The sequence below is a fragment of the Bacillus thermozeamaize genome, assembly GCA_002159075.1.
GTDB lineage: Bacteria > Bacillota > Bacilli > ZCTH02-B2 > ZCTH02-B2 > Bacillus_BB > Bacillus_BB thermozeamaize.
Map to the genome: position 1 here is coordinate 1 of LZRT01000094.1, position 57671 is coordinate 57671.

Genomic DNA, 57671 nt, shown 5'->3' on the forward strand with positions numbered 1-57671 from the left:
TTGTGTTATCATGGGAGTGAGCCATCGGTAATTCCTCCTGTTATGAAGGTTTTCGTCGACTTAATCATAACGGAATTACCATGGCTTTTGTTTATTTCTTTTGTTGCATTTGATTTTACAATGAACCGGGAAAATTAAATGAGCGAATGGCTGATTTTTGAGTTGACAAATACAGGAGTTTGTAGCCTACCTATGAGGGATTGAAACTTGCAGGTGTACGGCCTGTAGACATTTGAGAAGTAGGTGTTTGTAGCCTACCTATGAGGGATTGAAACCGGGTCAGGGTTGATGCGAAAATGCAGCACCTCATCGGTTTGTAGCCTACCTATGAGGGATTGAAACCAGGTGTGGAGGCTGTCTATTCGGGGAAGGTCATTCCGGTTTGTAGCCTACCTATGAGGGATTGAAACATTTAGAACAACATGAGGCGGATCTTTCGTCGCGTATTGTTTGTAGCCTACCTATGAGGGATTGAAACTTACTTCCACAGCATCAATTGCGGCCTGCATCGCTTCCGTTTGTAGCCTACCTATGAGGGATTGAAACCCTTTTCCTCGGCAATCTTTTCAAACCGCTCTTTCAGTTTGTAGCCTACCTATGAGGGATTGAAACATGCACGAAAAGGTAAACATGGGGACGCGGGCGTTCAGTTTGTAGCCTACCTATGAGGGATTGAAACGTTGAGGGTATTAAGAAGTGGAATAGAACTGAGATAGTTTGTAGCCTACCTATGAGGGATTGAAACACCATCCAGGCCGATTATCTACAGGTCTAGCCACTCTAGGTTTGTAGCCTACCTATGAGGGATTGAAACGATGATGATATCGGGAAAAACTTGACAGCGAAATTTGGTTTGTAGCCTACCTATGAGGGATTGAAACGTGAGGTAGTCACACTGTCCGGATTGGATGATGTGAGTTTGTAGCCTACCTATGAGGGATTGAAACCTCTGCCTGGTATACCTCCACTTTCACCAGGCAGGGCGTTTGTAGCCTACCTATGAGGGATTGAAACAACGCATCCCCAACAATAGCCGCCGACTTGCCGCCACCGTTTGTAGCCTACCTATGAGGGATTGAAACAACGTGTGCCAACAAAAGAATTCTTCGCACGGTATGGAGTTTGTAGCCTACCTATGAGGGATTGAAACGTGATGGTTTACCGTTAATAAATAGCTGATCCGTGGTTCGTTTGTAGCCTACCTATGAGGGATTGAAACATCCCAAACTGTTCGCCTGGAAAGACGGCAGAGAAGGTTTGTAGCCTACCTATGAGGGGATTGAAACATGCAGCGATCAACGATGGGCTCAGATACTATTACAACGTTTGTAGCCTACCTATGAGGGATTGAAACAAGATTATATGAACACGTTCCCCGGCGTTCGTGAAGTTTGTAGCCTACCTATGAGGGATTGAAACATTTCTTTCATAGCCTGCTGTATACGGCGGATGACTGCGTTTGTAGCCTACCTATGAGGGATTGAAACTTGGTGTATTCCACCATTAGGCCCTCTTGAGCGATAAGTTTGTAGCCTACCTATGAGGGATTGAAACCTTCCGCCGTGCCGGAACGCAAACAAGAACTGTTCACCGTTTGTAGCCTGCCTATGAGGGGTTGAAAAATGCAGGATTTTCCATATTTTTGACGAATAACTAAAGAAAAGTCGTAATCTACTTATTAGGATTGAATCAATGCTAGCTTCAATTCATTCAGGTTAATTTTGCCGTGCAGGTTAGTAGCCATTTTATTAATTTGCGATTGTTTTCCGTACGTTGCCTGTGCTACTTGCGATTTTCTGCTGAGACTTTTCTTCCCGATGTACATATTGTGAATGTTTTACTTCTGGTTTAATTAGATCATCTTTCCCTGCCCCCATATCACTTGTATTCCTGAATAGAGTGGTACAAATGTTAAAAAGATTGATCTAGAACGTAAGTTCCTGACAACACGTTGTCACAATCATGTGTTAAATTAAAACTGCATCAGTTGTTCATGGATGAGAGGATTACGAAAGGGAGGTGAACGAATGAATCTGCCCCAGATTACGGCGCAGATCGGAGCGCGGGAAAGGCAGACGAAAAGTCAATTAAGCTCACTTGTGAAGCCGCTCAAGGCCAAAAAAGACAAAAAAAATTGGTTTGTTGTTTTTATGACGTTTGAAATGTCTCAGGGAGAAATCGTCTTTGATAGTCCCTTACCTTACAGTGAAGAAATGCTCGAAACGTATCATTACTTTGGAAACAACAGTGCAGCATCGATGCAAACGTATTTGGTGCGGGAAACAGATTCGCTTTTCTATCTTTTGACGACGGTTTGGAACGATCTTTATCTTGCGTTGCAGAAATACGGAATGGAAACAAGTGAACTGGCCGAATGGCTCAGAAAGCTGCAGGGAACAGGATTGATTCATTTGGGGGAGAAAATGAAGGAAGGTTCCGTTTCGTTGGAACGCATCCGCTTACCCTCTGATTGGAAGATGGCCCGATGTGAAGTCAAAAAAGAAGGGGTCGTCATCGATGGGGATCAGTATAAGTTTGAAGATTTCATCCGTCGCTTGTTGCATGACGATGTGAAAAACAATCGTTATGTTCTGGTGGTTCCAAGGATTCGTGACGGAGAAAAAATATGGGTTCTTTCACAGCATCCGGACTATATGAAATTGGTGATGCGCATTAACAATATGCATGAACAGGAAGACAACGGCGTTTCCGACTCTGGCAGTCGACGTGTTTGTTATCTCTGTCACGAAAAAAAAGAGGACGTATCCAGCAGCTATACCACGAAATTCAACCGGTCGGGTATCAATAAGATTTTTACGACGACAACGATCAACGCGGCCCGGTTCCATGCAGGTGGACACGAATATGATGATGCTTATTCTATCTGCCGGGACTGCTATCAAAACTTGTTCTCCGGTGAAAGTGTGATTGTTCGCCGTTTCCGGGGAACGATCGCGAGGGAGTCTGCTTTTATTTTGCCGGAAGCCATGATAGGCTCTTTTGAATACGAATATATTGCCAAAATCAAAGAACACGTTGACTTTGCGTTTCAAAGTGAAGATGCGGCAGAATGGCTGCAAAGCGTGGAAGCGGAAGCGAATTTTCTGGAAGGTCCGTATGCCGTAAATACACTTGTTTACCGAACGGACGGCAACTCGGTAAGCGTTTTGGATGCGATTGAAGATGTGCCGGTGTTGCGATTTCGCCGGGTCATGGAAATTTTGTCCAAACGGGCAGCGGAACTTCATCCCCATATAAAGGGTTTTTCGCTCGGAAGCATTTATCGGATCATCCCGGTACGGGAAACGGAAAAAGGCCAGGTGGATATCCATCGTGTGCTTTCCTTATATAAAGTGATTTTGTCCGGCCATTTACTCGAACGGGAAACAATTTTTCAGTATGCCTGTGACGCTTTTGACAAAGGAATGCGCCAGCTGGCGAAAAAAGTGATCACCAATTACCGTAATCTGGCACTTCTTTCTTTTATCAACAAAGAAGATTTTTATTTGAAGAAAATCGCGATGAGCTATTTGGCGCTGATGCATGCGTTGGAAGATCTGGATTTGTTGGACAAGCCATTTTTCCGGAGTCCATCCGAGGAGGCGAAGGAGATGGAACATACAGGGACCGGCAAAGATATTGGGCAAATTGTACAAGAAATGGAACATTTTCTGGACCGTCAAGGATTTGTTCCAGAAGCGAAAGCGTTGTTTTACCTAGGAGTATTGGTTCATCGGGTGGCCGTCGCGCAGTATTTGAAAGAACATAAAACGAAACCGATCCTGAAGAAAATCCAGTTTCAAGGGATGAACACAAAAGAAATCTTGCGCCTGTATGAAGAAGTGGTGGAAAAATTGCGGCAGTACAATAAGCTCACCTTGTTTGCCGAACGGCTGATGGAACGTTTCCACCATTATTACGGGCCGCTGAGGGAAAAATGGCCGCTCAGTGATAACGCCAATGTGTTTTACGTGATGGCAGGATATGCTTATCTGGTCGGTACGAAGGCGCCCGACCTTTCGCCGGCGGAGGCCGAAGAACTGGAAAACATGGACGAACAGGTCGAATGAAGCACGCATAAATTTTCACAAGGAAAGGAGAAGGGACCATGGTATTGCAACAAAACAGTGATTTTCTGTTCTTATTTGAAGCGGCGATGACCAATCCGAATGGCGATCCGGATCAAGAAAACAAACCCCGGATGGATTATGAAACGAATACGGCGCTGGTGAGTGATGCCCGCCGCAAGCGGGATATCCGCGATTTCTTAAAAAGAAAAGGGTTCCCCATTTTTGTCGATACGTTAAACGATAAAAAAGTTCCGATGGACAAAATGTTTGAACATATCCGGGATCAATGGCTGGAGGATGACGAGCGCTTTGCCGGTTTGTTGCAGGAAAATCCGGAATTGGAAAAGCGATGGACCGATCTGGTCGGCAAGGAGAAGGGCAACTTTAAGGAACAATACCTGAATACTGCTGAAAAAATTAGAAAAAAGAAAGGTGACAACAAAAAGAAAAGTGAATGGACCGATTTTAACAATGCGTTCATTACGTTGCTGATCCAAAAAACATTGATCGACATCCGCTTGTTCGGCAGCGCCATGGCCGTGGAAGGAGTAACGCGCACGTTTACCGGCCCTGTGCAAATGACGTGGGGCTATTCCCTCCATCCCGTGGAATTGGTGAAATCCAATACCATCACCTCGATTATGAACGATGATGCGTCGACCTTTGGCAAAAAACACAAACTTTATTACGGATTGTTCGCCCATTACGGCACCATCAACAAGTTCAGTGCCAAACTGACCGGAATGACGGAAGAAGATCGCGAGTTGTTCCGCAAATCGCTGGTGCAGGGGATGATGAGCAACCAGACCGACAGCAAACAGGGTCAAACACCGTTGTTTTATCTGGAAATCGTTTATAAGGAAGATTTTGACGGTTACTTGGGCGATTTGCGCCGTTTTCTCAACGTTTCCTATAAAGACGGACAACCGATCCGCAGTTTCAAGGATGTAACCGTCGATTTTACCGATTTGTCCAAGGCAATTCAGGAGATGAAACAATGCGGATATGTGGAGCAAGTGGCAGGCTGGATCCATCCCTTTGCACAGTCCGAAGGGTTGCAACATTTGCCGGAATTTGCCGCCGTGGATCTTTGGGCGCCTTTGACATGAGGTGGGAAGATGCGGATTTTTGCATTTCGGCTCTTGGGGAAAATGGCACATTTTCGCCGTTATTATTCCAATTCGACCGCCCTGACGTATTCCGTGCCGCCACGGACGACCGTCGCCGGCATTTTGGCGGGGTTGTTGGGAATGGAACGGGATACGTATTACGATTTTTTTTCCTTGGAACAGTGCAAGATCGCCGTGGGCAATCGGGCGGCCATCAAAAAACAAGTCCAGAAACTCAATTTGCTCATGATTAAATCGCCCAACGACTTTAACGGTTCACAGGAACATCACAGCCAAACCCCGACGGAACTGGTGTTGCCGCACAATATTCGCTCCGGATGGCTGGACTATCCGGTATGGGTTTGGCACCGGGATGAACAGATATGCAATCGGTTGCTTCAACTATTTCAACGGACCGATGTGGGCTTTGCCAGCTTAGGCATCTCCTTGGCCTTAGGTTCGGCGCAACATTTGGGCTGGCTTCAGTTTGAGGGGATTGTGCAAGGGGAAGTTGTGAGGGAAGAAAAGACGGTGACCCTTTCTTCCGTTGTTCCTGTCCGACATTTGAAACGGTTGGCGTTTGAGGAAGGTGGCGAGGATTGGACCGTGCGGCTAGTGAAAGAAGATTTGCCGTTTGAGTTTGATGAGCAACGGCGGTTGACGGAGAGGGGCAAAGGACAAGTGATCATCAATTTGCTTCCCCATCCCATCCGGGCCAGTGTCTCGGAATTTGTGCGTTTGGATGACGGAAACGCCATTGCTTGGATGGAATGACGCAATCTTGCTTCAGGCACCGGAATGGACAATCTGGCCCGGTGCCGCTTTTTATTGTCAAGACATTTTTGAATAACCGTTTTGCGAGATCTATAGAGCGTAATTTAGGGAGTGGGTGAAACCATGTTTTATGCGCGGTATGAACGGGAACAGGGGCTTAAGCAACGGTTGCAGGAGCATTTGCAAGCCGTGTCGGAAATGATGGCAAACGCCGTTTCACCGGCCGTCCGCTTTCGTCCCTTCAAGCACAATGACATGGTGGAGATGGTTCGATGGATCGGTTTTTTGCATGATCTCGGAAAGTATACGCCGTTTTTCCAGGATTATTTGTTGAATGGCAAGGAATCTCGTCTAAAAAACCACGCTCACATATCCGCCTGTTTTCTCTATGCTTTGCTCCTGAAGACGTTGGATGGAAAAATGACCCAACTAGAGAAGCAAGTGTGGGCGTTTCTCGGGTATTTGGTTGTCCGCCACCATCACGGCTCATTGACATTGAAACGGTTGTTTTCATCCGAGGACATGTGGGACGTGCTTCAGCAGCAAGCCAAGGCCCTTCTTCAACAAAAAGACGCGACGTTGCAAGACATGGCTTTGGGGGAACGGTTGGATTCGAAGATGTACGGTCATTGTTTGCGCATTGAGGATTTGAAAAATGACCGGGGATTCTTTTACTATATGCCCCAATATTTGGCTAACCGATTGAAAGACGAGCAGTGGTATTTTGCCCTGATCTACCTGTTTTCCTTATTGATTGATGCGGACAAACTGGATTCGGCCGGAATCCAGCCGTCGGCGGTCTATGGCACGCCCCCGGAGCGGGTTGAACATTATTTGTCGGTCAAGCACGGGGAAAGAAAATCCGGTTCTTATCAAGATCGACGGAATGAGGTGCGACAGACTGTTTTGAATGTCATGGATGGCTTATCGGATGAAGCGATCCGGTCTCAGCGGATTTTTACGTTCACGGCTCCGACGGGGATTGGGAAGACGTTGTCGGCTTTGCAATGTGCGTTGCGCTTGCAAGAACGGATTCGGCAGACGGAAGGGTATACGCCGCGGATCATCACCGCCATTCCTTTTATCAACATTATTGAACAGACAAAAAAAGACTATGAAGGCGTGTTTGGAGCAGAACGGGTACTTGCACACCATCGACTCAATGATTACACCGCAGGGAAAAAAGCCGAGGGAAAGGAGGAGGATGAAAACGTTCCGGTCGATCGCGTCATGACAGAGGTGGAGTCGTGGGAGTCTGACGTGATCGTGACGACATTTGTTCAGTTTTTCCATTCTATCGTGACGGGGGAGAATCGTCCTCTCAAAAAGGTGAACAAACTGGCGGGCAGTATCGTGATTTTGGATGAAGTCCAGTCGCTTCCCGACGTTTATATGCCACTGGTGGGCGCATTGCTTCGCAAGTTGGCGGAATTTTATGGGACGCGGTTTATTTTGATGACGGCAACCCAGCCGAAACTGCTGGAATTGGGGGATCGTTTGCTGGGCGGAAAAAGCCTGCCGCCTGTAGAGCTTTTACCGGGGAACGAAAGCTATTTTCGTGAATTAAAGAGAACCAAATTGATCCCTCTTTTGGCGGAGAAGCATACGAGCGAGACCCTGGCAGACGCGATTCTGGAAAAATATCAACCGCAGCGTTCCGTGCTCGTGGTGGTAAATACGATTCGCCGGAGCATCGAGCTTTATAAACAATTTCGGGAAAAGCAACGTGCCGGGATCATCGGACCAGAAACGGCCATCCACTATTTGTCCACCAACATCATCCCCAAGCACAGAAGGGAAGTGGTGGAAACGGTGAAAGAAATGTTAAGGAAAGGGAACCCGGTAATCCTTGTTTCCACACAAACCATTGAAGCAGGGGTGGACCTGGACTTCGACATGGGATTTCGTGATTTGGCACCGATGGAATCATTGATTCAGACAGCCGGACGAATTAACCGCGAAGGGCATAAGGAGGATTTTTCGCCCCTTTATATTGTTCGATTGGAGAAGGATAGCCAGTATGTCTACGGAAAACACCACTTGGACCGTACCGAAAAATTGCTGCAAAACCGGAAAGAGATTTTGGAACCGGAATACCGAAATCTGGTTGAGGCCTACTACCGGGAATTGCTGGAGGCAGGCGTTTCCGATGAATCGCGGCAATTGTGGGAGCAAGGCATCGTCGGCCTCGATTTTGAGAAGTTAAAGGAGTTTCAGTTGATTGAGCGGATGGGAGAAGTCGTCGACGTGTTCGTGGAACTGGACGATACCGCGTCCCTGTTGGCCGATGCTTACGAAGAATTGGCACAAGACTCATGGGAACCGCAGGCGTTGTGGGAGGTATTTCCTGGATGGAAAAAGGATGCCAAGCCAACGGTGTACGAGCGGCGCAATTTGCGGCGGCTGCTGTTGGCGAAGATGAGTGAGTATATGGTACAAATTCGTCTCAAACGAGCCATTGCCAACCTCCCTTTGGATTTCGCCTCCCGAAATGGGGTGAAAGCTTCCTTCTTATGGATACCGCCCAGTGAGGTGCAACGGTATTATGACCCGGTGACCGGATTTCGGGACGAAACGGGCGAGGCGTTTATTGTGTGAGGAAATGATTGGTACAGCTATATTATTGAGCCATATCAAAATCCCTTATTTACGCAAGTAGAGTACATGCTGGTATAGGATTTTGAATATGGCTCATTGCACGAATAGAAGGGATTAACGTTTGTTGCTGGTCAGACGACGCAACCAATAAAGAAAGAGCAATGTTTCATCGATGTTTAAATGTTTGACTTGTGCGTCTTGTTCCAAATGGCGCAACAGGTGTTCCAAGTCGGCTCTTGCTTGTTTGTTCAGTGCCGGATACAAAAAGGACTTGAACTCTCTTTGCAGTAGTTTTTGAGCTTTGGCTTTTTGTTGTTGTGGATGCGGTTCGATCTTTTTTGCTGCTTCAAAAATTTGAATGACGTAGTCGATGACAGTTTTACTGATGGTTGTATGTTTTTGCAGAGGTGACCGGAGTTTTCCAGATTGGGCCCACTGTTCGGCCAACGCCAGCACCTTATTTCGTTGTGCCGTATTTAGGGACAGTTGTTGCATCATTATTTAGTACCCCTTTTGCCCTTGATGGTTCGTTTGCCATGTTCGGTGACGGTGTTTGTCGTAATCCATGATGTCCAACAGTTGATTCACTTGCATACGCATCTTTTGTTGAAAGGGACGACTATATTCTAAAATCGTTTCGCGGTTAATGGGTTGCGAATGAAATCCAAGCCGTTGGTAGGGAAGTACGTCTACCAGTTCAAATTGGATGCTTCCGAGGTAGGCCGGCTTGGCGTATCCTACTTTCAATGCGAAGGCCGGATCGCCAAATCCAAATGAAAAGGCCAGGCGCCCCAGTTCTTCATCAGTCATCTGTTGGTAATGAATTTCCCCTTCCACGACAGCTCCGGGTTTAAGAACAAGTGTTGGACTTCCTTGTCCGGTTTCCGGTGTACCATGATAGTAAAATTTGCGTTGGAGAACGTCTTCGTCATCCAGGTAAAGACGTATGGCCTCTTCCAGACGTGGTTGGTACAATTGCGGGATGAGTTCGGTGTTTAACCAATCCTTCGCTTGTCCCTGCAACAAAAAGTCGGTGAAACTGACGAGACTTTTTGCCACGTTTTCCTTTCCTCTGCCGACAAAACCGAACACTTGGCAGGCCGGACATATTCTGTCTTGTGTCATGCACGGGGATTGCTTTTCCGGTGGCAGATACCGCGTCAAATCTTTTTTCTTTCCTTGCGGTTGTTGGATACAGGAATGGCTTATGGCTTCGTAAATGCTCCGGACCACCCCTTTCAGGCTGGAACCGGGGATGACGGGATGGCCGTTTTGTAAGATTGGTCCGTAGACCAGCCGGTTTTCATGTAACAAGATTTTTCCGGAGCGTACGATGAGCGGCGTCAAGGTGCAGCCACGGATGAGCCATTTGCCGTGATGCAATTTCGGGTCCAGCACATTTCGTGGCCGTAAGGGGGCATATTCGACTTTCCGGGAAAGTTGGACAAATGCGTACGGTTTCATAAGGCACCACATCTCCTTGTTTTGCCGTCAATGCATTGGCACATCCAACCAGGGGGCCGTTTTCAAATCGTTAAGGATGCCGTTTTCGCCGATCCAAAAATCGAAACCTTCCTGACTGAACGTATGGCCAAACAGGTCTTTTTTCCATGTGACTGTCTGTTGCGTGGTGTCATCGGAATGGATGGCACCACAAATGGGTGCGGGGTTGCCGGGCAGGGCGCCATACTGGCGGATCGTGACTTGATGCAACTTCACGTTAACTTTGCCCAGTCCGCGTGTCGTGGAAGCTCCCAGACGAAGGTAGCCTTCGTGGAGATCCATCAGAAGGTGAAAGATCAGGGACAACTGCCACAGTTCAAAGTTGTGCAATGTAATCACAGTGCTGAAACTCCCGGACTCAACCACTTCCCGATCAAACAGTGTTTTGTTTTTCGACCCTCCGGAAATGCGGTCGATGCCCACGTTTTGGCGCGTGCCAAGGACAATTTTATCCGGGTCTACCGGGTATGCGTCACGGAAAGTGACCCGTCCTTTCATGGACAGGCTTCCAAAGAGCTGGGAAACAGGGCAGTTTTTAAAGTAAACGTGGTTTTTATCGATCCAAGCATGTTCCAGACTGCGGTGAATGTGCGTTTTTGATTGTTGGGTTTTGTCCGGTTTGGAAATTGGGTCATCCACTTCCACACCCAGCCCTCTCAGCAATTGTTCGGCGCGGGATCGGAATACACCTTTCAGAGATGAACCGGGAATGTAAGGCGTCATGCGCCCGTTGACCCATTGCGTGACCACTTGGTTGTCGGGACGGGAAGGATCCAAAATATTGGACTCTCCAGCCATGATGGCCAACGGGGTGACTACGTCTAGTTCGATGTCCAGACGTGCTTCATTCCTTAATGTGCCAAACATCGTTCACACTCCTTGTGGGTTCAGCTCATTGAGAAAATGTTCAAACGGTTGGGCAGGGACTTCTTGCCCTAACAGATGGGAGAGCAGGTTATCTTCACGGATGATTTGCACGGTCCAATCTTCGCCATGGACGTGTCCCAAACCGCGGGCGACTTTTCCGCCTATCGTCAAATGGCCTTGACGCAAAGCTTCCAGTGCTGTCGCCAGCCAAAGCTGTTCCGTTTCCGCCAAGTTGTCGGCGACCAACTGAAACTGAAAGGTGGTACCGGTTGGGACCACTTCAAAGTCATATAAAAATCGACCGGATACTTTCCCGGTGTCGCGGTCTATGGCGTTTCCTTGCCGGGTTGCATATTGTTCCGCCCAAGGGTGGCAGACGATGGCATCGCGTATTTTTACTTTGGCGGCCCGCATTTGATTTCCGAACAAATGGCAAATGGGGCAAGATTCCCGGGCAAGGGTTTGTTGGAACCGTTCCTCATCTCCCCCTAACCGCCTGAGCAAATCTTGACGGGCATTTTTGTTCTGGTAGCGGTAGAGACAGATTTGACCGGTTTGACTGACGGATTGGCATGGTTTGGAATAGTAATTTTCATCATAATCGAGGGTATGGGCGATTCGCTCCAAAAACGAACGCAAAACACCTTTTAATGATGAACCAGGGATATAGGGTTGATTGTCATGGGTTTTGACCACACCGTTGTCCGGGCCAAACACTTGTTTCTTTCCCTCGCCGATATGCATCGGGCTGTCCAATACCAACCGTCCTCGGATAATGAACTGATTGACAAAACGGTCAAAATAGGCGGTGGATGCAGTCATCGACCCGTCCTCCCTCTTTGTTCCAGGGCTTGGGATTGCAAAAATCGGTACTGCCAGGACCAATAATGAAAGAAGCGTTCAGCCATCCGCAAAAAGAGTTGTCGTTGAAAAGCGGGCGGATCATCGGCGGAGACCAAAGATTTGGCTTTTGCCTCGATCTGGTTCAGCTGTTCAATGACCGCTTCACCCAATGTTTTGTTACGAACCGCTTTGTTCCAATTTTTTCGTTGATCGTCACGGCCCATTTGGTAGCGGATGAAAAGACAAAGTTCTTTTAATCCAGATGCCTGGGCAGTTGCTCGCATGAGATGTTTAATTTGTGAATGACCAAACCCTTCTTTTTCTAGTTGATTGTCAATTTGATTTCGTTTGTTTCCTTGATTACGATGATTGTCTTGTTTATTTCGTTTCTGATTTTGCTCTTGAATATTAATAAAAATATCTATGAGCCAGGGATCCAGTTCTTTTACACAATCAATCAAAAAATCGGCTTCTTGTTTGAGCAACGATTGAATTTTAAACTCTTCCTGATTCAACGGTGTTTCCTCCTTTTTGGGATGGTTCGGCCTCACCGCTGAGGATGTCCAGCGACAAACGGCGTTGAATGTCATCCGCCTGCCATGGCATGCCGCATTGAATGGCTTCATCAAGCCACGGCTCCAACGCTGCTTTTGGCCCGTTCAAAATGAAGACGCTGCCTTGCTGCAGAAGGGTGGTCAGCTTGTCGGCACGGCGGAATTGCGGGCCGTTGTGAACATAACGGCGCTGGAACGAGTTCAAGTAAGCGGCTTCCACCGTGACGTTTTCCGGCAAGCCGCTGCACTGCCGAAGCAGTTGTGTGTAAAATGCCAGCCATTGTTCCCGTGTTTGGTATTTGTTATCCACGGCACATACCAATGGCAGTTCGACATCCGACAAGAGCTGGATGGCGACGCTGCTGTTGCCTGCTTGTTCCTGCCATTGCCGCCATCGTTCAAAAGCGGCTTGACGTCGGTTGGTTGTATCGGCAGGGGTGACGCGGATGCGCATTCTGCCGAATCCGCTGGTAAGGTACGCTCCCACATGAATGATCGCTTCGTCCAGTGACAAATCCGCTTCTTGGGGTGCGTAAACCGTACCGTAAAAGTACAACGGTTCGGCTTGACCGTTTTCAGGATCGATCAGGCGATACGGTTCCAACACCGAGAGGGTGTACAAATGTTCATCGCGGCTGACGAGCCGTCTCTCATCCAGTCCGACGCGGGTGATTTTGCGGTAATACAGTTTTTCATCGCTTGGCATTCGCCAGCCGTTTTTTCGTTCAAGCCGGCCTTGGCATACCGGGCATTTGAATTGCGCCAGCTGACTGCGCTGGTTCCTGGACAAGTAACGTTCCAGCAATGTTTCGCGCAAAGGATGGCTGGACGAATGTTTGCAGGCGAAAGTGGTCGGTGTGTACAACGTCCGGCCCATGGGCCGGGCGTCATTGAAACACAATTGTGGAAATACACGAAACCATGGCTGCCACTGGGGATGACACCCGTCGTCGGTGATTTCCTGGTGGTTTGGGTCAATATAATACAGCTTGTCGTTGGTGTGCTTGTCCAACGAATAATGTTCATGGGTTTCAAGGATTGCCCGGGCAAAGGCGGCTTGCAGGACGTGATGCGGGATATAGTCAAGGCTTGCGTACCGGTTGTTGTCCAAGCGGTGGCCGCCGATCATCAGGGGTGATTCGGCTTTCAACTGGATGGTCCACGCTCGATAATGCAATCCCAACCTGGATCCTCCTCGTATCAAGGGTTTTGAAGTTCCGCGGTCGAACGGACCGCTTTCAGAAAACGGTCATACGTCCATGGGCAGTTGTCGATGACCACTTGCACCGTGCTGTCATCAGGAGAGGGATTGGCCTGGTCATCGTGATACCGGAAGCGGAGATGGCCGTACCCGATGCTCTTGCTGCTGCCGATCGACCGAATGTTCAGGATGCAAAGGGTTAGTATTGCGGCGGCTGATGCAGTTTGGTCCGGAGGGACATAACACATCAGTTCGCTGCCGAGCTCAATGCCAGGGATAATGACTTCTTCCGTCAAAAGAGCTTGGTCACTGACGACTTTCCGTTTCCGGTCGATGGCAATTCTCGAACGGTATTGCCGCAGTTGTTCGGGATGCAACGGATGTGTCAACGTCGCGTCGGTGATGTACAAGTGGCCGTGGCGGATGCCGCTTTCGCCGAAAAAGAACGTTTCCCAATTTTTCAATTGCGGATGGATGCTGGACAGGAGTCGGTGCTGGTGGCGCAGCTGTCCCTTGATGGTGGAGGCTGGAATGTACGGATAACCCAAGAGGTCGGTCAGAGCACTGGCATTGGCGGTAGCCCGGTCACTTCCACCTTTGATCAACCACGGGCTGGGCATGCGCAGCTTTAAGTGCCATTGGACGGTAGACTTTCCTGCCACAGTTCTTCCTCCTCCATGTCCCACAGTTCCATTACATCGTGCCAAGGTGTGTATAAGTGTTCTTGGTTTTCGTCTTGAATGATGATGTAGGGAAAGTATTTTTCTTTGATGTTTTTTTCTTTTGTCCACGGTGCGTCGAGAAAGGCTCTGTAGCATTCATGAACACAGTGACGGTCTTCATCTTGCTTATCATCGAAACGGGCTGTGCAAAAATGAACCAAATAATACAAATTGGCTTCTTTGGTACTCATCTGGATGACGCTGTCCCGCAACCGGAAGGCCAATTGCCGAGCAGTGTCTATGTTTTTCAACTTCCTGATGAATGTTTGCATGGCGTCGGTTTCGTCCCACGAATAAGGACGGAACAAATGGTGTAAGGTGAACTGTTTGCCGGTACTTGTACGAACGGTCCGCACATGATTGAGTTGGCGGTATGTTTGAACGTTTTGTGAAAATGGCGAATTGGACTCCAGTTTCATAAAATCCAGCGTTCCGCCACGGACGCGGCTTTGTTTTTTGTGCTGTTTGGCGGATTTCAACAGTTCTTCCGCTGTCGAGAACAAGACTGTTAAAGGGATTTTGTAAGGAGCAAAACAGATTCCCACCGACAACGTGAGCTTTTCTTCATCGTCCCCCGATGCGGGATATTTCCGGAAACCGGCGTCAAATTTTCGTCCCAGTCGTTTGGCCGTTTCCAGTCCATAAAGGCCGGGGACGATGAAAAACAGATCGTCGCCCCCCACTGCGATAATTTCAAATGGTGCTTTGTCGTGTTGGTGATTTTCCAGGATCAGTTCTTGCAACGTGGTGTAAAGGGCGTATTTGGTGATGGAAGCCGTCAAATGGGAAAAGTAGCGGTAAACTTGAAACGATCGAATTTGCTCCACAACGGCTCCCATGTTGTTGCCGTCGCCGTAAATGACGGCAAGTTCGTCTTTTCCGTAGCGCTCGCGCTGGCTTTTTATGATATCCTCCAATGTTTCGGCCAATGCCATGTCTGCGAAAGGTTTGCCCAGTCGTTGAAAAAGGTCTTTCATTTCTTCGACAAACACGGAGCGGTTTTTGCCGGCGATGATTTTGTGCAGACAAGTGTTACAGCACAATCGTGGTTCATCTTGGTACGGATCAATTTGCACGTCAGCAATCCGTTGCCGGCATTGTTGGCACAACGGCTTGTCCGAGGTGCGCAAAAACGAATCAGCATGTGCCGCAAGCCGATGCCTATCTGCATCGTTCAAATGATCGATCTTAAAAGAAATATCCATTTGTTTGGAACGATAGGCGTTGATGTCTGGCGAAATGTCGTCCGTTGGCGGCAACTTCAACATTTGTAATTCGTGTTTCCTCATTTCCAGCCAGCTCAGGTTGTCCTGAAACCGATCCATGGCCAGATCGCGGATCGAGAATGTTTCGGTGTGGGCGACGCATTTGGCATGGATGGTCACGGTCTTGAACAGTTCTTCTATCTTGCCTGCGCAAAGCGGTCCTTCGGCTTCCGGACACAGGATTAAAAAGTTGCCACCGCCGCTGTATACAAGAATTTCCGGCGTCCAGTATTCGGCCAACAGCCGGAGGATTCGTTTGCGGTTTAGTTCATCCAGAAGCAGACTGGCGCCGCGGACTTCTTGCAAATGGCTGGTTTCCATGAAATATTGCTTGATTTTTACCGCCCCCGCTTTGACTATCGACAGTTGCTGCGGCTCACCGATCCATTGGCCAGTCGACAAAAACTGGTCAATGGGTTGGGCGATGGGTGAATGAATCTGTAACAACTGTTTCCGAAGAGCAGGCCAATTTTCCTTGTTCGGGTGGTAAAGCGCGTAATACAATCCCGTGCGAATCAGGACGTGATCAGACAGTCTCGTCCGCATGCGTTCAGACTTGGTGGCGTTATGCCAATGACGAGCGTACAAAGGTTTGGGATAAGGCATATGGGGCGCGAGCTGAAGTGGTTCCCGCGTCCCAAATGGTATTGTGTCTTGATGCCATACATGCCAAAACCGTTCTTCGGCCGACATGGTGGCCAACTTTTCTTCCAATTGTCGGAGCAAACCGTCGTATTCTTCTTCAGGCATGAAGAAAATCGTTTCCGTGACCGGATCTTGCCATACCAGATCGTTTGGATCCGGGGCATATGATTCGGGTTGTTCCGAGACTGGATGAAACATCCAGTCAGTCCATCGTATTGCTTTCATCAGGAATTGCCTCCGCAGTGATTTGTGTTTATTAGATTGATTTCGACAAATGTTATTATTTTCCTGCCACGTGTTGTCAAGATTCAACAAAATGTCGCATTTGCACAGGTTATCGAAAATTATATTGAAGAAAAAGAGACAGATCCTTCCATTTCATTATGATTCGGATTATAATCGGAATAAGGTGAAAGTGCTTGTTTTACTAATGTTTTGGCAAAACGGTCTGCGCAGGGTGAATGCGATGTATCATGCCATCGTCATGACATCGGGCGTTTCGTTGTTTGGGGAAACCAATTATTTTGGCAAGTGGACACGGCAAGGGGATTTTTTTCAATTCGACGGCCCTAATCTTAGCCTAAAGCAAGGGGTGGAAGAAGAAAAAGCGCTCCAAACATGGTTGGATCACGCCCAACCGTTGCTTCCAAAACGTGAATGGCAACCGGAGAAAGTGAGTGCCGAATATTCCATGTTACATGCGTTGAAACGGATGGGTAAATTGTCCGGTTCACCCAGTGTGACGTTATTTTACACCGAAACGTTGGACGGAAAAGCTGCGGCCCGATTATTGAAGCGCGTGATTGAACAGGATTTTTCAGCAGACGTCGACCTGCGTCCGGTACAGATGGATATCACCGATCGCGCCAAATTAAACCGACTGCTGGGCGACTACATGTTTGATTTAAGTCGTGTGTTGCGGGCCGGGGATCCTTCTTTTACGTGTTTTGCGCCTATTGGTGGGTATAAAGTGATGTCTTGGTTTGGTTATCTGGTCGGTTCATTTTACGGTTATCCGACCGCCTACTTGCACGAAGGTTCGCAGCAGATGCTTCATATCATTCCGCCGGTGCCCATTGACATTGACCCCGAATTTTTCCGTAAACATTCTTCTTTTATTCGTCGTCTGATGAACGAGGGGTTTCTTGACATGGAAATGCTGACATGGGAAGAAAGGTTGCTGGTGGAATCGCACGCTTCTCTCTTTACCACGGAAGATGGTGTGGTTTATCTGAATCCCTTTGGCACGTTCCTGTTTTCCCGGGATCAATATGTGTCGGAGCTGCGGACGAAGGTGTTCGTTTCCGAGGCGGTTCAACGGATCATGGAAGCATATCCGTCTCAGCAGCGTTTTATCTTCCAGCAAATCCGCGTTTTGCTGGAGTATGTGAAAGGCAGCCAGGTGCAAAAACGGGGTGAACTGTTTCACGAGAGAGATTTCGAGGCATTCAAAGGAAAGACGTTTCCTTACCACCTATACAAAGGAGCCAGCAATGGTGGTTTGTTTCGCGCCACATGGCGTTACGACGATAAGGAAGACAGGTTGTATATCAATTATCTGTGGTTGGCCAAACCATATGAGCAGGAGGTTCTACGGGGGAAAGGCCTGATCCAGGATGAAGGTGCATTTGCTGATGTGACGAAGCAGTTTTATGAGCAACTGTAACGAAAAAAGTGGAAGATATTATCGTGGAGTGATCAGTCTTGAAAAAACTGTTGTCATTTCTCGGGACAAACAACTATGTAGAATGTCATTATGAGTACGGAGAGATGGCCACAGCCAGCCGGTTCGTCCAAACAGCCATTTATGAATTGTTTTGCCGGGATTTTACCTCCGAAGACGAAGTGGTCATCTTCTTGACGCCGTTGGCCAAAGAAAAGAACTGGCAGGACTCGTTTGAAAAGAAACAAGAAGACGATTCTTTTGTCCGTTTGGAGGGCTTGGAAAACGCGTTCCGGCGCATTGCTCCAGAGGCCAACGTTCGATTGGTGGACATATCGGAAGAGCAGGATGAGAACAACCTTTGGGAACTGTTTGATCGGGTATTGAACGAAATCGGTGAAGGCGACGAAATCATTTTCGACATGACCCATGGATTTCGTTCGTTGCCGATTATGGCATTAGCCATCTTGAACTACAGCCGCTTGTTAAAAAAGGCGGCATTCCGGCAAATCGTCTATGGCGCTTTTGAAGTGCTGGGTCCGGCTTTTAAGGTGAAAGAATTGCCCGTTTCACAGCGGATCGCGCCGCTCATCGATTTGACGCCCATGGTTAAACTGATGGATTGGACAATGGGCATCGATCATTTCTTGCGTTCGGGCGATGCGTCCCTCATTCAGGAGTTGACGCGAATCCAAACCGGAGAAATTTTTAAACAACCCAACACAACAAAAGTCGGCGAATCCCTCGACATTCATGTACGCACAGCAGTGTCCAAGCATCGTATCCTTGCAGATCAACTGGATATTTTCACCAAAAGTCTGCAAACTTGCCGCGGTCCGTTGTTGATAGATGCGGTAAACAGCCTCAAAGAACGGTTGCAAGAGGCTAAAGGATACGACGTGCTGCCCTTTCGGCCGCTGGCTAGGTTGCTGGATGAAGTGGAGCGCCGGGTTCGAGCATTTTCAGGAGATCCGGTGATGCTCGGTTACGAAGCTGCCGAATGGTGTCTGGAGCACGGGTTGATCCAGCAAGGATTTACGTTTTTGCAGGAAGGCCTTTTTACGGCGGTTTGCCATGTGTTGGGCGGCGATGAGATGAATCGAAAGTCGCGGGATTTGATCTCGTTTGCATTTTCGGTCGTAAACCAAAAAAAGCCAGAAGCAGAGTGGCGCGTTTCTGACAAAGAAAAGCCTTTGTTAAAACAATATGTCACCTTTTTGCAACCTTATAGAGAACGTTTTCATTGGTACGGTCAGTTGGCGGAATATCGCAACAGCATCAACCATGCCGGATATAACCAGCCGACGCCGCCCCGCCGTTTTGCACCACAATTGCGAGAGATCCTGGATCAAAGCAAAGCGTTTTTTGTCGAACTTTCTCAGCTTGCACGGGAACCAAGAAAGCCATATCCTGTGGCATCTGATGTACAGAAAGGAGCACAGGAACAGGATGACGCAGCACCGAAGATGTTCTTGCTTTTTTCCCATTCTTTGACGGAGGAACAGAAAGAAGAAGCTGCCGTCCGTTTTGGGGTTAAGACGTTTTGTCCGCTTCCGGAACAATTGCAAATGATATGGTCTAATATTCCTGAGAAAGGGGAGTGGGAGCCGTCTTGGTTGAAGATGATCCAGGAGTGGATTTTAAGTCATGGCAAACCGCGGGATATTATGTTGGTACAAGGTGAGTTCGGGGCCACGGTTTACATGGTGGATTGGTTGCGCAAACACGGTTTTCGTCCTGTATACGCTACCAGCAGACGCCAGGTGGAAGTAAACCAAAAAAGTGATGGTTCTGTAGAAACGACACGAATTTTCAGTCATGTACAGTTTCGGGATTATCCTAAGTCGGAATGAACATCTTGCTAAGTGGGATTGCTTGTGTGCTGTGCCGATTAACGATCATCACTCGGGATATTGTGGTAGAACATGAACTTTTGTGTTGACTGAACAGATAGTTTTAGCTAGAAACGAAATTTCAAGTGTCGTCGATCGGAGATCATGCAAAAAAGCCGGGAGATCGACGACATTGTTTTTGGAAGAAGACAACTCCAAAAATGCCGAAATATACAGTGGATGATGGAGATGAGCATAGGATTTTGCTTCCAATGCTGCTGGATATGGATTATAATTGCAATAGAGCAAAAGTATTTGATTTTTCTACGTCTAAATGGGTTTGTAGCTTACCTATGAGGGATTGAAACGCGGAATCTAACGAGCGGCGCGGAAGGCAAGTGGACGTTTGTAGCTTACCTATGAGGGATTGAAACAGGCGATAAACATTGCGTGGGTTGAATGGATTGAAGAAGTTTGTAGCTTACCTATGAGGGATTGAAACTACGCATGCCACGCCATTTGCAGCCCCGCGCATGCACCGTTTGTAGCTTACCTATGAGGGATTGAAACCTCTCTCAAATCGATTAAAAAGAAAACGTTCCGGGAAGTTTGTAGCTTACCTATGAGGGATTGAAACCGGGGAACCAATTGACGATGAGACAAAAGAGCTCCTGTTTGTAGCTTACCTATGAGGGATTGAAACGAAGTCGCAATACTTAAACAAGTCGAGAGGTAGAGAGTTTGTAGCTTACCTATGAGGGATTGAAACTCAAACCATTGTTGATAAGACATATCCCCGGGAACGTAGTTTGTAGCTTACCTATGAGGGATTGAAACGTTGAAGAACTGGAAGGAATCAAATCGGACATAAAAGTTTGTAGCTTACCTATGAGGGATTGAAACACCAGTCCGTACAAAACATGAAACAAACTCAATATAGGTTTGTAGCTTACCTATGAGGGATTGAAACGGATGAAACGTTTATCTTGTCAGCAAGCTGCTTTTGTGGTTTGTAGCTTACCTATGAGGGATTGAAACCTGGCAGATCCACGTTCCGAATCGATCACTGCAACCCGGTTTGTAGCTTACCTATGAGGGATTGAAACACGGTGCAAAAAATCATCAATGATGGAACAGTAACGAGTTTGTAGCTTACCTATGAGGGATTGAAACTCCGTTATGGCACCCAATTATCGAGCCGTGCTCGAATGGTTTGTAGCTTACCTATGAGGGATTGAAACGCAAAACGGTGGGCGTTTACTAGGCGTGTATTACGAGTTTGTAGCTTACCTATGAGGGATTGAAACTAACCGTAGCCATAAGCGTACTTCCTCGCGGGGACGAGTTTGTAGCTTACCTATGAGGGATTGAAACTCGAGCTGAAGCCCGTTTTGCTGAGCTCAGCCCTCAAGTTTGTAGCTTACCTATGAGGGATTGAAACTTGCGCATTTCCCTTGAGAATTCTATGCGCTTGGCCAGTTTGTAGCTTACCTATGAGGGATTGAAACATCGTTTCAACAACAAACGTATGATGCCGCCATTGTCGTTTGTAGCTTACCTATGAGGGATTGAAACTCCAAGACAGGTAATGTGCTGGGTCGAGCCGCCTTGCCGTTTGTAGCTTACCTATGAGGGATTGAAACAGAGGATGGGGGAGAAAAGCCTGTGCCCCGGTATTAGGTTTGTAGCTTACCTATGAGGGATTGAAACCCAATCACGAGAGTTAAATATTACTCCTGCCTCGTCGTTTGTAGCTTACCTATGAGGGATTGAAACAAGAAACCGGAGAACCTTCAAAGCTTGTAAAAATATGTTTGTAGCTTACCTATGAGGGATTGAAACAAGAAGAGTTTGAACTTGATCGCGAACTGCTCATAAAAGTTTGTAGCTTACCTATGAGGGATTGAAACCGTATTCGCCGTCAACCACCTCGATATAGAAATCGTACGTTTGTAGCTTACCTATGAGGGATTGAAACTTGATACGCGCGGTGTTCCGTCAAATCTGGAGGATACGTTTGTAGCTTACCTATGAGGGATTGAAACTGCTGTCTACGAAGTCGAGTACACGTCTGACTATTTGTTTGTAGCTTACCTATGAGGGATTGAAACCACCTTAAACTGCATCGCTCTGCCTCCTTATTCCGAGTTTGTAGCTTACCTATGAGGGATTGAAACATCCCAATCAGTCCGCATCTTCAACCTTCCTCATCGTTTGTAGCTTACCTATGAGGGATTGAAACCTGTTGGCGATTTAGAGGCAGGAGGTACAGAGGGAAGTTTGTAGCTTACCTATGAGGGATTGAAACCCAATTGTTAGGAGAGTATTTTGGTTTCACTTGGGACGGTTTGTAGCTTACCTATGAGGGATTGAAACAACGAGTTTTCGTGACCGAGGTACGAAACCCGGACATCGTTTGTAGCTTACCTATGAGGGATTGAAACTTGATTACCGAAAGGGGGGTAATCTGATGGTCGCAAGTTTGTAGCTTACCTATGAGGGATTGAAACATGTAGTTGTTTCGCAGCCAATCAGCACGGCGATCCGAGTTTGTAGCTTACCTATGAGGGATTGAAACTGAGATGAACGAACGATCCAGATACAGCTTCTCAGCGTTTGTAGCTTACCTATGAGGGATTGAAACAACCACAATCCCAATTCTGGATCCTCGAATTCTTCCCAGTTTGTAGCTTACCTATGAGGGATTGAAACAAGGACTCCGCAAGGACATTCTCGCCTACGCCGATCGGTTTGTAGCTTACCTATGAGGGATTGAAACGGGTGATTTTTTGGGAAGGAAGAGAAAAGATGAGAAGTTTGTAGCTTACCTATGAGGGATTGAAACAGTATATACTGAAAGCCTTGGATAAGATGTACGCAAAGTTTGTAGCTTACCTATGAGGGATTGAAACACGGTGAAGGTTCGTGTCAAGGATTGGCTCGCACTATGTTTGTAGCTTACCTATGAGGGATTGAAACTCGCACCCATCGGTCAAACGGCATCTTGTCGGTCTTCGTTTGTAGCTTACCTATGAGGGATTGAAACAACGCGACATCAACGAAACCACATACGAAAGGAGGTGCGTTCGTAGCCTACCTATGAGGGATTGAAACGTATAAGGTGAAGGAATATCATTACGACGGCCGGCAGAGTTTGTAGCTTACCTATGAGGGATTGAAACAATCTTTTGGAAGACGTGGACAACGTCGGGGCCTATGGTTTGTAGCTTACCTATGAGGGATTGAAACTTCCATGACGGGCCTTCACAAACCTGATGCATTCCGCAGTTTGTAGCTTACCTATGAGGGGTTAAAACATGCCGGGTATCAAACGATGAGCGGCACTGGCGGAACCGGGTGCATGTATATCCAATTCGATCCAGCACAATTAAATTAAGGGAAGGATTGTCATTGGAAGAAGAAAAGCGGAAAATCCTTAAAAGAAAAAAGAAAAGGCTAAAGCGAGGAACATGCCCCGAAGGAAGACAATACAATGTTGAATCATCTTGAACGCGGGATGTTTTTTCAATTTTGTAGTTTCTTTTGTTTTAAAAAATTTATTATATGAATTTTATATGAATTATTTTCAAGGAGGCATTTCATTAATTCACGTATGGAAACGTCGCAATCTGCCAGTTCCAAACGCATTTATTCCGTGGATATCGCCCGCGGATTTGTTGTGGCTTTTTCGGTGTTACTCAGTCATATTCCTCCAGGTGGATATCTTTTTTTCCGGCATGCCGAGTGGTATGGGCTAACATTGCTGGATCTTATCTTTCCGGCTTTCCTGACCCTTTTTGGCGTAGGCTTGGGCATCGCATATTTTCGCCGGATTCGATGGAAAAAAGTGATTCGAAGAACCGTCATTCTCATGATCATTGGCCTTTTATACAACGCCGTTGTGCATTGGAATGCCGATTTTTCCACATGGAGAATCACGGGCGTTCTTCAATTGTATGCGGTTTCCGGTTTGGTCGCCGTGTTGGTTTTAAGTATAAATCGGACATGGCAGTTTTCTGTTCTTGCGGCGGCAATCGTGATGTTCACTTATGGTGTGTGGCTGTCTTTGGCTGGAAAACCGTGTGCTGAAGGTGTCATTTGGCCTGATTGCAATCCTTTTGCAAAGATCGACGCCGCTCTTTTCGGCCTTTCGCACATGTACGCCCAAGGGACCAAAGGATACGACCCGGAAGGGCTGGCTGTCATGTTCAGTGCTTTGGCCAATGTGTTTTTGGGGGCGGCTGCCGGGCGCATCATCATAAATCCACAGCAAAAGAAAAAAAGCCGCCTCCTGTTCATGCTGGGCGGCGTTCTTTTGCTGACGGCTCCCTTGTTTGCGTTTTTTGCTCCGGTCGGCAAGCGCATGTGGACGCCAGCGTTCGCTTCCTTAACGGCCGGTATAGCTGTCCTCCTATTGGCAGTTCTTTTCTTCCTGCTTGATGATAAATCGCTCCGGCTCAAAAAAAGTCCGGCCTATACTGGCCTGTACCTGTTGGAAGCCTTTGGCCGCAACAGTTTGCTTATCTATTTCGGGAAATATTTGCTGGCTTCGGTGCTGATGCACTTAACCATCGCCGGAAAGGCCGGGACCGTCTCCGTCCGGGACAAACTGCTTGATGGCATATCGCTTTTTCCCGGCGATCCAAAACTGAATTACGCATTGTTCTTTTTCCTGTTTTGGGCTGCTCTGGCAATTCTTTTGCATCGGCAGAGATGGTACGTGCGCGTGTAAAAAGCGATCGCCATCTTCTGCCTGCATTTCTGTGTAGGCACAAAGAATTCCCGCCTTTTAGAGTATTGTGGGCCCATATTTGACAATGAGAATCATTATCAATATAATTGTTTATGAACCACTTTGGTTTCGTGTCAGGGGGTGATGCTGTTCATTGGATAGAATGGTGCATCACTTGATGGATCGTCATTTGAATCATCGTGATTCGTATGGTTATATTTTTTTCCTGTTAGTGATTGAGAATGATTCTCTTTCTTAATTAGTATCATCCAACATTGTCCTTCGGAACATAAAAAAACAAAGGATGATCATGAAAAAAAGACATCTGGTTGTTGCGTTGTTCGTTTTATCTGTCACTTCGCTATTTGTCGGCGTCAAAGAGATCAAATTGTCCGACCTGCTCAATTTGAGTGAAAGTCATCTTCAGGTCTTGTTTGTCAGCCGGGTTCCACGGTTGATCAGCCTGATCATTGCTGGCGCAAGCATGGGAATTATTGGTTTAATCATGCAGCAGCTGAGCCGCAACAAGTTTGTTTCGCCGACCACGGCGGGAACGGAGGATGCGGCCCGGTTCGGAATCCTCGTGTCGATGATGATCTTCAGTTCATCCACGCTGCTGCAGAAGATGGTTATCGCTTTTCTTTTCGCCCTGCTGGGGACGTTTATCTTCATGAAGATATTGGACCGGGTCAAATTTAAAAACGCGATTTTTATTCCGCTGGTTGGCCTGATGTACGGCAGTATCATTGACTCGGTGACCACGTTTTTTGCTTATCAGCACAATCTCATTCAGAGTATCGGCGCATGGCTGTACGGAGATTTTTCCATGATTGTCAAGGGCCGGTACGAATTGTTGTATGTCAGCATACCGCTGCTCATCATCGCTTATCTGTTTGCCGACCGTTTTACTATTGCAGGGATGGGGGAAGATTTTTCGGTCAATCTCGGGCTGAATTACAGGCAAGTGGTGAATGTGGGGCTGGTCATCGTCGCTTTGGTCACTGCAGTGGTGATTTTGACGGTGGGAATGATGCCTTTTTTGGGGCTGATCATTCCAAACATCGTCACGCTGTACCGGGGGGATCATTTGCGACAGAACATTGTGTACACCGCGTTGCTGGGGGCTGTTTTCTTGCTGGGTTGTGACATTTTGGGACGACTGCTCATTTACCCGTACGAAATACCGATCGGCTTGATGGTAGGAGTGATCGGAAGCGCGACGTTTTTGTCCCTGCTTTTGAGGAGAAAGATGCATGAGTGACAAAATCAAGCTGGCTGCGCTTTTCTTGCTTTCACTGGGATTGATCGCACTCTTTCTTTTCGATCATCTTGGCGGCAACTGGGATTACGTGCTGCCAAGAAGAACGGCGAAAATTTTGGCCATGGTGCTGACCGGCTCAGCCATCGCTTTTTCCACGGTTATTTTTCAGACCATTACCAACAACCGCATCCTCACTCCTTCCATTATCGGTCTGGATTCCTTGTATTTGTTCATTCAAACGTTTGTGGTTTATGTGTTCGGGTCGGCGACTTTGGCGTTAATGAACAGCCATGTTCATTTTCTCATCTCGGTTGGTTTGATGGTTCTGTTTTCTGTGCTTTTGTACCAGTTGCTTTTCCGAAGGGAAGGACGAAACATTTATTTCCTGCTGCTGGCCGGGATTGTCTTTGGGACGTTCTTTCGAAGCATGGCTTCCTTTATGCAGATGTTGATCGATCCGAACGAATTCATGATCGTGCAAGATCGGATGTTCGCCAGCTTTAACAATATCAACACCGACTTGCTTTTCATTTCGGTGATTGTGATGGCCGGTATCTCGGTTTATTTTTCACGCTATGCCAAGTATCTCGATGTTTTGGCGTTGGGCAGGGAACATGCCGTAAACTTGGGTGTCGCCTATGAAACCGTCGTTTTAAGATTGCTCATGATGGTGGCAGCGCTGGTTTCCATTTCCACGGCGCTGGTCGGGCCTATCACTTTTTTGGGGCTGCTGGTTGCCAATGTCACTTATCAGTTTATCCGCACATACCGCCACCAATATGTGATTCCCGGTTCGATGCTTATCAGCATCGTGGCATTGGTCGGAGGGCAGTGGCTGATTGAGAGGATTTTTGCCTTTACCACCACCATCAGCGTCATGATCAACTTTATCGGCGGTATCACCTTTCTTTACCTGCTGCTGAGGGAGAATAAAGCATGATAGAATTGCGAAATGTTTCCAAATGGTACGGGAATAAAAAGGTGATTGATTCCATATCCCTTACGATCCCGCGAGGGCGAATCACTTCCTTTATCGGACCCAATGGTGCCGGGAAAAGCACGCTTTTGTCCCTGATGAGCCGTCTGTTGGGCAAGGACTCCGGGGAAATTCTGATTGATGGACAGGAGATCGGTCAGGCAAAAAGCAACGAGCTGGCCAAAAAAGTATCGATTCTGAAGCAATCCAACCATCTACATATCCGCTTGAAAGTGAAGGAATTGGTCAGCTTTGGCCGGTTTCCTTATTCCCAGGGAAGGTTGAGCCCGGAAGATTGGAAACATGTGGAAAAAGCGATGGAATATATGGAACTAGAAGACCTGCAAGACAAGTATTTGGACCAGCTGAGCGGCGGTCAGCGGCAAAGGGCGTTTATCGCCATGGTCCTGGCCCAAGACACGGATTATATATTCCTTGATGAACCACTGAACAACCTGGATATGAAGCATTCCGTACAAATCATGAAAATGCTGCGGAAATTGGCAGATGATTTGCGCAAGACAATTGTCTTGGTCCTTCATGACATCAATTTTGCGTCCTGTTATTCCGACTATATTGTCGCCCTCAAGGATGGAAAGGTGGTCAAGGCGGGTTCAACCGGAGAGATGATTGACGCGGAGGTACTGAAATCTGTCTTTGAGATGGATATACTAATTCAGAAATTCGATCAGCACAAGGTATCCATTTATTACCTGTAAAAGACTTCGGATTGGGAGGGGTATCCATGATGAAAAAGTTATGGTATGGTGTCATGTTTTTGGTGTTGGCTGTTGTGCTGACGGCTTGCGGCTCAGAAGGCAGCCCTTCGGGCGAGAAGCCTGCCGCATCGTCAGGCACACAGCAAGAGCAGAATGAGCCACAAGAAATTGTTGTCAAGCATCAATTGGGTGAAACACCGGTCAAGAAAAACCCGCAAAAAGTGGTGGTTTTTGACTTTGGCGTATTGGACTCATTGGACAAAATGGGCGTGGAAGTGACCGGGGTTCCTCAAGCCAACATCCCGCCTTATCTTGAAAAGTATAAAGACAGCAAGTATGTCAATGTGGGCAGCTTGCAGGAACCGGATTTTGAGAAGATCAGCGAAATTGGTCCCGATTTGATTATCATTTCCGGCAGGCAATCGAAGGCGTATGATGAGCTGAAAAAGATTGGCCCGACCATCTACATGGGAGTGGACACATCCAGATATATGGAATCCTTTAGCGAAAATATGAAAATCCTGGGGCAGATTTTCGGCAAGGAAGATTTTGTGGAAAACGAACTGAAAAATCTGGAACAGGCAATTCAGCGTGTGAAACAGAAAGCAACCGAAAGCGGCAAAAATGCACTGATCATATTGACGACAGGAGGAAAAGTGAGCGCTTTTGGTCCAGGTTCCCGGTTTGGTTTGATTCATGACGTATTGGGCGTAAAACCGGTTGATGACAAGATTGAGGTTTCCACGCATGGGATGAGCATTTCGTTTGAATATATTGCGGAGAAAGACCCGGATTACCTCTTTGTCGTAGACCGTGACCAAGTGGTGAACAACGGGGAAAAGACCCCGGCGGAAAAAGTGCTTGACAATGATCTGATCAAGAACACGAAAGCGTACAAAAATGGAAAGATTGTTTATCTCGATCCGAATTATTGGTATCTGTCTGGTGGCGGCCTCGTCTCTGTCGCCGAGATGATCAAAGAAGTGGAGCAAGCGTTCAAGTAAATTGTGCATGACAGCGAGCGATTGATGTGATGCGGGTGCATTGCTGGCACCCGCATGATTTGTTGTGCGCCCGGCATGGGTGTTGGCTATAGGGTGAAAGTCCCGAACGGGGGCTGGCGAGCGCCTACCGTTTAGCCGAGAGCAAGGGTGTCCATCGCGAGGTGGAATCTGGAGGAAGCTTAAGGCAAACGCTTGACCTGAGGCACACGAACCCAATGAGAGGCTGGACTAGTCGGATGAGTCTGCGATACAAGACAAAGTCCTAAGCCGCCAAGGGCTAGCTCCAGTATATTGGGCAGGTACATGAGCGGAAAGTCCACACCCTTACCCGGGGAGGTCTGTACGGAACGCCATCTGCAGATGGTAACCGGTGTCGAAGGCATCGCTGAACGTACAGAAGTCAGCAAGACAGCTGAAGGACGCGTCGCCTGAAGAACGCTATGCCGTCCGAATGGAGCGAAGCAAGCCCATCTTGGAGGCTTATTTGGCATGGTTTCAAAAGCAGCGGTCCCGTACGCTGCCAAAAAGTCTGCTCGGACAGGCGATTGCGTACAGCTTGAACCAATGGGACAAACTGACGGCTTTCCTACAGGACGGTCGTCTGGAGATCGACAACAACCGCAGCGGAAGGTCGATCAAGCCATTTGTGATTGGACGAAAGAACTGGCTGTTTGCCAACACGCCTCGCGGAGCACAGGCCAGCGCGACGATCTATAGCGTGATTGAAACCGCGAAGGAGAACGGACTGAATCCGTTCCAATACTTGAAGTATCTGTTTGAGCGGTTTCCGCAGCTTGCGGATTCGAAAGATCCGGAGGCACTGGACCGGTTGCTGCACTGGTCGTCATCGTTACCTTTGACTTGTCGAGCGTCCCAATCGTAAACCATTTTACCGAAGCCCTCATCTGATAGACAGGTGGGGGCTATTTGACGCTTACGGAACGCCCATATACCAAGCTCTGAAAGACCTGAGAGGTTTTTAAAGACCCACAAAAAGAACAAACAAGAAGAGAAACGAGTAAAGAAAACGCTTGCAAGATAGAGGTTGACGAAAAAAATCTACTGTCAAAAAGAAAAGCACCCACAAAAACTTGACGGTTCATTGTAAAATTAAATGCAACAAAATAAATATACAAAAGCCACGGTAATTCCGTTATGATGAAGTCGACACAAACCCATACATAACAGGAGGATTACCATGGCTCGCACTCATCATAACACAACTCGTACCTTTTCGCATCTCACCGTTTTGATCGTGGTCAGATCCAAGCGCTTCGTAATCAGGGAAAGTCACTGCAAGAAATCGCAGACATCATCGGCTGTCATAAGTCTACGATCTCCCGTGAGTTGAAGCGAGGAACCGTGACGCAGCGACGGTCTGATCTGACCGAGTATCAAGCATACTTTGCCGATGTGGGTCAACGTGTCTATGAATCGAACCGTTCCCGCTGTGGTGCGAAGTATAAGCTGATCCAGACCACGGATTTCATTCATTTTGCCGTGCAGAAGATCCGTGATGATCACTGGTCTCCGGATGCCGTTTGCGGCTATGCCAAGACCCAGCGCTTGTTCGATGGTGAATGGGTTTGCACCAAGACCCTGTACCGCTATATCGACCTTGGTCTGCTTCCAATCAAGAACATCGATCTGCCTTTGAAAGTGTCCCGCAACACCAAGAAAAAGCGAACACGGCAACATAAGAAGATGCTAGGCACAAGCATTGAACAACGCCCCCGGCACATCGATGAACGTCTGGAATAATGCGTGAAACAGGCCTTACAGGAATTGAAGCAACAGTATGGATCCGTATTCTCAACCGTGTTCAAAACGGTCACATCAGACAATGGAGCTGAATTCAGTGAACTCAGCCAGGCTATCGAATGCGAGGTGTATTACACACATCCTTATACATCATGTGAACGAGGGACCAATGAACGCCACAACGGACTCATTCGTCGATTTATTCCAAAAGGCAAGTCCATGGATGATATCGATCCGTCGCTCATTATCTATGTAGAGAACTGGTGTAACACCCTCCCAAGGAAGATCCTGGAATATCGTTCACCGAACGATGCGTTTAATGAAGAGTTACGAAACTTGGCTTTATCATAACCATATTTTGGATTACTGTGAGTTGTTGCATTTAATATTGCAATTTAAGTTAGAAAAAATTTATGTGATAAAATGATTATACTCTATACCAAACAAGGAGGCATTTGAAATGAAAAAGTTCATTCCGTCTTTTTGTTTGTGGCATTGACGCTGACCATGCTCAGTCCCCTCCCGGCACAGGCAGTCATATTTCCCGATGTGTCGGACGGGCACTGATGCTATACCGCACCTTACAATTGCCGGAAGGCCGTTCATCCTTCCGTAACGTACAAAACGGCGCTGTATTGGGAAAAGCGGTAGGCGCCATCGTCCAAGCAGGAATTGCTCGAGGGTATCCTGATGGCACATTCCGGCCGAATCAGCCTTTAACCCGGGGTCAGAGGGCGGTCATGATCACTTGTGCTTTGGGTTACGAGATGAGGCCATCGCCTATAAAAACGCTTCTCTACCATTTACAGACCGTTTGGTTGAATCGCAGCGGGGTTACATCAAAGTCGTATCAGATCGGGGAATCATCCGGGGTACAAGCGCCACCACCTTTTCAGCCGGAAAGCCCACCACCCGGGCCTAGACTACCGTCATCATCAACCGGATGTTGAAACACGACTCAACAACCCAGCCAACATCCCAATCGGTCATCGCTTTTACGATCCCCCATCTGTCAAAATGTTTAGTGGAATGGTATTCAGGCACCCATTATGCCAACCCGTTGGGCAATGACAAATGGATCATCTGGATTCAGGAAGAAAAGAATTTCGACCGTTCCATTCCCAAACCCAATGCCAAAAAAGAATCCGACATCCGTCAAGCAATCTTCGGATTGTACAACCTGGAAAACGGGCTCGTTCAAACGATAAAACTGGATTACTTGTATGACTCACATCCTGCGCTCTCGCCTCCCGCTCTCAGGATTTACAAAGATATGGCACTCATATGTTAACAGTACACTTAGGAGGGATTTATGCTGAGAAACAAATACTTTTCTTCAAAATCAAGCATCATCATTTTTTCCTTATTACTATTGGCGTTGGCATTGATGTGTCGTGAATTCTTCATCCATACTCATTTGCCAGAAACGGTTGTAAAGAGGGATGTGGAAACAAAAGAAGTGGAGATGATTGTAAACCCAGAGGAATATGTAAAGCAATGCAAATTCGACATTCCAGAACAAGCAAAAGTCGTTGGTGCAGCGATTGTTCGTTTAAACGAGAATGAAACTGTACCTTCCAAAACAAATCGTGGGGATAGTCAAATTCCATGGGGCATTCCTTATTACTACGTTGAAAATATTGAAATAAGTGAATCCTGCGAAACGGAAGTCCCTCCGAGAAGTTCCGCAATGGGGCCAGGTACTTTAAAGACATATTTAAATGAGGGCGTACCTGCTACATGGAATTCAAACACAAGAATCAGAGCTGATAAAGTAAGTAAAGAACTCGGTTTTGACGTTACGATGACTTACGAAGTATCAACTAGCCATACAATCCATATTCCTGTCGACAAGACATATGAACTTGCTGCATATCTCATATACGAGCTTTACAATTTTGACGTTTATTACAGCCCCATCATTGGATCTGATTATCACGCCGGTTCTGGACAGGCACAGAAACCTTCCGGTGTTTGCTTTGTTTGGTATGAAATTTAACAATTAACCTCCATATATTTTCACAGGACCTGCTGGTACAGGTTACCGATGGTCTTCTATACTGGGGAAAGGAGAGATTCAAATGTCAAAGCGTGCGGCCGGTGTTGCTTTTTGTGGTATTTCTGCATTTCTCTTTGTTTCACATTATATTACTGCAGCATTGTATCGGTTGAGTGGGCGAGGGGGTGGATGGAGCCACGATGATTTTGTATTGTATTTAAATTACGTTGGCAATACCCCTAGAATATTAAGCATCATTGCTTTGGCTATTGGTATTTTTTATTTGTATCAAGCAGAAAAAGAAGACAAAAAAAAATAAGATACTTGGACTGGTGAACAAGGAACATGCACGCAAGAGTAATTCACATGTGCCATGGTAAATCCTGCGCTCAAAAATCCCCTTCCCCAACCTCAAAAGCGTTTCTGTGGTACGGCACATTTTCCGCCATATAAGCGATGGTCGGCACCAACTCCACAATGTCCGGGTCCATTGAGCCATACAACGGAACGTCCTCCCAGCCCGCCTGATTCAGCTTGGTTTTTACGCCATTCATCATCTCCTCAACCGTCTCCCCGTCCCTCGGATAGACTGCCACCACACGCAAGTCTGGAAGAGGTTCATGCGTCTTGAGATACCCGTTACAATGCGGGCACCAGTGAGCTAGAAAAAGGACAGGTCCGTCTTCCAGTTTCAGTTCGACGGTCTATCCTTTTTCGTCAACTACTGTAAACACACTTTCAGGAATTTCCTCAATGTCAGGTGTCACTTGCTGAACCTCCGATTCCTGTTTCTCAACGAGCGGCTGTTCATCTGTGGCCATCTGCGAACAGGATGTCAATACCGCAAGACCAACTGCCATCCCCATAACAAGAATCATCTTCCGCATAATTCAAAACCCCTTTCTTTTTTTTGTGCATGGAAAAAGCCACAGGCACTTTCCTTTCCTTGGCATCTAAGGCGGTTTGCCTGTGGCACTTGTCTCATACAGATCGCGTCATTTTAAAACGCCTTTCGTTTTATTCGGATTTTGGATGCATGGAGGCATCTCTAGCAATCCGCCCCTGCCATCCGGCAGAGGGCTTGCTTGATTGCCAGTTCATTTTCTATTCCTTCTCATCGGACCATTCACTTCCAAACCCTTTCCAAATGTAACACTTCCTGAATATATCCCCAAACGGATACCGGGGCAAGAATCATCTGGTAACATAAAACAAAAAGCCAAAAGCCGAGTCTGTTCTTACGAATACGCAGGTCAAGCTTTTGAAATACGGATTTCTGGTATATATACAAAATATAGTAACTCAATAACGTCAATGGTAATACCAATATCGTCATTGGTCCGACGATCCAGTAAATCCCAAAGAATGCAAGGATAAGACCGGGGATCCAAAAGAAGGTGTACGTGAAATCAATATAGGGTATGACAAGGTTGACCCCGGTTAAATATTTTGCAAATAAAAGGGGTTGTTGCCAAGGTTTCGTTTCTTTGAGCGCTTCAATCATCCCCCGGGCCCAGCGCGAACGTTGTTTGATGAAATGGGAAAAAGTGACGGGAACATCGGTAAATGCGACGGCAAGCGGTTCAAAATAAACTTTCCATCCGTTTTTTAAAAAGCTCCAAGTGAGCACGATATCCTCACCAATTGCGTTTGGCCATCCGCCAACCTTTTTTATGCATTCCGTCATGTATATGCTGTAGGCACCTTGTGCAACCAAGGTTCCCTGATATAGGCCTTGTAAGCGTTTGATTGAAGCGATTCCCAAAAAATAGTCCCACTCTTGTATTTTGGCCAACCAATTTTCACGGCTGTTGCGCACTAAAACAGCCCCGGCGACCGCGCAAACGTCAACAGGAGCGCTTAACATCCGAGAAACAAGATAGCGCACCGCAGAACGGTGCAACAGAGTATCGGCATCCAAAGTGATCAAATATCGCGTTTTTACTTCCAACAATCCCGCATTAAGTGCGTTGAACTTTCCGGGATTTTCTTCCCTAATGATCCGTAAGGAAAGGCCTAAAGATTCGGCAGCTTTTTTCGCTTCTTCAGACGTCCGATCTGTTGAACCGTTGTCGATGATGATGATCTGGATATCACCCGGATAATCCTGCTTTTGTATATAGCGCAACGTATTGGCAATCTTTTTTTCTTCGTTGCGGCAAGCGATTAATATGGTAATTGGTACATTGGGCCATTCTGTTTTAAACGGAGGCTGCTGGTCCAGAATCAGACTGATCACGAGAAAGGCATTTAGATAGCCAGGGACATAAGCGATTCCTCCGATGATCAATAAAGCAATGGGAAACGTAACCACATCTGCCAAATCATAGAGCCAAGGAAGGGAAATATATACTGAAAAAAACATCCATAACAACGCAAATCCATGACCAATAAAAAACTTGACAATCACAGGTACATAAAAGGTTTTCTGAGGTGTTGGATGGGGAGATAGAGTCGGATGCACGGGTAGATTCATTTGTACATGCACCTATGATCCAGTTAATTGTTTTGTAGATCTCTTACAATAATGATCAAGTAAAAATGATCCGCTTCTTATTATCGAATAACAAAAGCGGATTGTTATTCTCGTTTTTGAAAAGGGTTTGGCCCGCTTATTCCACTGTCAAGCTCTTTGCCAGGTTACGCGGGCGGTCAACATCGTATCCGCGCACCGAACCAGCGAAATAAGCGAGCAATTGCAGCGGAATCGCCGCAAGAACCGGCATCAAAAAAGGGTGCGCCTTTGGTATATACAACACCCCATCATCCACGTCACCAACATCATCGTCATCAACGGTGGTAATGCCGACGACAAATGCGTCCCGCGCCTTGATTTCCTTTATTACTCTTCTGATAGCACGGTTTTCGCAATGGACGTATCCAAAGCTTCGTAGTCGTAATAGCTAATCGTCTCATAAAGCTCTTTTCTCGTTTGCAAATCGTGCAACTTTTCTTTTTGTGTACCATGAGTATATATTTCCGTAAAGATGCGTTCATAAGCTTTGGCGGCTGCGCGAAGGGAAGTAACCGGATAAATGACCATCGCGCAACCAAAAGAGGCAAATTGTTCGGCGGTATAATACGGCGTTTGGCCAAATTCCGTCATGTTCGCAAGGATCGGAACCGATATTTCCCGACTCATCAGCGCAAAATGCTCCTCGGTAACAAGCGCTTCGGGAAAAATCGCGTCGGCTCCGGCAGCCACGTATTTTTTCGCTCGTTCCACAGCCCGATCGATCCCTTCGACAGAAAAAGCGTCCGTCCGGGCAACAACCACAAGAGATGGAGCCACCTGTTTAATCGCTTGTATTTTTTGCATCATCTCTTCATCGGACACGAGCTTTTTGCCATTCAAATGACCACACTTCTTCGGCAGCACCTGATCTTCAATTTGTACGGCGGCCACCCTCGCTTCGACCATTTCCCGCGCAGTACGGGCAACATTTAGAACACCGCCGAAGCCCGTATCAATATCAACCAGCAACGGCAGGTTACTCGCCCGAACAATATCTCGCGCCCGTCTGGCCAGTTCTTCTGAATAGATGATCCCGAGGTCCGGCAGACCACGGCTGGCCGTATAGGCAGCACCCGACAAGTAAAGCGCTTTAAAGCCAATTTTTTTCGCAATGAGTGCGGCCATGGCATCATGTGTACCAGGAATTTTCAATATTTCCCGGTCATACATCAAGTTTCGAAATATGCTCGCCAACTGCTCTTGCGTTGACTCTGAATCTACGATCCAAGCCATTTTTCTCCCCCCTTGATCTGTCCACGTGTAAAACACCGCGAGCCGCGCAAACAAGGCGCGCTGCTCGCGGAAAAAATCGTTTCTACGCCGATTAAATGACAAACAAATCCATAAACTCATTGACCGCCATCTCTTCCAATGTTTTTTGGTTCATTGACGCACGCAAGATCGCATCGACTTGTTTCCGGGGAAAACGGGATTCGAGATTTTCAACCAATTTTTCGATCAGTTTGGGAATGCCTTCTTCTCTCCGAAAACGATGCCCAATCGGATATTCGCGGACGACCTGTTCCGTTTGTGAACCATCTTTAAATCTCACTTGAACGGCGTTTGCAATCGAGCGCTTAGTCGGATCGAGATAATCGCGGCTAAACTGTTTATTTTCCACGACGGTCATCTTTTCGCGCAGGGCATCGATCTGTGGATTGCTAGCTATGTCATCTTCGTAGTGTTCAGCGGTCAGCTCACCATAAATCAGCCCGATGGCCGTAATATATTGGATGCAATGATCACGATCCGCCGGATTGTGCAACGGTCCTGTTTTGTCAATAATGCGTATCGCCGATTCATGGGTGGTAATGATCACTTCTTCGATCTCGTCCAACCGATCTTTCACTTTCGGATGAAGCTCAATAGCACATTCTGCTGCCGTTTGCGCGTGGAATTCCGCCGGATAGGAAATTTTAAACAAAATATTTTCCATGACATACGAATCCAGTGGTTGCGCCAGCTTGATCTCTTGACCGTTGAAAAGCACATCTTGAAAGCCCCAACGGGGCGCCGACAGCGCTGTGGCGTAACCCATTTCACCCTTCATCACCATCAACGCAAGGCGAACCGCACGACTCGTCGCATCACCAGCCGCCCATGACTTGCGTGAACCCGTATTCGGCGCATGGCGGTATGTACGCAAACTCGCTCCATCAATCCATGCGTTGGACAGCGCGTTAATGACCTCTTCACGCCCTCCACCCAACAGTTTCGTGACAACGGCCGATGAAGCAACCTTGACAAAATGAACGTGATCGAGCCCGACTCGATTTAAACTGTTGTTTAAAGAAAGGACGCCTTGAATTTCATGCGCTTTAATCGATGCTTCGAGCACTTCCCGCACCTTCAGCGGTGCTTTCCCATTGGCGATGTTTAATCGGCTCATATAATCCGCTACAGCCAATATACCTCCCAGGTTGTCCGATGGATGGCCCCATTCGGCAGCCAGCCACGTATCGTTGTAATCCAGCCAACGGATCATACAACCAATATTAAAGGCACCTTGTACCGGATCGAGAACATACTGGGTTCCTGGGACCCGGCAGCCGTGAGGAACAATCGTACCCGGAACAATGGGCCCAAGTAACTTTGTGCATTCCGGGAAACGCAAAGCAAGAACCCCACAGCCAATCGAGTCCAACAGGACATAGCGCGCCGTTTCAAACGCTTCTTTACTGGTAATGGTATGACCAATGACATAATCGGCAATTTTCTCCAGCAATGCGTCAGTAGGTGGTTTAATATTATGTTTCACAGCATGCTCCGTCATCTTTCCAATTCCTTTCTATTTATCATTGCGTTATGATAGTAGACGAGGGTGTTTGGGCAGAAACACCCTCTTAAGAGCGGAGTGGCAGGTGTGCTGTTCGTTACACCTGCAGACCCCGTTCGCCAACATAGTGCACGCGCGGCCGAAACAACCGGTTGTTATTGTGCTGTTCGATCACATGAGCACAAAGTCCGGCCGTACGTGCACTCAAAAAAATCGGCGTATACAATGGGATGGGAATACCAAGCATGTAATAAACGGGTGCCGCATAATAATCGAGGTTGGGGTAAAGTCCTTTTTCTTCGTACATCACCTGTTCACCAACTTCGCACATTTCAAGCCAGCGATAATCCCCTTTAGCATCAGCCAATTTTTTGAGCGCCTTTTTCATTAACAGAGCCCGTGGATCCATTTTTTTCATATACACACGGTGGCCAAATCCCATAATCCTTTCTTTTCGGGCCAATTTTTCTTGGAGCAAACGTTTGACGTTTTTCTTATCCCCGGCTTCTTTGAGCATATACATGACAGCCTCATTCGCACCGCCATGCAAGTGGCCTTTCAGTGAGGCAACTGCGCCGACAAGGGCACCATACAGATCAGCATAGGTAGAAGCGATAACGCGCGCAGCAAACGTTGAGTTCGGCATTTCGTGTTCAATGTAAGCTACGAGAGAACGGTCGAAAATTTCCGCTTCCAGCTCCGTTGGCCGTTTTCCGGTCAACGTGTAGAGGAAGTTGGCACCATATGACAGTGTGGAATCGGGTTCAATGACCGGCTGTCGATGCATCATTCGCCAGCTGTGGGCGATGATAAGCGGCGTCACACCCAGCAGCTGAACCGCCCTCCTTTTGTTGGCCGCTTCACTGCGATCCTCAAGGGTGGAATCAAACCCCGCCAACACCGAAATGCCAGTTCGCAACGCATCCATGGGGTGTGTGGAAGGGGGCAACAGTGCGAGGATATCCATGAGAGCTTTTGGTAACGTTTGTGATTCAATGATCTGTTTTTCAAATGCGTCCCGTTGCCGTTCATCGGGTAAGGTACCCTCCAAGAGCAAATAGGCCACTTCGAGATACGTTTTCTTCTCGGCCAATTCAATCAAATCATATCCGCGCAGTACAATCTCTTCCTGCTCAACATCGAGAAAAGAGATGGCCGTTTCCGCAGCAATAACTCCTTCCAGTCCGGGACGATAGTCCATCCTTGTATCCCCTCCTTGTCTTTCTTCACCAAACAATTCTACTTTTGTCAGCACAAATGCCCTTTCCAAATTTTTCAAGTAGATCGTTCGTTTTTCTAAAGGCAGTTCCCGGAGGATTTCACCTTCACAACAGGCGTAAATCTCCGCAAGTGCAACTGGTTGTGGGCGAACAAAATTGTTCATCACCGCTTGTTTAAACACGTTTTTGAAATATTCGGTTGTCCCGCGCTCCATCATTTCTTGTCCCTTTCAGTTTTTTCACATGAAAAAAGCATCTTCCGATGGGGAAGATGCAGAAAAAAGCGTAAACGGCTAAAGCAAACGTATGCCGATTAATAGCACGTTTCGCCCGTTCTAACACCTCCCTATCCTCGTAGGTTTATGGTGTGTCATGAAACAGGCAGGTCTCCTGGCTCATGTTCATCGCTCCCTGAACCTTCCCATGGAATACTCGAAACGGTTTCCACAGTGGCTCTTCTCAGGTCGCTCCCATTCACAGTGGCGGGACCGCGCCGGATTTTCACCGGACTTCCCTTTTAAGCGGGCCTAAACCAAACATTATCGTTTGACCCGCACCTGTTTCTACACAATATGCAGTTATCGTCTCCATTTTAACATATTCCTACTGTAAGTAAAGAACAGGTAACCTGCGATGTACTACCGATCTTTGCTTTGTTTTACTTCGTTCAGAAGTAGGGTGAGGCAGCTCGGCTACACCGTCTCAAACTGAAAATCTTCATCTCGCAAAGGTTCTATATTCAATGCATAAACATAACTGTTCCCTTTGACACTGAAAAAATCGTGGTTTTTCGTTTCTGTCCGCAACCCATTGAGAACAATCGGGTTAACATCTTCATCCGTTTCACTGAAGACAGGATCACGCCCGAGATTCATGAGCGCGCGATTCACATTATATCTAACGTAGCGCAAAACGTCTTCACTTAAACCAACAGGACTGTAAATTTCCTTTGTATAATCGGCTTCAATTGCATATAGTTCATCCAACAATATCGCTGCTTCCCGATCCGCTTCATCTTGCTGTTCTGGTGTCATTTTTTCGTAAATCTCCTGGGCGAGCATGCCAACATACGCCCCATGGATGGACTCATCCCGGATAATCAAACTAATAATTTCGCCGCTCGCGGTCAGCTTCCCTTGGCCAGCAAAGTACAAAGGATAGAAAAACCCGCTATAAAACAACAAACTTTCGAGGTAAACACTGGCGACCATCGCCATGTACAACTCATGCTTGCTTACTGTCTTTTTCAACAATGCCTGATAACGATCTGCGATCAACTTCGCTTTCCTTTGCAGTAGAGGATGATTTTTAATCCATTGGAAAATCTCCTGAATTTCTTCTTCCGTGCAAAGCGTCGTAAAAATGTGGCTGTAACTTTTGGCGTGAATTTGTTCCATCATCCCCATAAACGATAAAACCGTTTTCCGCTGGAGCTCGTCCACATGGGTTAAAATCATCGGCATTCCTTCATTCCCCTGCTCCGTGTCCAGCAGGGTGAGACCACCTAGCACACGAATATATGCCTGCTTTTCTTCTGGACGAAGGGTATCCCACGTCTTTAAATCGCTGGATACGGCAATCTCATCCGGGGTCCAAAACTGAGCAATGTTTTGCCGCAAAAACTCTTCCGTATAATCGTCGACCGGACTGTTCCAATTCACGGCCTCGAGCATGGTATTCCTCCTTACATTTCTGTGCCTGTTCTTTTACACTGCACAAGCAGTGCACTCAGATACGTCAATGAGCCGGTTGCGCGTGTAGTACAACGACTTTAAACCCTTGTGGTGAGCATAAGCGTACAACCGAACGAGTTCCCGGGTACTTGTATTGCTGTTCACGTACAGAACCGTGCTGACCCCTTGGTCGACGTGACGCTGAATCTCCGCGATTAAATCGATTAATTTGTACTGGTCCATATCAAAAGCAGATTTGTAATACCAACGGTTTTCTGGTGAAAGATACGGCATCGGGTAATACGTCGTTGAGTTAGCATACGTCCTCGTCTCTACGATATCCACCACTGGCATGACGCTGGATGTAGCATTTTGAATATAGCTAATGGATTGCGTCGGAGCGATGGCCAAGCGGTAGGCATTATACAGTCCGTAACGCTGCACATCTTCTTTTAGCCGTCTCCAATCATCCGGTGTCGGAATGTCTATTCCGGCAAACAATTGCTTCACCTTTTCTGTTCGAGGAGAAAAGTCTTCCTCTAAGTACGGTTTAAAATACGTACCTTTGGCATACTCACTCTTATTAAAATCTTTAAATGTCTCCCCCCGCACTCGGGCAATTTCACAACTCTTTTCCAGAGAATAGTAATTCATCATCATGAAAAAGGTACGGACAAAGTCTTTTGCTTCTTCACTTTCATACTGTATTTTGTTCTTCGCAAAATAGCCGTGCAAGTTCATTGCACCCAAGCCGACGGCATGCAATTCTTGGTTCGCTTTCTTTACACTCGGCGCATTGGAAATCCTCGTCATATCCGACACAGCTGTCAACGCTTCAATTCCGACGTGAACGGAATCGCGTATTTTCCCTGACTCCATCACATTGACAATATTGAGGGAGCCCAAAATGCAGCTGACATCCCGACGAATGTTGTCTTTCTCGTCATAATCGTTAATTTCTGACGTCTCCTGCAGCTGAAATATTTCTGTGCACAAATTAGACATTTTGATGCGTCCAATATCTTTCAGCGCATGAACGGCATTGGCATTGTCTATAAAAACGAGATACGGATAACCGGATTGCATTTGTGTCACAGCAATTTTTGTCAACATTTCCCGGGCATCCAAACGTTTCTTCTTTACTTGCTCGTTTCGGATGAGTTCGTCGTACATTTCATTCATATCCATATCATCAAGATGTTGTCCGTACGCCCGGTAAACCGAGTAAGGAGCAAATACGTAATAGGGTTCATTTTTTGCTGCTAGTTCAAAAAACTTGCTTGGCACGATAACCCCAATCGCTAGGGATTTAAGTCGTATTTTCTCATCGGCGTTGATTTTCTTCGTGTCCAAAAAATCGACGATGTCCCAATGAAAAATGTTTAAGTACGCCGCACCGGCGCCTTTGCGCTGTCCAAGTTGATCCGCATATGAAAACGCGTCTTCCAACAGCTTGGCCACTGGAATGACCCCGCTGGCCGCCCCCTCGATTTCCTTAATCGGCTCACCCCGTGCCCGCAATTTGGACAAATTTAACGCAACTCCCCCACCTATTTTCGACAATTGCATGGAAGTATTGATGTTGAATCCAATAGAATTGAGTGTGTCATCCATCTCCAAGAGAAAACAGGACACCATCTCACCTCGGCGTTTCCTCCCTGCATTCATGAACGTTGGTGTCGCCGGTTGGTACCGCTGTTCCATCATCGCTCGAACAAGACGCATCGCTTGCTCCCTATCACCCCTTCCTAAAAAAAGAGCGACGATGGACACGCGATCTTCATATCGTTCCAAATAATGCGCTTTATCGTTCGTCTTCAATGCGTAATCCTGGTAAAATTTCGATGCCGCCATGTACGATTTAAATTTGAAGTTATAAGAGTACGCCGTTTCAAACACTTCTTTCACTTGCGCTTCACTATAGTCCGCAAAAACGTTGTAGTAATAACCATGTTCTACCATATAGCGAACTTTTTCCATCACCGAATCAAACGGGAGCATGTTTTTCTCCACTTCTCTCATGAACTCGTCTACCGCTTCTTGATCTTTTTCTAATTGATAAAATCCGTCTTTCATCAACATCATTTCATTGTTTAATTCAATATGCCGACTGGCCATAACGCGTCTACCCTTTCTTTAAATTGTTTTACATCCTCATCAGTCCCAGATAACTCAAATTTTAAAAGAATCGGTACGCCATACGTTTGCGCAATGACATCAGCACTGTGGGCAAATAAACGCCCCCAGTTGCGGTTCCCGCTCGCCGCAACAGCCACCAAATGGCGGTGGTTTCGTTCCAAAAAGGTTAATACCTTTTTTGGTACTTGCCCGAAGCCGTCTGTGTACGTCACAAGGACAAAAGGGTAGTCGACTATCATTTCATCATCGTTTATTGCAACAACGTCCATATGTAATTTACGGATAAACCTGCGGACATTTCCTGTCCTGGAAGCATAAACGACTTGCACCATATCACGCCTCCTGATGTAATAAAAGTAAAAAGTGCCATTCATGAAACAAGAAAGAAACGCAACCGACAAGAAAGTTACAATAAAATCAACATATGGTTTATGTCGAAGTATAACATACTACATATTGTGTTTAATTGCAAGCATTTCGTTTAACTACCATGGACAGCAGTTGCAATCACATAAAAAACAAGGTAATGCAATTAACGTCGGAATATTCCGATATAATTATAGAAAAAAGTGGCCTATCGCCGTTACCGGAAAACAACATCGTATTTGTGTCTATGAATCGAACCGTTCCCGCTGTGGTGCGAAGTATAAGCTGATCCAGACCACGGATTTCATTCATTTTGCCGTGCAGAAGATCCGTGATGATCACTGGTCTCCGGATGCCGTTTGCGGCTATGCCAAGACCCAGCGCTTGTTCGATGGTGAATGGGTTTGCACCAAGACCCTGTACCGCTATATCGACCTTGGTCTGCTTCCAATCAAGAACATCGATCTGCCTTTGAAAGTGTCCCGCAACACCAAGAAAAAGCGAACACGGCAACATAAGAAGATGCTAGGCACAAGCATTGAACAACGCCCCCGGCATATCGATGAACGTCTGGAATAATGCGTGAAACAGGCCTTACAGGAATTGAAGCAACAGTATGGATCCGTATTCTCAACCGTGTTCAAAACGGTCACATCAGACAATGGAGCTGAATTCAGTGAACTCAGCCAGGCTATCGAATGCGAGGTGTATTACACACATCCTTATACATCATGTGAACGAGGGACCAATGAACGCCACAACGGACTCATTCGTCGATTTATTCCAAAAGGCAAGTCCATGGATGATATCGATCCGTCGCTCATTATCTATGTAGAGAACTGGTGTAACACCCTCCCAAGGAAGATCCTGGAATATCGTTTACCGAACGATGCGTTTAATGAAGAGTTACGAAACTTGGCTTTATCATAACCATATTTTGGATTACTGTGAGTTGTTGCATTTAATATGAGGCTTTTGCAAAATAGCCATTTTTACATGATGAAAAGACGGGTTTACAACTAACTTGGCCAGTTCAATCAGGATAACGAGTAGCCAAGTGTTAAATATCGTCCCGTTTTGAGCGATAAGACCCAAAAAGGGCATACGTGTCCCTTGGCGCTGTCGAGCGATTTTTTATCAGTGACTTTTCTGTTGAAACGTTAAGCGGCTTGCCCCTTTTCGGCTTTATTTAGAAAGTGCGCCGCTAAACGACTGAGCAAAATCGCTGTACAAGAAAGGTACTGTGCTGTGACCACCTTTTTAATTCCGCGCACCGTGAGGTCATTGGCTCCCAACCTTTCTTTCTGCAGGGAAAAAGTTCGTTCAACTGCGGTTCGTTGATGATACAATTGCTGCCATAGACGACTCCCGCGATGGGGAAGGACAAAGCGGCGCGGGTCTTCACTCACACATTTTTTCACCACCATGCCATAGTTGGATGATGAGCACCAGCTCATCCCAAAAGGACAATCTACATGGCCTGTCGCATGAGGACATCGAAACTTGAGTGTTTTTGTTCGCGTATCGCTTCCCCAATAGGTCATCGAAAAACCGGCTGAACAGATTGGCGTCCCTTGAAAGGTGATCCCTTCCGGCGGCTCCTTTGCCCTTCGTAAATTCAAGGGGATGATAGCCTGAGCCTGATGTTCCAAGGCAAAACGATAAATGTCCTGGATGTCATACCCTGCATCCATGAGATAGTATTTGGGCTTGGCCCATGCCTCTTTGACCTGCTCCAGCACTTGCCGCATCAGGGGGATCGCCATTTGCGAATCATGAACATGGGCTGGCGTCACTTCTAACGCCAGTGGCAGACCGGTATCCGCATCAACGGCCAGATGCAGTTTGTAACCAAACCAAGTGACTTGATTCCCGTGGCTATCCAATTTGGAGCCCCAAGTCGGATGCTGGCCGTCCTGAATGGTTTTGGATTTGGGGACCGCTTTTTCATAGGCGTCGATTTCACTGCTGTCAATGGCCACCTTTTCCCCCACGATGAGCCCTTCCCGACGACAGACATCTACCAAGTAACGGAAAATCCTTTCGGGAAGACGCTGATTCGTCAACCGTTGAAAGAAACGGCTGAAAGTCGAAACTGAAGGAGGCTCTTCATCGATACCGAAACCACAATAGTAACGAAACCGCAAATCCGATTTCAGGCGACTGACCAATTTGGTGAAAGTGGGAATCTCTTCGCACAAACCGGCTAACAAAGCCCGCAACATGGATTCTGTATCTCGTCCCTTCCGCCCGAGGGGTGAAGATTTTCTCAATTCCTTCACAAAAGGGGTCAGGTCTAAGGCAGCAAATAACGCGGGATATTTTTGTTTTGGTTCAAGATCCATCAAATTCTTCAAAGGAAAAAAGGCTTCCTTGTAGAATATACATAGTAGCTTCATCCCTTCCTTTTGGTAAATAGTGCGCTACTATTTAATTCTACAAGAAGGGGTGAAGCCCTTTTTATACCATGTAAAAATCCAATGATGGTAAGGCTTGTAAGTTATGCAAAAGCCTCAACATTAATAAACCTGGATTTCGCAAGTAACATGTCATAAAAAATGAAAAAGGGCTCCTCATCTTTGGTAGAATGGGTGTTGAAACGTCATCAAACCACCAAAGAAAGGAGCACCTTTAAGGTGAAGTCTATCACACCCATGAGCAAAATCAAGACCGAATTTTCATTCATGTATCAAGCCACTTCATGGAAAACACCACGCCGGGTCGTGGTGATTCGCAAAGCGCAAATGTACGAGGACGACCAATCCCAATTGCTTCTGGATACGTGTTGGCAATACGAAGCGATGGTCACCAATCTGGATTGGGAACCCATTGACATTTGGCGTTTCTACAACCAACGCTGCTGCATGGAAAACGCCATCAAAGAAGCCAAATATGGTTGACCTGGAAATGATTGAGCCCGGTTTCATGGGGAGGGGGAAAGTATACCTTTTTTCGGGTCAATATGGACTTCAGCTGGAAATTTCCCTGTTTCTTACAGTTGTTAAGAATTAATCCCGTCATAGATTGACTTTCGTTAAGGACTTTCGAAATTCGGGATAATGTGTTTTTCCACATGTTTAAACGTGCTAATCCGAACAATGCCGTTGCTCCTGAAATGAAGATTTCAGGATATGCTTAATGCGCCGGCGTCACGAGGCCATCCTCATTGATCCGGATGGTTGGCGACAGGCGATCCAAGCGCTCGAGGATCCGTTTCCGTTCAGTGTTGTTTTCTTGCAAATGGCGGATAAGCCCGAAATGGATTTTCCCCGGCCAAACCTTGACTCTTGCGATGTGGTCGGGAGCGAGCCGAACGTCCAGGATGATCGTTTCGTTGGCGATTTCGTGCGTACTGGTGGTAAACACGAAATTGCCCAATGAGAACGCCGTCAATTGCTGGGGTTCTTTCCATTTCAACTCCTGCAGGACATGCGGATGAGAGCCGATGATCAGATCGGCGCCGACCGATACCAGTTTTTCTTCCAATTTCAGTTGGATTTCATTGGACGTTTCCGTATGTTCTTTCCCCCAATGCACATAGATAATTACATAATCCACCTTGGCATCCCATTGTTTAATCGTGCCCAGCAATGGTTCGTCCACGTAGGCGCTGGCCATGCCGGGCCGTTTCTCCCCTGCAACCCAGTCCGATGCCGGGATGACCCTCGATGCCCCAATGACGGCGAAAGATATGCCGTTGATCTCTTTGACGTATGGCTGAAAGGCCTGCTCCAGATTTCGTCCCACTCCTACATAAGGGTAGCCCAGCCGGTCAAGGGCGTGCATCGTTTCCTCCAGTGGTCCGTCCATACCGTGGTTATTGGCCAGCGTGAAAAGGATCTTGCCTTTTAACGGTTCGAACAGTTGGAATCGATCAGGGGAGGTTTGAAAGGCATATTTTTTCTCCATGAGCCGACCGCTTGTTCCGACGGAGGTTTCCAAGTTTGCAATGACGAGATCGGCTTGTTTCAAGACCGGCAAAAATTCGGACAGCGGGTAGTCGTTTCCCTTTTTCTCCATTGTTTCGGCGACTTTCCCGGCCATCATCACATCGCCGACAAACATGAGGCGAACCGCGTTGGAATCATCGCGGTGTTGTTCTGCATCATGTTGTTCTGCGTTATCATGATCCCGGAGAGACTCCTGTTGCGGCGGTGTCGTTGTGTTTCTTGTTTGGTTCGGTGGTTGGAGGTTTGTCCTGTATTGACAGGATGACAAACCCAACGCGATGAACAAAAGCGCCAGAAGAACCAGCAGCAATTTTTTCGACATCTGGTTGCTCCTTGTCTTTCGGCTTTTGTAGTATAGTGTATCACAACCGATCATGATTGTCGAATTTTGCAAAAAACGAAAAAAATAGATTTACAGTCATGGGAGGAAAAGAGCATGAAGTTCCGGGATCAGGTCGTCATCGTGACAGGCGCGGGGAAGGGGATTGGGCGGCAGATTGCGTTTCGTTACGCGGAAAAGGGGGCCAGGGTGGTTGTTGCAGATGTGGATGTCCAGGCCGGAGAATCCACGGTCCAGCACATCAGGGACAAAGGCTGTGAAAGCATCTTTGTGCCGGTCGATGTTCGCGTACCGGATGATGTTTGCCGTCTGATGGAGCAGGCGGTGAATGCGTACGGGCAAGTCGACATCCTCATCAACAACGCCGGTGTCTCCCGCTTTAAACCCGTCTTTGATTTAACCGTGGATGAATGGGATGACGTGATTCACACCAATTTGAGGGGGGTGTTTCTTTGCGCGAGGGAGGCCGCCAAGCATATGCGCAACAATCGCCACGGCGGTTCGATTGTCAATATCGCCTCGACGCGAGCCCTGATGTCCGAGCCCCATTCTGAGGCGTACGCTGCTTCCAAGGGAGGCATCGTGGCATTGACCCATGCATTGGCGGTTTCATTGAGCGAGTACCGGATCCGGGTCAATTGCATCAGTCCCGGCTGGATCGAAACGGGAGATTATGATGCGCTGAGGCAGGTGGATCATGAGCAGCATCCGGCCAAAAGGGTGGGCAGGCCGGATGATGTTGTCCGGGCATGTTTCTATCTCACTGATCCGGAGAATGATTTTGTCACGGGCGTTAACCTGATTGTCGATGGCGGCATGACGAGGAAGATGATCTACGTGGAGTGATTGAGAAAGATGATCTATGTGGATTGATGTAGAGAATAGTGGTGGTTGGCGACGCCATCGCGCCGCACAAATCCGGGCCTGAGTCGTGAACGTGATGTGGTGGGGCTCAAATGGTACGGATAGACTTGGTATGGACAGACTGCTGTTACAGACTACTGTTGCATTGCCGTTGCAGCTAGGACTGGGCTGCCGTTGCCTGGGCGGCATGCAGCTGCTGCTGCGCCAGCTTCCTGTACAGAGCATGCGTGGCCATCAGTTCCTCGTGTGTTCCTTTTCCGGTGATCCGTCCCCCCTCCAGGACGAGGATCTGATCTGCTTCCACCACGGTGGAAAGCCGGTGCGCGATGATCAGCGTGGTTCTGCCTTTCATCAGGTTTCTCAACGCCTGCTGAACGTACATTTCCGATTCGCTGTCCAGATTGGAGGTCGCCTCATCAAGCAAGAGGATTTTGGGGTTCCGGAGCAAAGCTCTCGCGATGGCGATCCGCTGCCTTTGTCCCCCGGACAGTTTGATCCCCCTTTCGCCCACTTCGGTCTCGTACCCATCAGGCAGACGCTCGATGAATTCGGCGGCGTTGGCCAGCTGGGCCGCCCACCTGATTTCCTCCTCATCCACTTCTCTGTCGATTCCATAGCAAATGTTTTCCCGAATCGTCCCCGACATGATCGGGCTATCCTGTGAGACATAACCGATCGCCCTGCGCCAGGTGGTCAGATCGATTTCCTCAATCGGCAAGTGTCCCAGGCGGATTTCTCCTTCAATGGGGGTGTAAAAGCGTTCGATCAATGAAAAGATGGTGGTTTTACCGCCGCCGCTTGGTCCCACGATGGCGACGGTTTCACCTGGCTTGACGGTAAATTCAATCTCCTGGAGGACCGGCTTGCCCTCCTCGTAGAAGAAGCTGACCCGGTCAAAGACCAGCGCTTCGTCGAAGGGGAGAGGCGCTGTCCGCTTTCCGCCCGTTTCACGCGGCAGGGCGAGCAACTGCTGAATTCTTTCGGTGGCGCCCATCGCTTTTTGGAAAGCGGTAAAAAAGGAGGCCATTTGCGTAAAGGGAACGATGATTTGAAACATGTAGATGATGATGGCGACGAGCGATCCGGCCGTCAGCGCCCCTGAAGCGACACGGACGCCGCCGTAGCCGATCAGAATCACCAGGACCAGCATCATGATCGTGGTCATCAGCGGCGAGATGAAGGCCATCACTTTGGCTTCTTTCAGGCCAAAGGCGAAGAGTTGTTGCATGCTTTGCTTTCCGCGTCGTCTTTCAAGGGTCTCGGCGTTGTGGGATTTGACCAGGCGGATGTCGCCCAGGACACGGCCCAGATTGGCGCTGAGGGAGGCCATTTCATCCTGGGTGCGTTTGGAAATCCGGTACATTTGGTTGCCGAGGGGCAGAAGCACCAGGAGGGACAACGGCACCGCAATAAACATGATCAGGGTCATTTGCCAGTCCATGATGAAGAGGAGAATGACCGACCCGATAATGGAGATACTCCCGGATACGAAGCTGATCAGATGATCGGTGATCAGCGTTTTTACCGTGTTGGTATCCTGGGTGATGCGGCTCATCGTTTCCCCGGATTGATGCTTGTCAAAGTAGGGGATGGGCAGGCTCAGGACGTGATTCCACAGCCGTTCCCGGATGTTGCGGACAAAGCTTTCTCCAATATAGGTCATGAAGTAATAGGATAAGCCGCCGGAGACGGTCTGCAGCAAAAAGGCGGCGAGGAGCCACAGCATCATTTGAAGTTCCAGACCGGATGCGGTCATGAGGTCGACAAGCCGTTTGGTAAACAGGGGGACCACCAGCCCCGCTGCGGCTTCAAGCAGACTGAACACAACCGCGATGACGAAGAGCCGCTTAACGGGTTTGCCGATCGTTAACAATTGGAAAAAAGAAGACAGGTTTTTGCCGGTTTTCAACGGGTCATTCGATGGAACATTCAATGGTTCATTCCATGTGTCGTAAGTTTCCATGACGCTCCCTCCTTCACGCAAAGTACATGGCGATGACCTTCGTCCAATGACGTTCATATCCATTATGACACACTTTATCGCCCTTTTTGAATTCAGAGAGAAAAAGAGCGAGGCGACCGCCGGCGGCGCAATTGCCTGTTCAATCATTCTGGGTTTGCGTTATAGTAATAACAAAATACGGTTCCTGCGCTGGTTGGCTGCCCTCATGGCTGCGATGGTGGGCAACCGTTTTGTTTCGTGCGTTCTCAGTAGAATGGGGTGAAAAGGAGGGACGTGGCAGTGAAGATCATCTCGATCGAACCGACCCCGAGTCCCAATGTGATGAAGCTGAATCTGGACGAACATCTTCCGCCCGGCCAGAGGTGGACATTTACGCAGGAAAACCTTGCGGCGGCACCGGAGTTGTTCCGGAAGCTTCTGGCCATTCCCGGCGTGAAGAGCCTGTTCCGCACCGCCGATTTCCTGTCGGTGGAACGCAAAGCGAAAGCCGATTGGCAGGCGATTCTCTCTAAGGTGAGTGAGATTTTCGACGAGATGGCGGATGCGGGGGGAAGGCCGGGCAGTGGCGCACTGCCCGCCCAGGAACCGGATGCAGGCGGAGCATCACTGGAAGCGCCGGCGTCACCGGACGCATCGTCATCACCGGACGCGTCAGCATCACCCGGCGCGCCGGCCGATCCGGATTCATCTGCAACGGGCGGGATGAACGGCGAGGAGGAACGCTGGCGCGAAGTGCAGGTCTATGTCCAGATTTTGATGGGCATTCCCACCCAAGTGAAGCTGGTGGCAGGAAAGGAGGAACGGCGCGTCGCCTTGCCGGAGCGGTTTTTAGCCGCGGCGATGGAGGCTCAGCGCGCTGTCCCGGGCAATGCCATCCTGCAACGGCGGTGGGAAGAGCAGGGCTTGCGTTACGGCAGCCTGGAAGAGGTGGCGGATCAGGTTGTGCAAGAACTGGTGGCTGCCTATGATGAAGCAAGGCTGCGGCAACTGGTGCAGCATGCCCGCCACCCGGAGACGGAGGAGGACACAACAAGCATGACCGCCTCTTCGCTGTCCGAAGCGCTCGCCGATCCCGACTGGAAAAAGCGGTATGCCGCCCTGCAGCGGATGGAGTTGACGGAAGACAAGCTGCCCGTGCTGGTTTCCGCGCTCAAAGACAGCCATCCCTCAATTCGGCGGCTGGCCGTCGCCTATTTGGGGGCGTTGGGCAGCGAGAAGGCGTTGCCGTATCTCATCGATGCCTTGCAGGATCCTTCGGTGGCCATCCGCCGGACGGCGGGTGATGCCTTGTCCGATCTGGGGAGTCCGAAGGCGATTGCAGCGATGACCAAGGCCCTTTTCGATCCCAACAAGCTGGTGCGCTGGCGGGCAGCCCGCTTCCTGTACGAAGTGGGGGATGAGTCGGCTTTGCCCGCGTTGCGGCGTGCGCAGGAAGATCCGGAGTTTGAGGTCCGGATGCAAGTCAAGATGGCCATCGAGCGGATTGAACGCGGCGAGGCGGCCAGCGGCACGGTGTGGCAGCAGATGACGCGCCTCCGCCAGGAACGCGGGAATGGGCAGGACTCCACCCAAACGTTGGAAGAGAAAAAGGAAACACGGGGAAGCGAATGAAGGACAGACAAACAAAGAGCACTGGCGAAAATCGATGGCTGGAACATATGATATAGAAACAAATGAAGCGAACCTGATAAAGCAGAACATAATGAAAAGGGAGGGGGCATGGTTGAGCGGTTTACATCGAGTCCTGGTGGAACAGGTGCAGGACCGATTGAAGCAGGAGACCGGGGCTGCTGTCAGACTGGAGAAGGTGGTTCCTGTTGGAGGAGGCAGTATCAATCAGGCTTACCGTCTGGAGACGACGGCAGGCCCTTTTTTTCTGAAGGTCAGGGAGGATGCGCCGCCGGCTTTTTTCTGCAGGGAGGCGGATGGATTGCGCCGGTTGCGTGAAGCGGGCGCCCAGGTGCCGGAAGTGGTTGCCGTATCGGACCAGGCTGATCCGGGAACGGGAGCGAATCGTGGGGATGGCGCAACGTCCTCGGATGACCAGTACAGGCAGGATGCCGGACGGGATGCCGGGCCGAAAGGCCACGGCGCCTCCTTCCTGATATTGGAATGGATGCCGAGAGGCAGCTGGACGCCGTCCCGGATGCGGGAGTTGGGGCGGCAACTGGCATTGGTCCACCGCAAGACAGAGGAGGCATACGGTCTGGAGGTGGACAACTTTATCGGGCTCCTGCCCCAGTCCAACCGCCGATCCGCCGATTGGCCGGACTTCTACCGGGAACAGCGCCTCGGCGTGCAATGGCGGTTTGCGCTGAAAATGGGAAGGATTGCCCCTTCCTCCTTGCGTGCAAAGCGGTTGGAGCGGTTGCTGGAGAGGCTGGATGAATGGCTGCCTGCCAGGCCGCCCGCTTCGGTGTTGCATGGTGATCTCTGGTCGGGTAACGTGCTGCCGGCAGCGGATGGCCGGAACCTTCTGATCGATCCGGCCGTGTATGCGGGACACCGGGAGGTGGATCTGGCCTTTTCGGAGTATTTTGGCGGGTTTTCCCGGGAGTTTTACGAGGGGTATGAGGAAGTGTATCCGCTGGATTCTGCCTATGAGGATCGGAAGCCGCTTTATCAATTGTACTACATCTTGGTTCACCTGAACCTGTTCGGAGAGGCTTATGGGCCCGCGGTGGATGCCGTGTTGCAAAGGTATGTGGGATAATAACAACATCATTTTCTATAAATGGCAAGGTGCTGTCTCAAATGGCTGAGACAGCTTTTTTGTGGCTGCACACGGTCGTACGTGCGTAGAATATTTCGCTCTTTTTTGTCATATGAGTTTAGATATCTCGCAATCTTTATCTTTTGTTCAGCCAATGAAAAGAGGAGGTGGGACGCGTGTTCATCAGTCAACGGGACAAAATCTGGCTGCTGGTGGCGGTGCTGTGGGCCATTCTCTTTTTGGGCCCAGGACTGCTGCTTTTTAATTTTGATGTCACCGTGTTTGGCATGCCTTTGCTGTGGGTGGGTGCCATTTTCGGATGGCTGACGGGAATCGTTTTGGTGTATGTCGCGGGCTACAAATTGTCCTGCACCAATGTGGAGATTCCGGAAGAACATTATGAAAAACCCTATGAAGTCAGTTCATCCGATGGCTTCAAGGCCTGAGCGGCATTCCAGGCGGAACCAGGCGGAACAACGGGAGAGAAAGGAGTGAAGGCTTGTGGAATCCTTTACCATGTGGCTGCTGGTTGCTGTCATCGTATATTGGTTGTTTTGCATTCTCGTCGGTGTGTTCAGTTACCGCAAAGGGAGCATTGATCCGACGGAGTATTTTCTCGCCGGGCGAAGCCTGGGGCCGATCATTCTGGGATTGTCCATGCTGGCAACGGTTCAGAGTGCCTGGCTGATGCTCGGGCATCAGGGGCAGGCCGGAGCTGTAGGTTTGGCTTATGTGAGCAATTATTCCCATATTATTCTCATGTCGATGGTGGCCCTGTTTTTCTTCGGACAGCAGTGGTTGTTGGGGAAAAAATTTGGTTTTATCACGCCAGGTGAGATGTTTGGCGCCTATTACGGGAATCTGACGCGCATCCTGATGGTCATCCTGGGCGTGCTGTATGTCATCCCATACAGTGCCATGCAGTTGATTGGCGGCGGGACCGTGTTTGAGGTGTTGACCGGAGGGACGATCAACTATACGTTCGGGGCCATCCTGATGTCTGCAGTCGTCGTGATTTACGTCTTCCTCGGAGGGTTGCGGGCCGCGGCCATTACCGACACGTTTCAGGGGACGCTCCTTGTGATCGGGATTTTTGTCCTGGCCGGCGTGGTGCTGGCCCATGTTCCGGGAGGATTTGCCGGGGTTCTGCAGGGCATTCAGGAGTTGCCGCAAAGCTGGCGCCTGCTGCCCGGAGAAAACGGCGGATGGGGATGGCCATTTGTCCTGACGTATGCCATCGCCGTGGTGGGGATTTACACCTCGCCGGTCTACACCATGTGGGCGTTCAGCGCCCGGTCGCCCCGCATCTTTCGCTGGCAACTGCTCGTGATTATGTCCTTGGTTGCAGGTTTTTACTATTTCATCCTCTCTCCGATTATCGGCGGCGGCGGTCGTGTGCTTTTTGGCGCGCTGGAAAATCCAGATTCCCTGACGCCGCTGATCATGGCGGAGTTGATGCCGACCGGCCTGGCCTTGTTGACAGCGATTGCCATCTTTGCCGCGATGAACTCGACGGCAGATGCCTATCTGGCATCCATCAGCTCTCTCCTCTCGCGGGACATTTACAAACCGTACATCAACAAGGAGGCGACGCCCAAACAGCAGGTCAATTTCGGGCGGTTCATGGTGGTACTTGTGGTGGTGATCGGCCTGTTTTTCGCGATGACGACACGGGATGTGATAGCCTTGATTGGCGGCTTGGCCACCTCGTTTGGCTTGCAGACCGTGCCGGCCCTTTTGGGTTTGCTTTACTGGCGCCGCCTGACGCCCGCGGGGGTGAATGCCGGGCTTGTTGCGGGGATGATCACCGTATATTTAACCTATCAAGTGTGGCCTTACCCACTCGGGGTCCATTCGGGAGTCTGGGCGCTGGCGGCCAATTTGTTGGTCGCCTACCTGGTCAGTTTGTTTACGCCACCCGTCCCGGCAGCGAAGCAGCAGCAGTTCCGTGCCGTACTGCAAGAAGGGCAGAGGGTTTACCAAGAGCGGGAGGCAAGGGGCCTGAACAAACTCCGTATCTTTTCAAGGTAATGCGTCAAGGGAATACGGGTCTTTTCAAGGCAAGGCCCGGCTTTCAAGCGCCTTTCTGTTTGAATAGACAGACAGAAAGGCGTTTTTTTGATGATCTTCACGATAGTTGCCGATAAATTGCATTATTTCGGCGAGAGAAGGGGACATTATTCAGGAACGGAGAAAAATCACTGACGTCGTTGGGAGGTCATCGTTTGTGAAAGCACTGGTTTTTCGCGGAGCAGGAAAGATTGAATGGGTGGAGAAAGAAAAGCCGGCTATCCAGGAGCCGACTGATGCCATCGTCAGGATGACAAAAACCACGATTTGTGGAACGGATTTACATATCCTGTCGGGGGATGTGCCGGCAGTCACGGACGGGAGGACGCTGGGGCATGAGGGGGTCGGTGTCGTCGAAGAGGTAGGACAGGGAGTGAAAAACTTCAAGCCCGGGGACAAGGTGCTCATCTCCTGTATCACTTCGTGCGGGCGATGTGACTACTGCAAGAAGGCGATGTACGCCCATTGCATTGACGGCGGCTGGATTCTGGGGCACCTGATCGATGGGACGCAGGCCGAATACGTCCGTATCCGTTATGCCGATACCAGTCTGTACCATTTGCCTGACGGCAGTGATGAAGAGGCCTTGGTCATGTTAAGCGATATTTTGCCGACGGGACTGGAGATTGGCGTGCTCAACGGCCGGGTGTCACCGGGGGACGTGGTAGCCATCGTAGGGGCCGGCCCTGTCGGCATGTCCGCTTTGTTGACGGCGCAATTTTATTCACCTGCAGAAATCATCATGATTGATCTGGATGATTCCAGGTTGGAGATGTCCCGGAAATTTGGCGCTACGAAGACCATCAACAGCTCAGATGGGAATGCCGTGGAGCGCATCATGGAACTGACGGACGGCCGCGGGGTGGATGTGGCGATTGAAGCGGTGGGGATTCCTGCCACGTTTGACTTGTGCCAGCAGATGCTGGCTCCTGGCGGTCGTCTGGCAAATGTTGGCGTGCACGGGAAAAGCGTGGAACTGCGGCTGGAAAAACTCTGGATTCACAATGTCACGATTACCACGGGCCTTGTCAGCACCAGTACCACGCCGATGCTGCTCAAAACGGTGCAAGCCAACCGTTTGCAACCTTCACGGCTCATTACGCATCGTTTTCCATTAAGCGAAATCATGAAAGCTTACGAGGTGTTCAAGAACGCGGGAAAAGAGCATGCCCTGAAAGTGATCTTGTACAATGACTGATTTTGGACGACCGTCATTGTTCGACCATCATTGTTCTCAGGAACATCCCGGCTCACATCCTCCTGTGGTACGGGATGTTTTTCCTTTTACGGCTTCTTTTTTCTTCATCATCCAGATATAATTTTAAAAAGATGAGTGATTGAACATTCATTCAGTGCGATGAAATCAATCAAGTACACAGTCAATCAAGTACACAGACAGGAATCCAGTGTGCCAAAAAAAAACAGAAATGGAAGGAGCGGAGGGACCAGATGATGAATCCGAAGATCATCGCAAAGGCGGTCGGCGCAATGGCCAGCGGGGATATGATGAAGCTGATGGAGCTGATTCCGATTGAACGCTCGCGGAAAGAGGAGTGGCTGGTCATGGGGGTGCCCATCCTGCCGATTCTGATGAATCCGCTAGGGATCGTGCACGGCGGCGTGACGGCGTTTATTCTGGATTCGGCAATGGGTTGGAGTGTCGCGGATGCGACGGGAAAACAGGTGGTCACGGTACAGATGAATGTGCACTACCTGGCGCCCGGTAAAGGAAAGAAATTACACGTCTACGCACGACCGACGCATCTAGGAAAGCAAACCGCCGTCGCGGAAGCTTACATTGAAAATGACGAGGGAAAACGAATCGCACAGGCCACCGGCACCTTTTTTTACACGGGAGAGCCTGCCATCCCGTTTGAAGAAACGAAGTAGTGGGGGCGGAAAGGACCGCCCCTTTTCATATTTTAATGATAAACTTGTAGGAAGACGCGCAAACAAATGGGGAGACGAGTGAAAGATATCGGATGGAGGAGGCGTCTATCAATATGATGACAAGGATGACGACAAAGGCGGCGAAAGATCGCGCGTGGGTGGACCTCAACTGTGATATGGGCGAGAGTTTCGGCATATACCGGATTGGGATGGATGAGGAGGTCATGCCGCTCATTACTTCCGCGAATGTGGCCTGCGGCTTTCACGGCGGGGATCCGGACGTGATGGCGCGGACGGTGGAACTGGCCAAAAAACACGGTGTCGGCGTGGGAGCCCATGTCAGCTTTCCCGGCCGGCTGGGCTTTGGCCGTTGGGAAATGGATATCCCTCGGGATACGCTGGTCAACCTGATTGTATACCAGATCGGAGCGCTGCAGGCCTTCTGTGTCCGTGCCGGCGTACCCCTGCAGCACGTCAAGCCGCATGGCAGTCTGAACAACATGGCGGATCGGGATCGTGAGGTGGCGAAGGCGATTGTACAGGCTTGCCTGGCTGTTGTTCCCGAGGCGCCTCTTTTTGTCAAGCCGGGCTCAGCCCTGCACGAGGAGGCGGTGGCCGCAGGGGTGCCGGTGATCATGGAAGTGTATGCGGACCGGCAATATCACCGGGATGGAACGCTGGTGTCGCGGCGAAAGCCAAACGCTCTGATTGAGGATCCGAAGGCGGCGGCAGAGCGGATGGTGAAACTGGTGACCACAGGGAGTCTGGCGACCGTGGAGGGAGAGACGATTTCCCTGCCTGCCCAGTCCATTTGTGTGCATGGGGATACCCCACAGGCGCCGTCGATGATTCGTCTGCTGCGGGAGGCGCTGCTGGAGGCCGGCATTCAGATTGCTCCCGTCTCGCTTTGGCCCTGATGGAAGATGTGAAGGAACAAGTGAAGGATGATGTGAGGACGGACACATGAGGGATACAGGGTTGAAGTTGTTGCCGTATGGGGATCACGTGCTCTTGATCTGGTGGGCGGCCAGGGATTCTGCTCCCGATGAGGCCACGTTTCAGAAGATCGATGCCTTGGCGCGGCGCATCCGCGC

44 protein-coding genes, 3 pseudogenes, 2 CRISPR repeat arrays and 1 other annotated feature (1 of these 50 running past the window's edge) are annotated in these 57671 nt (G+C 48.6%); of the genes and pseudogenes, 27 read left to right on the forward strand and 20 right to left on the reverse strand.

Going from position 1 to position 57671, the window contains the following annotated elements:
• Positions 1-177 precede the first annotated feature (177 nt).
• A CRISPR array of direct repeats spans positions 178-1622; the repeat unit is 30 nt; unit sequence GTTTGTAGCCTACCTATGAGGGATTGAAAC.
• A gap of 405 nt (positions 1623-2027) precedes the next feature.
• From BAA01_01120 to BAA01_01135, 4 genes are all read left to right on the forward strand, one after another.
• A complete protein-coding gene (locus tag BAA01_01120; GenBank protein ID OUM85994.1) occupies positions 2028-4070 on the forward strand; it encodes a hypothetical protein in 2043 nt (680 codons plus the stop codon).
• 38 nt (positions 4071-4108) lie between these two features.
• Positions 4109-5179: a CRISPR-associated protein gene (locus tag BAA01_01125; GenBank protein ID OUM85995.1), complete on the forward strand. Its 1071-nt coding sequence runs from the start codon at positions 4109-4111 to the stop codon at positions 5177-5179.
• 9 nt (positions 5180-5188) lie between these two features.
• Complete coding sequence (locus BAA01_01130) at positions 5189-5953, forward strand: CRISPR-associated protein Cas5 (protein OUM85996.1); 765 nt, start codon at positions 5189-5191, stop codon at positions 5951-5953.
• A 123-nt stretch (positions 5954-6076) separates the two neighbouring features.
• Positions 6077-8551, forward strand: a complete 2475-nt coding sequence (locus BAA01_01135) for a hypothetical protein (GenBank protein OUM85997.1) — start codon at positions 6077-6079, stop codon at positions 8549-8551.
• Between the two features lie 114 nt (positions 8552-8665).
• Here the strand turns inward: BAA01_01135 and BAA01_01140 are convergent, their stop codons facing one another.
• Genes BAA01_01140 through BAA01_01175 form a run of 8 tightly spaced genes read right to left on the reverse strand, consistent with a single transcriptional unit; the run spans position 8666 to position 16376 of the window.
• Positions 8666-9049, reverse strand: a complete 384-nt coding sequence (locus BAA01_01140; GenBank protein ID OUM85998.1) for a hypothetical protein — start codon at positions 9047-9049, stop codon at positions 8666-8668.
• A gap of 3 nt (positions 9050-9052) precedes the next feature.
• Positions 9053-10015: a hypothetical protein gene (locus tag BAA01_01145; protein ID OUM85999.1), complete on the reverse strand. Its 963-nt coding sequence runs from the start codon at positions 10013-10015 to the stop codon at positions 9053-9055.
• Between the two features lie 27 nt (positions 10016-10042).
• Positions 10043-10921: a CRISPR-associated RAMP protein gene (locus BAA01_01150; protein ID OUM86000.1), complete on the reverse strand. Its 879-nt coding sequence runs from the start codon at positions 10919-10921 to the stop codon at positions 10043-10045.
• 3 nt (positions 10922-10924) lie between these two features.
• Positions 10925-11743 carry a CRISPR-associated RAMP protein gene (locus BAA01_01155; GenBank protein ID OUM86001.1) on the reverse strand — a complete coding sequence of 273 codons (819 nt, stop codon included), beginning with the start codon at positions 11741-11743 and terminating at the stop codon, positions 10925-10927.
• Positions 11740-12279 (reverse strand): hypothetical protein, encoded by a 540-nt coding sequence (locus BAA01_01160; protein OUM86002.1) that lies wholly within the window; start codon positions 12277-12279, stop codon positions 11740-11742. Before BAA01_01160 ends, BAA01_01155 begins: the two co-directional genes overlap by 4 nt.
• Positions 12260-13501 carry a hypothetical protein gene (locus BAA01_01165; protein OUM86003.1) on the reverse strand — a complete coding sequence of 414 codons (1242 nt, stop codon included), beginning with the start codon at positions 13499-13501 and terminating at the stop codon, positions 12260-12262. Before BAA01_01165 ends, BAA01_01160 begins: the two co-directional genes overlap by 20 nt.
• Before the next feature lie 17 nt (positions 13502-13518).
• Positions 13519-14181: a hypothetical protein gene (locus BAA01_01170; GenBank protein OUM86004.1), complete on the reverse strand. Its 663-nt coding sequence runs from the start codon at positions 14179-14181 to the stop codon at positions 13519-13521.
• A complete protein-coding gene (locus BAA01_01175) occupies positions 14148-16376 on the reverse strand; it encodes a hypothetical protein (protein OUM86005.1) in 2229 nt (742 codons plus the stop codon). Before BAA01_01175 ends, BAA01_01170 begins: the two co-directional genes overlap by 34 nt.
• Before the next feature lie 241 nt (positions 16377-16617).
• Between BAA01_01175 and BAA01_01180 the strand changes: the two genes are divergently transcribed.
• The 12 genes and pseudogenes from BAA01_01180 (at position 16618) to BAA01_01235 (ending at position 32417) form a co-directional block, all read left to right on the forward strand.
• Entirely contained in the window at positions 16618-17817 is a 1200-nt protein-coding gene (locus tag BAA01_01180) for a hypothetical protein (GenBank protein ID OUM86144.1), read from the forward strand.
• A gap of 38 nt (positions 17818-17855) precedes the next feature.
• Positions 17856-19667, forward strand: coding sequence for a CRISPR-associated protein (locus BAA01_01185; protein ID OUM86006.1), 1812 nt, complete (start codon positions 17856-17858; stop codon positions 19665-19667).
• A gap of 317 nt (positions 19668-19984) precedes the next feature.
• Positions 19985-22963: a CRISPR direct-repeat array (repeat unit 30 nt; unit sequence GTTTGTAGCTTACCTATGAGGGATTGAAAC).
• A gap of 296 nt (positions 22964-23259) precedes the next feature.
• On the forward strand, positions 23260-24378 hold the full coding sequence (locus BAA01_01190) for a hypothetical protein (protein OUM86007.1): 1119 nt from the start codon (positions 23260-23262) through the stop codon (positions 24376-24378).
• A 310-nt stretch (positions 24379-24688) separates the two neighbouring features.
• A complete protein-coding gene (locus tag BAA01_01195) occupies positions 24689-25639 on the forward strand; it encodes an iron ABC transporter permease (GenBank protein OUM86008.1) in 951 nt (316 codons plus the stop codon).
• Positions 25632-26579, forward strand: coding sequence for an iron ABC transporter permease (locus BAA01_01200; protein ID OUM86009.1), 948 nt, complete (start codon positions 25632-25634; stop codon positions 26577-26579). The genes BAA01_01195 and BAA01_01200 overlap by 8 nt, the downstream gene beginning before the upstream one ends.
• Positions 26576-27334, forward strand: a complete 759-nt coding sequence (locus BAA01_01205; GenBank protein OUM86010.1) for an iron ABC transporter ATP-binding protein — start codon at positions 26576-26578, stop codon at positions 27332-27334. Before BAA01_01200 ends, BAA01_01205 begins: the two co-directional genes overlap by 4 nt.
• Before the next feature lie 29 nt (positions 27335-27363).
• Positions 27364-28338: an ABC transporter gene (locus tag BAA01_01210; GenBank protein OUM86011.1), complete on the forward strand. Its 975-nt coding sequence runs from the start codon at positions 27364-27366 to the stop codon at positions 28336-28338.
• Positions 28339-28735: 397 nt separating this feature from the next.
• A pseudogene (locus BAA01_01215) lies at positions 28736-29221 on the forward strand (transposase).
• A gap of 315 nt (positions 29222-29536) precedes the next feature.
• Positions 29537-30450: pseudogene (locus BAA01_01220) on the forward strand (integrase).
• Between the two features lie 709 nt (positions 30451-31159).
• Entirely contained in the window at positions 31160-31390 is a 231-nt protein-coding gene (locus tag BAA01_01225) for a hypothetical protein (GenBank protein OUM86012.1), read from the forward strand.
• Between the two features lie 21 nt (positions 31391-31411).
• Positions 31412-32098, forward strand: coding sequence for a hypothetical protein (locus BAA01_01230; protein OUM86013.1), 687 nt, complete (start codon positions 31412-31414; stop codon positions 32096-32098).
• Between the two features lie 82 nt (positions 32099-32180).
• The gene (locus BAA01_01235) at positions 32181-32417 is read left to right on the forward strand and encodes a hypothetical protein (GenBank protein OUM86014.1); all 237 of its coding nucleotides are present in this window, start codon (positions 32181-32183) and stop codon (positions 32415-32417) included.
• Between the two features lie 385 nt (positions 32418-32802).
• Here the strand turns inward: BAA01_01235 and BAA01_01240 are convergent, their stop codons facing one another.
• The 10 genes and pseudogenes from BAA01_01240 to BAA01_01285 all read right to left on the reverse strand — a co-directional run bounded on the left by BAA01_01240 (position 32803) and on the right by BAA01_01285 (position 45175).
• The gene (locus tag BAA01_01240) at positions 32803-32985 is read right to left on the reverse strand and encodes a hypothetical protein (GenBank protein OUM86015.1); all 183 of its coding nucleotides are present in this window, start codon (positions 32983-32985) and stop codon (positions 32803-32805) included.
• A gap of 239 nt (positions 32986-33224) precedes the next feature.
• On the reverse strand, positions 33225-34574 hold the full coding sequence (locus BAA01_01245; protein ID OUM86016.1) for a glycosyl transferase: 1350 nt from the start codon (positions 34572-34574) through the stop codon (positions 33225-33227).
• Between the two features lie 366 nt (positions 34575-34940).
• On the reverse strand, positions 34941-35846 hold the full coding sequence (locus BAA01_01250) for a methylisocitrate lyase (protein OUM86017.1): 906 nt from the start codon (positions 35844-35846) through the stop codon (positions 34941-34943).
• A gap of 91 nt (positions 35847-35937) precedes the next feature.
• Positions 35938-37386 carry a 2-methylcitrate dehydratase gene (locus BAA01_01255; protein ID OUM86018.1) on the reverse strand — a complete coding sequence of 483 codons (1449 nt, stop codon included), beginning with the start codon at positions 37384-37386 and terminating at the stop codon, positions 35938-35940.
• A 100-nt stretch (positions 37387-37486) separates the two neighbouring features.
• A complete protein-coding gene (locus tag BAA01_01260; GenBank protein OUM86145.1) occupies positions 37487-38590 on the reverse strand; it encodes a citrate synthase 3 in 1104 nt (367 codons plus the stop codon).
• A gap of 381 nt (positions 38591-38971) precedes the next feature.
• Positions 38972-39185: a binding site (cobalamin riboswitch), on the reverse strand.
• Positions 39186-39301: 116 nt separating this feature from the next.
• Complete coding sequence (locus BAA01_01265; protein OUM86019.1) at positions 39302-40282, reverse strand: class 1b ribonucleoside-diphosphate reductase subunit beta; 981 nt, start codon at positions 40280-40282, stop codon at positions 39302-39304.
• 33 nt (positions 40283-40315) lie between these two features.
• Positions 40316-42400, reverse strand: coding sequence for a ribonucleotide-diphosphate reductase (locus BAA01_01270; GenBank protein ID OUM86020.1), 2085 nt, complete (start codon positions 42398-42400; stop codon positions 40316-40318).
• The gene (locus tag BAA01_01275) at positions 42376-42750 is read right to left on the reverse strand and encodes a ribonucleotide reductase assembly protein NrdI (protein ID OUM86146.1); all 375 of its coding nucleotides are present in this window, start codon (positions 42748-42750) and stop codon (positions 42376-42378) included. Before BAA01_01275 ends, BAA01_01270 begins: the two co-directional genes overlap by 25 nt.
• 178 nt (positions 42751-42928) lie before the next feature.
• Positions 42929-43303, reverse strand: coding sequence for a hypothetical protein (locus BAA01_01280; GenBank protein OUM86021.1), 375 nt, complete (start codon positions 43301-43303; stop codon positions 42929-42931).
• Positions 43304-43947: 644 nt separating this feature from the next.
• A pseudogene (locus tag BAA01_01285) lies at positions 43948-45175 on the reverse strand (hypothetical protein).
• Between the two features lie 266 nt (positions 45176-45441).
• Between BAA01_01285 and BAA01_01290 the strand changes: the two are divergent.
• Entirely contained in the window at positions 45442-45687 is a 246-nt protein-coding gene (locus tag BAA01_01290) for a hypothetical protein (protein ID OUM86022.1), read from the forward strand.
• A gap of 235 nt (positions 45688-45922) precedes the next feature.
• On the opposite strand, the gene BAA01_01295 is transcribed toward BAA01_01290, so the two are convergent.
• Positions 45923-47059: a hypothetical protein gene (locus BAA01_01295; protein OUM86023.1), complete on the reverse strand. Its 1137-nt coding sequence runs from the start codon at positions 47057-47059 to the stop codon at positions 45923-45925.
• 114 nt (positions 47060-47173) lie between these two features.
• Between BAA01_01295 and BAA01_01300 the strand changes: the two genes are divergently transcribed.
• Positions 47174-47923: a 3-ketoacyl-ACP reductase gene (locus BAA01_01300; GenBank protein ID OUM86024.1), complete on the forward strand. Its 750-nt coding sequence runs from the start codon at positions 47174-47176 to the stop codon at positions 47921-47923.
• A gap of 175 nt (positions 47924-48098) precedes the next feature.
• Here BAA01_01300 and BAA01_01305 read toward each other — a convergent pair whose 3' ends face one another.
• Positions 48099-49850 carry a multidrug ABC transporter permease gene (locus BAA01_01305; GenBank protein ID OUM86147.1) on the reverse strand — a complete coding sequence of 584 codons (1752 nt, stop codon included), beginning with the start codon at positions 49848-49850 and terminating at the stop codon, positions 48099-48101.
• Positions 49851-49950: 100 nt separating this feature from the next.
• On the opposite strand from BAA01_01305, the gene BAA01_01310 reads away from it, so the two are divergent.
• The 9 genes from BAA01_01310 to BAA01_01350 form a co-directional block, all read left to right on the forward strand.
• The gene (locus BAA01_01310) at positions 49951-50166 is read left to right on the forward strand and encodes a hypothetical protein (protein OUM86025.1); all 216 of its coding nucleotides are present in this window, start codon (positions 49951-49953) and stop codon (positions 50164-50166) included.
• Between the two features lie 17 nt (positions 50167-50183).
• Entirely contained in the window at positions 50184-51515 is a 1332-nt protein-coding gene (locus BAA01_01315; protein ID OUM86026.1) for a hypothetical protein, read from the forward strand.
• A gap of 136 nt (positions 51516-51651) precedes the next feature.
• Positions 51652-52617 (forward strand): hypothetical protein, encoded by a 966-nt coding sequence (locus tag BAA01_01320; GenBank protein ID OUM86148.1) that lies wholly within the window; start codon positions 51652-51654, stop codon positions 52615-52617.
• Positions 52618-52793: 176 nt separating this feature from the next.
• Positions 52794-53063 (forward strand): hypothetical protein, encoded by a 270-nt coding sequence (locus BAA01_01325; protein ID OUM86027.1) that lies wholly within the window; start codon positions 52794-52796, stop codon positions 53061-53063.
• Between the two features lie 55 nt (positions 53064-53118).
• Entirely contained in the window at positions 53119-54648 is a 1530-nt protein-coding gene (locus tag BAA01_01330; GenBank protein OUM86028.1) for a hypothetical protein, read from the forward strand.
• Positions 54649-54844: 196 nt separating this feature from the next.
• The gene (locus BAA01_01335) at positions 54845-55885 is read left to right on the forward strand and encodes an alcohol dehydrogenase (protein ID OUM86029.1); all 1041 of its coding nucleotides are present in this window, start codon (positions 54845-54847) and stop codon (positions 55883-55885) included.
• A 251-nt stretch (positions 55886-56136) separates the two neighbouring features.
• Complete coding sequence (locus tag BAA01_01340; protein OUM86030.1) at positions 56137-56577, forward strand: hypothetical protein; 441 nt, start codon at positions 56137-56139, stop codon at positions 56575-56577.
• Positions 56578-56702: 125 nt separating this feature from the next.
• Positions 56703-57494: a lactam utilization protein LamB gene (locus tag BAA01_01345; protein OUM86149.1), complete on the forward strand. Its 792-nt coding sequence runs from the start codon at positions 56703-56705 to the stop codon at positions 57492-57494.
• 61 nt (positions 57495-57555) lie between these two features.
• Positions 57556-57671, forward strand: partial view of a hypothetical protein gene (locus BAA01_01350; protein ID OUM86150.1) — the 5' end (the start) only. 598 nt of this gene lie beyond the right edge of the window; 116 of the gene's 714 nt are visible here — the first part of the coding sequence; its start codon is at positions 57556-57558; its stop codon lies off the right edge, out of view.

Excerpts from the sequence above, each read along its gene's own strand:
- BAA01_01230 (OUM86013.1), top strand. The coding sequence starts at position 31,412 with ATGCTGAGAAACAAATACTTTTCTTCAAAATCAAGCATCATCATTTTT.
- BAA01_01300 (OUM86024.1), top strand. The coding sequence starts at position 47,174 with ATGAAGTTCCGGGATCAGGTCGTCATCGTGACAGGCGCGGGGAAGGGG.
- BAA01_01280 (OUM86021.1), bottom strand. The coding sequence starts at position 43,303 with ATGTTGCCGTGTTCGCTTTTTCTTGGTGTTGCGGGACACTTTCAAAGG.
- BAA01_01340 (OUM86030.1), top strand. The coding sequence starts at position 56,137 with ATGATGAATCCGAAGATCATCGCAAAGGCGGTCGGCGCAATGGCCAGC.
- BAA01_01240 (OUM86015.1), bottom strand. The coding sequence starts at position 32,985 with ATGCGGAAGATGATTCTTGTTATGGGGATGGCAGTTGGTCTTGCGGTA.
- BAA01_01135 (OUM85997.1), top strand. The coding sequence starts at position 6,077 with ATGTTTTATGCGCGGTATGAACGGGAACAGGGGCTTAAGCAACGGTTG.
- BAA01_01195 (OUM86008.1), top strand. The coding sequence starts at position 24,689 with ATGAAAAAAAGACATCTGGTTGTTGCGTTGTTCGTTTTATCTGTCACT.
- BAA01_01140 (OUM85998.1), bottom strand. The coding sequence starts at position 9,049 with ATGATGCAACAACTGTCCCTAAATACGGCACAACGAAATAAGGTGCTG.
- BAA01_01295 (OUM86023.1), bottom strand. The coding sequence starts at position 47,059 with ATGTCGAAAAAATTGCTGCTGGTTCTTCTGGCGCTTTTGTTCATCGCG.
- BAA01_01120 (OUM85994.1), top strand. The coding sequence starts at position 2,028 with ATGAATCTGCCCCAGATTACGGCGCAGATCGGAGCGCGGGAAAGGCAG.
- BAA01_01310 (OUM86025.1), top strand. The coding sequence starts at position 49,951 with ATGACGTTCATATCCATTATGACACACTTTATCGCCCTTTTTGAATTC.
- BAA01_01175 (OUM86005.1), bottom strand. The coding sequence starts at position 16,376 with ATGAAAGCAATACGATGGACTGACTGGATGTTTCATCCAGTCTCGGAA.
- BAA01_01130 (OUM85996.1), top strand. The coding sequence starts at position 5,189 with ATGCGGATTTTTGCATTTCGGCTCTTGGGGAAAATGGCACATTTTCGC.
- BAA01_01260 (OUM86145.1), bottom strand. The coding sequence starts at position 38,590 with ATGGACTATCGTCCCGGACTGGAAGGAGTTATTGCTGCGGAAACGGCC.
- BAA01_01235 (OUM86014.1), top strand. The coding sequence starts at position 32,181 with ATGTCAAAGCGTGCGGCCGGTGTTGCTTTTTGTGGTATTTCTGCATTT.
- BAA01_01200 (OUM86009.1), top strand. The coding sequence starts at position 25,632 with ATGAGTGACAAAATCAAGCTGGCTGCGCTTTTCTTGCTTTCACTGGGA.
- BAA01_01180 (OUM86144.1), top strand. The coding sequence starts at position 16,618 with ATGTATCATGCCATCGTCATGACATCGGGCGTTTCGTTGTTTGGGGAA.
- BAA01_01255 (OUM86018.1), bottom strand. The coding sequence starts at position 37,386 with ATGACGGAGCATGCTGTGAAACATAATATTAAACCACCTACTGACGCA.
- BAA01_01155 (OUM86001.1), bottom strand. The coding sequence starts at position 11,743 with ATGACTGCATCCACCGCCTATTTTGACCGTTTTGTCAATCAGTTCATT.
- BAA01_01205 (OUM86010.1), top strand. The coding sequence starts at position 26,576 with ATGATAGAATTGCGAAATGTTTCCAAATGGTACGGGAATAAAAAGGTG.
- BAA01_01270 (OUM86020.1), bottom strand. The coding sequence starts at position 42,400 with ATGGCCAGTCGGCATATTGAATTAAACAATGAAATGATGTTGATGAAA.
- BAA01_01290 (OUM86022.1), top strand. The coding sequence starts at position 45,442 with ATGAGCAAAATCAAGACCGAATTTTCATTCATGTATCAAGCCACTTCA.
- BAA01_01345 (OUM86149.1), top strand. The coding sequence starts at position 56,703 with ATGACGACAAAGGCGGCGAAAGATCGCGCGTGGGTGGACCTCAACTGT.
- BAA01_01245 (OUM86016.1), bottom strand. The coding sequence starts at position 34,574 with ATGAATCTACCCGTGCATCCGACTCTATCTCCCCATCCAACACCTCAG.
- BAA01_01145 (OUM85999.1), bottom strand. The coding sequence starts at position 10,015 with ATGAAACCGTACGCATTTGTCCAACTTTCCCGGAAAGTCGAATATGCC.
- BAA01_01190 (OUM86007.1), top strand. The coding sequence starts at position 23,260 with ATGGAAACGTCGCAATCTGCCAGTTCCAAACGCATTTATTCCGTGGAT.
- BAA01_01210 (OUM86011.1), top strand. The coding sequence starts at position 27,364 with ATGAAAAAGTTATGGTATGGTGTCATGTTTTTGGTGTTGGCTGTTGTG.
- BAA01_01250 (OUM86017.1), bottom strand. The coding sequence starts at position 35,846 with ATGGCTTGGATCGTAGATTCAGAGTCAACGCAAGAGCAGTTGGCGAGC.
- BAA01_01125 (OUM85995.1), top strand. The coding sequence starts at position 4,109 with ATGGTATTGCAACAAAACAGTGATTTTCTGTTCTTATTTGAAGCGGCG.
- BAA01_01150 (OUM86000.1), bottom strand. The coding sequence starts at position 10,921 with ATGTTTGGCACATTAAGGAATGAAGCACGTCTGGACATCGAACTAGAC.
- BAA01_01265 (OUM86019.1), bottom strand. The coding sequence starts at position 40,282 with ATGCTCGAGGCCGTGAATTGGAACAGTCCGGTCGACGATTATACGGAA.